Genomic DNA, 57,671 nt, shown 5'->3' with positions numbered 1-57,671 from the left:
TGAATTCACGTAAGGCGGGGCGCATGTCGCCATGTTCGAAGGTATCAAAGCCCGCAGCCGTCCCATGCCGCCCGCTCAGCGCCATGATCACCTCGCCGCCGAGATGAAGCCCTTCGAATAGTCTTTTTCTGATGGGCAGACCGGAGCGGAAGAACAGGTCATAGGCATTCAGGATCAAGTTGCGCATGACAACGCCTGCATCATAAGCGGGCTGTTCGGGCCGCTTGCCATGCACCATCAGGTCATGGAGCAAAACCGGGAAGTTCACTCCGGCGCGTATGGCCAGCGGCAGCGAGCCCCAGGGGCGGGCATTCAGTTCAATGAAAATGGCTTCTCCCGTTTTCCGGTTGCGACGCAGCTCGAACATGGCAATGCCATGAAGTTCAAGCGCGGCGCACAGCTTGCGCACGCCTTCGAGCAGCTGAGGATCAAGCGGCTCGGACACCCGAACGGAGCTGCCGCCGCCGTTTTTGGGCTCCAGGGCGCGGCCATGCTGAAAGGCCACGAGCACCTCCCCGTGATCGGCAAGCACGGAAATGCCCATGCCTTGCCCGTCTCCCGTGCCCGGCGCCGGGAAAAAGGCGCAAATGTGCCAGCGCCGATGGGCATCGGCCTGAGCAATGAACCGCTCAAGATCCTCCCGCGTGCGCAGGATGTGCGTCTGCCCGCGTTCATCAAGTCGCTCAGGCGCGTAGGATGCCGTTTCGCGAACAACAAGCGGCAGCCCGAATTCAGCCATGAGATTTTCCGCCGTTTCATGAGGCAGATTGAGCAAGCGCCCGGGCGCCACCGGCAGCCCCAGCCGTTGCGCCAAATCATGGAATGCCGCCTTATCGAGGCTGGCTTTCAGGGCCTTTTCTCCGGCGAAGACGATGGTGAAGCCGGAAAAGAGCGCTTGGTTTTCCATGATGGGAATCAGCGATCGTTCGCAACAGGGCAGGATGAAATCATAGCTCTCGCGCCTGATCAGATCGGCAAGCTCTTTCGCCCATTCCCGCATGCGCCCTGCTGGCGGCTTTATGGACCAGACTCGGCGTATGGCGCGCGAGCTCAAGGCAGGTGCGGCCGGATTGAACGGCAGGGCGTCCACCGTGCATCCATGCGCATGCAAAGCACGCACCGAAGCCAGAAACGAGCGCGTATCATCGCCAATCACCAGAACCTTGCTGCGGGCGTATGATGATCCTGTTTCCGGAATATGAATATGCATAGTCCCTCTCCCTTCTGGATAAATGGCAACCTTGGATTGGGGAGAAAACTTTAAACAATTTTTCAGTAAATGTTAACCATAATCAATTAAAATTTGCATAAAATTTAACTAAAATTTTAAGTAATCAAGAACAACTGCAAAACAAGAAAGAAATGATTATATAATTTCTGAAATTTTTGCTATTTAGTCATTGATTGCTATCTGCAAAGCTTCGATTTATGTTTTGTCATTACATGGGAATATGCATTTTTGCTTTTCATTATCTGTTTATGCCATACGCATCTTGCACAATACGGGCCGTTTCAAAGGCTGCAGCATTCGCTTGCAGGATGTTTCCGCCACGATCGAGAAGGCTTGCCCCCCTTACACGCCTGCAAATATCCTCATGGCTTGGGGCAGATATAACGATTCCTTTATATCGCCTTGCTCCATGCCGCCGCCGCTGCTATAGCTGCGCGCAACAGAAGCGAACCCGTCATTCCCGGCGATAGCCGCCGTCTTGATCCGCAGGCTTCATTGAGCATGGCGTGCGGGATGCGGTTTATGCCGATACGACGGGACAGGAGCAAACAGGACCTATCAACAGCAAGAGAGATTCCCATGAGTGAGACGCAGGATTACGTCGTTGCCGACATCTCCCTGGCCGACTGGGGCAGGAAGGAAATCGAGATGGCCGAAGAGGAGATGCCCGGCCTCATGGCCTGCCGCGAGGAGTTCGGGCCCAAGAAGCCGCTGAAAGGGGCCCGCATCGCCGGCTGTCTGCACATGACCATCCAGACCGCCGTGCTCATCGAGACCCTGCTGGAACTGGGCGCGGAAGTGCGCTGGGCCTCCTGCAACATCTTCTCCACGCAGGATCATGCCGCCGCTGCCATTGCCGCCCGCGGCGTGCCCGTCTTTGCGAAAAAGGGCGAGACGCTGGAGGAATACTGGGATTACGTCGATCGCATCTTCGACTGGGGCAATGGCGAGACCGCCAACATGATCCTCGATGATGGCGGCGATGCCACCCTGCTCGTTCTGCTCGGCGCCAAGGCGGAAAAGGATCCCTCCGTCATCGAGAACCCCAAGAATGACGAGGAAGAGGCCCTCTTCGCCACCATCCGCCGCCGCCTGGAGAAAAATCCCGGCTGGTATTCAAAGGTGAAGGCCAACATCCGCGGTGTCTCCGAGGAGACGACCACCGGCGTGCATCGTCTCTACGAACTGGAGAAGAAGGGCGAGCTGCCGTTTCCCGCCTTCAACGTCAACGATTCCGTCACCAAGTCCAAGTTCGACAACAAGTATGGCTGCCGCGAATCGCTGGTGGACGGCATTCGCCGCGGCACGGACGTGATGATCGCCGGCAAGGTGGCCATCGTCTGTGGCTACGGCGATGTGGGCAAGGGCTCGGCCCAGTCGCTGGCCGGCAACGGCGCGCGGGTGATGGTCACGGAGGTGGACCCCATCTGCGCCCTGCAGGCCTGCATGGACGGCTTTGAGGTCGTCACATTGGAGGACCGCATCCACGAGGCGGACATCGTGGTCACCGCCACCGGCAACAAGGATGTGGTCACGCTGGATCACATCCGCAAGATGAAGCACATGGCCATCCTGTGCAACATCGGCCACTTCGACAACGAGATCGATGTTGCCGCTTTACGGAACTTCAAGTGGATCAACGTCAAGCCGCAGGTGGATCTCGTCGAGTTTCCGGACGGCAAGCGCATCGTGCTGCTCTCCGAGGGCCGTCTGGTGAACCTGGGCAACGCCACCGGGCATCCCAGCTTTGTGATGTCGGCAAGCTTCACCAATCAGACGCTGGCGCAGATCGAGCTGTGGACCCGCGGCGAGAACTATGAAAACCGCGTCTACGTCCTGCCCAAGATCCTCGATGAAAAGGTGGCGCGCCTGCATCTGCCGAAACTCGGCGCCAAGCTCACCAAGCTGACGCCGGAACAGGCGGAATACATCGGCGTGCCTGTCGAAGGCCCCTACAAGCCGGACTGGTACCGCTACTGACAAGGAGCCTAACCGAATATCCCCAAAACCGCTTCGCGTTCGCGCTCAAGTACCCTGTTTTGGTGTTTTATGTCGGGTGGCTCAAGCGAAGGCGCGGTGCGGTGGGGCGCGGAAATTCGCCTTAAAGCGAGTTTTCGTGTGGATGCAGGAGCTTGACTGTCCACATAGGACATCTATATTGAAGATGACTCCTGTCGCCCGAAGCTGCTGCCCCGGCAGCAGACCCGCCCTAAGGCGGTGATGGCAATTCGCCATCTAGGGCGGCAGGATTTTATTTTTTAAGTCTCCTATGCCAGATAGTGAATTTTCCTGTTACAGAAGTATCCCTGAAAACATCTTCTATGCCTGCCAGTTCCATTATGTAATCTGATAATTCTTTTTTGGCGGGAGAGGCATCAAATGTATCATAATGACCATTGAGTTTATACATGATTGCACCCAGCAAAACGTCAACGATTTGAAGCTCTGGCGCTTCATGTGATTTTCTGAAGTGCAGTCGACGGAATGGATAGTCAGTTCTATCTAGGTACTTTGCCGCACCCCTATTCAATATAATTCTCATATCTTCTGTTCTGGATTTGGTGGTTCTTTCATCCAGATACACATTAAATACACGATTACGATATATTCTACAAAATTTCATACATGTTTGATATATTTCTTTATTGAATCCTATTTCTCTTGAACCTTTGTTATATTTTTCATCATTCAATTTTGAACAGTCTATGATAAGGCTATGAAATTCTGCAGGAATAATCGTGGATTTTGTATTGAAGAAGGCTGAGACAACTCTTCTATAAGCTGGCAGTTTTGTTTTGGATACTTTCGTCCATTTTAATTCTCCTTCAGGGAGTTCAGGGAGCCTGGCATTCTGTATAATTTTTCTGAATTGATCCTGGCATGATGTGTCAATAATAAGTCCGGCCAATCCCAAGTATCTGTGAGCATTCTGACTGGATTCATCTATATAGACATTGCTCTGTATCATGGCTGTGCCAGTACTTTTTTGTCATGAAGCCACGCAATTTTATTTATTTTGCATATTCAGAAAAAGCAATATGAAATCTACAGGGTTAGAATATTTCATCATGTTGCTTGGTCGCCTGCGAAATCCCCGAGGTGTTTCTGCCCTTGCTGGCCAGCGCGAAATCGCCGGAAAGAATGGTCATGATTCCGTGCCATGCGTGATGGCGATCGGCGTCTTTTCCTCCGCAGCCGTTGCAATGGCTTCCGGCAGGGCCGGGCGCTGACCGAAGAGATGTTGCAGCAGCGAGGCATCGCGCACCGCGCAGCCTTCCGCATCATCGCCGAAACAGACGAAAACCTCCCGCCCCGCATCGTCAAGCGCCCGTTCGATCTCTGCAACGAAATCTTTAAGGCCGACAAGGCCATAACAGCGCCTTTGCGCCTGCATGCCATTCAGGCGGAAGAAGAACACCGGCCCCGTCTCCCACCAGGGGGCGCGTCGGCCTTCATGATCGTGAAAGGCAAGCGCACAGTCGTGGGCGTTTAGCAGCGCCCGCACGCCCGCCGAATGCCAGCTGGCGTGCCGAAACTCGAGCACGTGCGTCATCTCCCGCGGCAGAAGCGGCAGGAATGCGGCGAGCGCCTCTTCGTCGCGTTTGAAGGTGGGCGGAAGCTGCCAGATCACCGGGCCCAGGCGATCATCAAGCAGCGCAATGCGCTCAATGAAGGCCTGCACATCCTTCGCGCAGTTGCGCAGCCGCTTGCGACGACAGATGCGATGCGGCGCCCGCACGGCAAAACGAAAGCTGTCCGGCACGGCCTCGCGCCAGCGCAGCACCGTTTCCTCTTCCGGCAGGCGATAGCAGGTGGCCGTCAGTTCCACCATGGCGAAATGGCGGGCGTAATGAGAAAGCCATTCGGCTTCCGGCACCGAGGGCGGATAGAACTGCTTGCGCCAGCCCGTGCCCGCCCAGCCGGAAGTGCCGATGCGCAACCGCGCTTCCGCTGTTTGTGCAATCCTCTCCTCGGCGCTGCGCCATTCCATGTCGTCATGTCCCGTTTTCAGGCCGCCTGCATGCCCATGGTGCGGCAATGCACCGATCCGGCCAAGTCCCTTTCCAGAAGCCGGGATCGTTCTCTGGCAAGTTTCGGACAAGCCGCGGGCCATAGCTTCGCGATGGGATGGTGGCGTGGTGGCTCTGGCTGCCTCGCCGGCCGAGGAAGCATGGCATGGAGCTGCGGCATGGATCTCTTCGCACTGGCCAGTCAGAAGAACGCATGGCTTTCCGCGCGCCTGGGCGTGATCGCGGCCAACGTCGCCAATGCCGCGACCCCCGGCTATCGCGCCCGCGAAGTGGTGCCGTTTCGCGTGGTGCTGGAAAACGAGGGCCTGCAAATGGCGCGCACGCATGCTGCGCATTTCAACCTGCTGGGCGCGGAAGGGCCGGCGCGGCCGGAGACACGGGAGATCGTTGATGCCCGCAAGAGCCATTCGGGCAACACCGTGGCGCTGGAGGATGAGCTGATGAAGGGCGCGGAAAGCGTGCGCGCCTATCGGCTGAACACCTCGCTTGTGCGCACCTTTCACCGCATGGTCCTGCAGGCGCTGAAAGACGGCCTCTGATTGCAAAAAAGCCAGCGCCAACGCACCGATGGCCCGCACCGGCCGCCGCAGATGAGGAATGAAGGGCGAAAACGATGACGGCAGATCCGCTTCTCGCACCGATCAAGGTGGCCGCCGCCGGGCTGCATGCCCAATCCGAGCGCATGCTGGTGGCCGCGCAGAACCTGGCCAACGCCCGCAGCACCGGCGCCACCCCCGGTGCCGATCCCTACCGGCGTAAGACCATCAGCTTCGTTGCCGAACTCGACAGGCAGGCGGGCGTGGATACGGTGCGCATTGCCCGCTACAGCACCGATCCCTCGCCATTTCGCCTGGAATACAACCCCGGTCATCCCGCTGCTGATGAGCGCGGTTTCGTCAAGATGCCCAATGTCAATCCCCTGATCGAAATGGCCGATTTGAAGGATGCCGCGCGCATCTATCAGGCCAACCTGCAGGTGGTGCGTCAGGCGCAGCAGATCGTGGTGCTCACCATCGATCTTTTGCGCGCCGGCGGCTGACGCGGCCGGATGAAGGAACGATGATGTCGGAGTGAACAGCGATGATCGAATCCATCGGCGGTCTGACGGGATTGAGCGGCATGGCGCCCAGCCTGCAATTGCGTCCACCGCAGGGAAGCGGCCCGGCCGCAAAGGTTTCCGCCGCAGGGCAGGCGGATTTCGCCGCCGCGCTCAAGGCCGCGGCCGATCGGGCCGTCAACACCCTGCAGACGGCCGAGACGGTCTCCATGCAGGCCATGCTCGGCGAGGCGAACATCCAGCAGGTGGTGGACAAGGTCATGGAAGCGGAGCGCACCCTCTCCACGGCTCTGGCCATCCGCAACAAGCTCATCGCCGCCTGGCAGGAAATCAGCCGCATGCAGATCTGATGACACACTCGATGATCAAACCAATGTGGATGACCACACTACGCGACACAGATATCGTCATACCGGCGAAAGCCGGTATCTCAGGCCATACATGCATGCATTTGCGGCACGAGACCTAAGGCTTTCGCCGGGGTGACGAGGAAGATGGCAATGTTGTGTCGTAGTGTCGTGCGGTGGGATGTGAATACCCCTGTGGAGCAAGGCGAGACGCATAAAACGAAAAAAGAGACGATCAGAGAGGAGTGATCCATGCGCGCTTTGGCTATCGCGGCGACCGGCATGCTGGCCCAGCAGCTCAATGTCGAGGTCATCGCCAACAACATCGCCAACATCAACACCACCGGTTTCAAGCGCGCCCGTGCCGAGTTCACGGATCTCCTCTATCAGATCGAGCGCATGCCGGGCACGGCGGCACGCGGCGGCGAAGGTGTGGTGCCGGAGGGCAAGGCCCTGGGCCTTGGCGTGCGCACCGCTGCTATTCGCAAGCTTTTCGAGCAGGGCTCGCTGGCCAATACCGGAAACCGGCTGGACATTGCCCTGGTCGGCCGTGGCTGGTTTCGCATTCAGGGCCCGGATGGCGAAACGCTCTATACCCGCTCCGGCGCCTTCAACCGCAATGCGCAAGGCCAGCTCGTCACCATCGACGGCTATCAGGTCTTGCCGCCGATCACCATTCCGCAGGATGCCATCGACGTCATCGTCAATCCCGACGGGCAGGTCTTTGCTCGCATGCCCAATCAGCGCGAGCTGCAGCCTTTGGGCCGGCTTTCGCTCGCCTTGTTCGCCAATGACGTCGGCCTGGAGCCCATCGGCGACAATCTCTTCCGCGAAACGGAAGCCTCCGGCACCGCCGTCGTCGGGGCGCCGGGCGATCCGGGCTTCGGGCAGGTGCGCCAGGGCTTTCTCGAATCCTCCAATGTCGATGCCGTCAAGGAGATCACCGAGCTCATTACCGCCCAGCGCGCCTATGAGATGAACTCGAAGGTCATTCAGGCCGTGGACGAGATGCTCAGCACCGTCTCGCGGCGCTGACAAAGCCGGAAGGCCGCTTTGAGGTTCAAGGCCTTGAACGTGCCATGAGGGCAGGACAGGTGCCATGAAGGCAGCAGGCACATACGCTTATCTTCCCGCCGGGGCCCATCGTGCCAACCGAAAGGTACATGCGCGCCAACTGCGCACGCCTGAACGGAAAAAAACACGGCTTTGCCTGGCCCTTGCCGGGGCAGGCACCGTCCTTGCGCTTGCGTTCCTTGCGGCGATCGGCATGAAAACGGATCTCATCCCGCAGGCCCGCGCCCTCACGGTGGAGGAGCTGGCCCTGCAGGCCGAACAGGCGCGCCGCACCGCCTCCCTCTCCCGTCGCGAAAGCCGCTATGCGCCGCTCCCCGTTCCCGCCGTCACCATCTATCCGGGGCAGGTGATCGACGCCTCCATGCTGCGCACCCGCCCCTGGCCCAGGGATCGTGCGGCGGGTTTCGTCGATGATGCCCGCGCCATCATCGGCCGCATGGCCGTGCGCACGCTTGTGCGCAACCGGCCCATACCCGCTGCCGCCCTTTCCGCGCCCTATGTGGTGCGCAAGGGCAAGACCGTGCGTCTGATCTTCCGCGAGGGTGGCCTTGAGATCACCGCCCTGGCCACGGCGCTGGAAGATGCCGCCGCCGGCCGGCTGGTGGCCGTGCGCAATGTCGATTCTGGCCGCACCGTCTATGGCATCGCCCAGCCGGACGGCACCGTTCTGGTGAAGAAGCCATGAGGCGAACAGAGACATACGCCAGCCGATGCGGCAGTACCTCCGGGATCCTTTCCCGCCCGTTTGCACGTGCCGGGTGCAAGCGTCATGCAGGAAGGCTTGTTCTGGCGCTCATGGTGGCCCTGTCTGTCCTGCAGGCGGCGCATCTCCAGGCCGCGGTGCGCATCAAGGACATCACCTCCGTTCTCGGCGTGCGCGACAATCAGCTCATCGGCTATGGCCTCGTCGTCGGCCTTAATGGCACCGGTGATTCCATGCGCGGCTCGCCCTTTACCGAACAGTCCCTGCGCGCCATGCTGGAGCGCCTCGGCGCCAAGTTTGCCCGCGGCGCCTCGCGCAGCCGCAATGTCGCTTCGGTTCTGGTCACCGCCACGCTGCCTCCCTTTGCGCTCAAGGGCACGCGCGTGGATGTGACCGTCTCATCCCTCGGCGATGCCACCTCCCTGCAGGGCGGCACCCTGGTGCTCACGCCGCTGAAAGGCGCGGACGGCAAGGTCTATGCCGTCGCCCAGGGCCAGCTTGTCATCTCCGGTTTCAATGCTCAGGGGCAGGCGGCGCAGGTGACGCAGGGCGTGCCCACCGCCGCGCGCATTCCCAACGGCGCCATCATCGAGCGCGAGCTGAAAGGCGATTTTCATGACAAGAAGGTCCTCGTGCTCAGCCTGAACAATCCGGATTTCAATACCGCCGAACGCATCGCCGCCGCCATCAATGCCTGGGCGAGAAAGCGCTTTGGCCGCCCCATTGCCGCTGCGCGCGATCTGCGGGCGGTTTTCGTCAGGCGGCCCGAAAACATCCGCGTCAACCGCCTGCTGGCCGAAATCGGCAACCTCGTGGTGCAGCCGGATACGCCCGCCCGCGTTGTCATCGATGAGCGCACCGGCACCGTCGTCATCGGGCACAATGTGCGCATCTCCACCGTGGCCGTCACCCAGGGCAACCTCACGGTGAAAATCACCGAGCTGCCTGTTGCCTCCCAGCCCGCGCCCTTCTCCAACGGCGAGACGGTAATCCTGCCCCAGACCTTCGTGGCCACGCAGGAGAAGAAGGCCAATGTCGCCATCCTGAAGGGCACAAGCCTTGAGCGCCTGGTTACCGCGCTCAACCGTCTTGGCGTCAAGCCCAAGGACATCATTGCCATCCTGCAGGCCATCAAGTCGGCGGGCGCCCTGCAGGCCGAGCTCGTGGTGCAATAGGGAGGCGGCGATGATCTTGGGCAAGGGCAGAAAATCCATCATGCGCATACCGGCGGTGCTGGCGCTGGCCTCATTCCTTGCGCTGCCCGTTTCTGCCCCGGTTTGGGCGGCGGGCGCGGGTGCGCATGACGCTCCGGCGCAAGAGCATGGCAAGGCTGAAGGCGCGAAGGAAAAGACGAAAGACAAGGCCGCAGCGGCAGAGGAAAAGGAAAAGAAGCGCAAGAACCATCTCCTTCCTCCCCGGTTGCCTGCGGAGATCCGCAAGGACTATCAGCGCTATTGCTACAACATCGCCGATCAGGCCCGCGATGCCCGCTATCTCCGCCAGAAGCGGAAGATCGAGCAGATGGAGCGCCGCCTTGTGGAGCTCACCGAACGGCTGGAACGCAAGCGAGCCGAGTTCGAGGTATGGGTGAAGAAGCGTGAGGCCATCACCCGCCGCGTCACCGCCTCCATGCTCAAGGTCTACGAGAAAATGGAGCCGGATGCCGCTGCCCAGCAGATCCGTCACATGGAATATGCCGTCGCCGTTGCCCTGCTCACCGGCATGAAGCCGGAGAAGGCCTCCGCCATTCTCATGGAGATGGATCCCAAGATTGCCGGCCGTCTTGTCAATGTCATCGTCGGCCGCGTGGCTGAAAGCGCCGTTGGCCAGCCGGGCCGCGCCTTCACAGGCAGCGGCGGCGGACAGGCCGCAGCGGGAGGGACCAACTGATGCCTTATTGTGCCATCAATGCCGGAATAAGACCGTTTGCCGCCCTGGCGCTGGGCGCTCTTCTTTCCGCCTGCACCGCCAATCTCGAGGATATCGGAAAGGCGCCGGATCTCTCGCCCATCGGCACCGGCATGACGGCCTCCATCGGTCCCGTCGTCGCACCGCCCAAGCCGCAGCCGCAGCCGGCGCACTATTCCCTGTGGCCAGAGGGCAAGGAGAGCATGTTTCATGATCAGCGCGCCCGCAATGCCGGCGATGTCGTCACCGTCCTCATCCAGATCGACGACTGGGCCAAGCTCGACAACATGACCAGCCGCGAAAAATCCTCCGACATGAACGGCAAGCTGGGCATGGATTTTTCCTACAGTACGGAGGCCACCGATACCCCGAAGTTCGAGACCAAATCCTCGCTCTCCGGCACCGGCAGCCTCGGCACCGGCTCGAAATTCAAGGGCAAGGGCGGCGTTGCCCGCTCCGAAAAGATCAAGCTTGCCATCGCCGCCACCATCATCCGCGTGCTGCCCAATGGCAACTTCGTCATTTCCGGTCAGCAGGAGGTGCGGGTCAATCACGAGCTGCGCGTGCTGCGCATCTCCGGCATCGTGCGCCCCGAGGACATCACCCAGGAGAACACCGTCTCCTATGACAAGATTGCCGAGGCCCGCATCTCCTATGGCGGCCGCGGCCGCATCACCGAGGTGCAGCAGCCGGGCTGGGGCCAGCAGCTGATCGACATGTTCAACCCGTTCTGATCGCAGCACAGAGAAAAAACGCAAAGGGCCCGATCCATGGCCGAGGAGCAGAACGACACACTTAAGGAGCAACCGAAAGCGCAAGGGGGCAAGGGCTTCATCATCGGCCTTGCCATCGCCGCCGTGTTCGCCGCCGGCGCCGGTGCGGGGCTGGCCTTCATGCTGGCGCCCAAGTTCGCCGAGGCGGAAAAGGCAAAGGCCGCTTTGGCCCGCAAGGAACAGGCGGAAAACGCGAAAGAAGCGAAGACAGCCGATGCGGGCGAACATGGCAGGGCGGAAAATCCGTCACAGGCGCATGATGCTCCTCAGCGCGGACTTGCCGATATTTACCGCGGCGATGTCACCCTTGTGCGCCTAAAGCCCGTCACCACGAACTTAAGAAAGCCCTTCCGCGCCTGGGTGCGGCTGGAGGGGGCGATCATCCTCGCCGAGGAAAAGCCCGCAGGCGATGAGGAAGAGACCGCGGAAGAGGAAAAGGCCGGAAAGGAGGAAGAAAAGGCTGCCGCATCCGCAGAGGAAGGCGAAGGGAAGGGCGAAGGGGTTGAAGCGGTGGAAATTGGCGGCATTCCGGCGCTCGCCGCGCTCATTCAGGAGGATGTGCATGCCTACCTGCGCACGCTGTCGCTGAAGGATCTCGAAGGCGCCGGCAACCTTGCCTACCTGCGTGACGATCTCACGGAACGCGCCGCCATCCGCTCCGGCGGGCGCGTGAAGGAATTCGTCATCCTCTCTTTAGTGGTCGAGGAATGAGCAGAGACATCGGCACGAAAGAGCCATCCTTGCGGCATGGGCCCGCCGCGCGCTCCTGCCCGCCAAGGCGGCGCGCGTCTGTGTCATTCATGCGCGCGCTTGTGCTCGTGCTGCCTATCGTTCTGCTCTTCGCCGCCTCTCCCGCCGCGGCGCAGGAGACGCAGACCACCTTGCGCGATCTGCTCGCCAGCCCCGACGGCACCGTCACCGGCCGCATCGTGGAGGTCGTGGCCCTGCTCACCGTGCTTTCCCTGGCGCCGGGGCTTCTCATCATGGTCACCAGCTTCACCCGCATCATCGTGGCGCTGGCCTTTCTGCGGGCGGGCCTTGGGCTGCAGACCACGCCGGCCAATCTCATTCTCATCTCCCTTGCCCTGTTCATGACCTTCTTCGTCATGCAGCCCACGCTGGAAAAGGCCTGGAATAACGGCGTGCGCCCGCTCATGGACAACCGCATCACCCATGAGGAGGCCTTTAAGCGCATCGTTGCGCCTTTCCGCGAATTCATGCTCGATCACGTGCGGGAGAAGGACCTCGCCCTGTTTCGCGACATTGCCGAAAACGCCGGCGGCAAGCAGCAGGAGGAGGGCAGGGAAACACCCGTTCCGGAAAAGGCGCAGGAAAACGCCGGCGAAGTGCCCTTGCGCATTCTCGTGCCTGCCTTCATGATTTCGGAGCTGCGCCGGGGGTTTGAGATCGGCTTTCTGCTGCTTCTGCCCTTCCTCGTTATCGATCTCATCGTGGCCACCATTGTCATGTCCATGGGCATGATGATGCTGCCCCCCACCATCATCTCCCTGCCGTTCAAGATCCTCTTCTTCGTGCTCATCGACGGCTGGAGCCTGCTCGCCGGCGGCCTCGTCCGCTCCTTCTACTGATCATCGAAGGACGTGGCGCAAACGGGCCTTTCCCTTGTCAGTGCCGCGGACAAGGGGGTGTGCTGTATGGTCGTCCCGGAATCGCGCAGGAATTGAATACATTTTAACCAATTCGTTTTGCGGAATCTTAAATCGTGATCCGCATGCTTGGCGGTGCATCTCCAATGACGGATTGGATGCCACGGGAGATGATCTCCCGCGTTTCCCTCCCCGGACATGAGGTCCGTCTGCAGGCATTCAAAGGCATGAAGCCGCTTCCGTCATGTCGGTGCGAGTCCGACATGCTTCCCCGAGAAAGTGAGTATTGCGTCAATCAGAGTAGGAAAGGGGCAAGCCATGTTCAGCATTCGGACGAATGCATCCGCCATGACGGCTCTGCAGAGCCTCAATCAGACCAACAAGGCCTTAGCTCAGACCCAGAACCGCATCTCCACCGGTTATCGTGTTGCCACCGCGGCGGACAACGCGGCCTACTGGTCCATCGCCACCACCATGCGTTCGGACAACAAGGCCCTGTCTGCCGTGAAGGACGCGCTGGGCCTGGGTGCTGCCACCGTGGATGTGGCCTACACCGCCATGGACAAGGCCATCGAGGTGGTGGGTGAGATCAAGGCCAAGCTGGTCGCGGCCCGTTCGCCGGGTGTCGATCGCAGCGCCATCCAGGCCGAGATCGACGAGCTGCAGAACCAGCTCAAGAGCATCGCCGATTCGGCCTCGTTCTCCGGTGAGAACTGGCTGAGCGTCGATTCCTCGGCCTCCGGCTACAACGCCACCAAGACGGTGGTGGCTTCCTTCACCCGCACCGACAGCGGCGTGAAGGTCCAGACCCTGAGCATCGATGTCAACAGCCTGAAGCTCTATGATGCTTCCGGCACCGCCTCGGGCATTCTGGACAAGGAGTATACCACCACCGGCGGTCGCACCTTCTCCGTGGCCACGCTGGATATTTCCGGCATCACGGATTCCGCTGCCGATCTGCAGGATCTCGAGGAGATCATCGGCAAGGTGGACGGGGCCATTTCCTCCATGACCACGGCCGCCAGCAACCTCGGCGCCGCCAAGACGCGCATCGACATGCAGAAGGACTTCGTTTCCTCTCTCATGGATGCCATCGACCGCGGTGTCGGCCAGCTGGTGGATGCCGACATGAACGCCGAATCCACCCGGCTGCAGGCGCTGCAGGTGCAGCAGCAGCTCGGCGTGCAGGCGCTCAGCATCGCCAATGCCACCAGCCAGACCGTGCTGGCGCTGTTCCGCTGATGTCCTGAAGGGGAAAGGCGAAGGGCGGATCCGGTTCTCTCCCCCCGGATCCGCCCCTTCCGTCCTCCATCGGCGCGAAGCCCTTGAAGCACTCCGGCCGACGGTTCGCTCCGTCAACTTGCCGCGCTGATTCTTCGTCCGCGCGTTGTTGTGTCATGCCCGTAAAAAGCCCCCTTCAACGGGCCTGCCCATGCTCGCATGCAAATCTTTCCACCCGGTTTATGCCTCGCCGGAATGGGGCACTGCCCGGGAAGTTTCAGAAAGCGTGAAATTGCCGTCAAATCGATTGGCGGGCATCAAACGCGGCGCCATCATCCTTTTCAGGCGCCGCTTATCGCCTGGCGGGTGCGGGTCATCACGTAGTGGATGATTTCGGCCACTGCGGCATAGAACTCCGGCGGGATCATCTGGTTGATCTCCACCTGCGCATAAAGCGCCCGCGCCAGCGCCTTGTTCTCCACGATGGGCACGTCATGCTCCTGCGCGATCTCGCGGATTTTCTGCGCTATCAGGTTCTGGCCCTTCGCCACTACCACCGGCGCGGCATCCTTTTCCCGTTCATAGCGCAGGGCCACGGCATAGTGCGTGGGATTGGTGATCACCACCGTCGCCTGCGGCACCGCCGCCATCATCGAGCGCCGCAGCCTGTCGCGCGCAAGCGAAAGACGGCGGGCCTTGACAATGGGATCGCCTTCCAGGTCCTTGCGCTCGTCCTTCACCTCCTGCCGCGTCATGCGCAGGTTCAGCCACCAGTAGCGACGCGACCAGGCAAAGTCCGCCGCCGCCAGCACCAGCGCCGCCACCGCCACCGCCGCCAGCAGGTCCATGGCCAGTTTCAGCAGTATCTCCGGCAGGGCCTGCGGCGCCGCCTGCAGGGAAAGCAGGATCCAGCCGGACTGCGTGCGCAGCAGCATCGCCACCACGCCGCTGACCGCCGCAAACTTGGCCAGCGCCTTGGCGAATTCCACCCAGCCCTGCGCGCCGAAGATGCGCTTCATGCCCTTTTTGGGCGAAATGCGCGAAAGCTCCGGCTGAATGCGCTTGAAGGCTATGCGGGGCGGGTTCTGGATCAGCGAGGCGGAAATGCCGGCGATGATGAAGGCAAGAAACAGCGGCAGAAGAAAGAGAAAGGCAATCCCCGCCACATGCCCGATCAGCCGGAAGGCATCCTCGCCTGCATCAAGCCGCCATTCTCCGGGGCGTTCCAGAAAGGCGGCAAGGCTTTGCGCAAGTTTCGGGCTGCCCGGGCCGATGAAGAAGGCCGCCACCACCAGCATGGCCAGGATCGAGGCCAGCACCGCCGGCTCGCGCGAGAAGGGCACGTTGCCCTTCTCGATGGCATCGGCGATCCGTTTCTCTGTCGGATCCTCTGTCTTGCTGTCCTTGTCGGGTTCTTCAGCCATGATCTGGTGCGGCAATCATGCGGGAATGGGCATGACCAGCGGCCATGATGCCCGCAAGCCCGGAGAACGCATCAGGCGCCGTCTTCCTCGTCCATGCTGATGACGATCTCGCCTTCGCGCGCCAGCTCCAGTGCGAGGGCGGCGATCTCCTGCCGCGCGGCCTGAATGTCGGCTTCTGCCGGCTCGCTGCCGCCGGAAAGCTCCGCCTCCACCATCTTGCGCATGCGCCCGCCCAGGGCCTCCAGCACCACGTTCTTCAGATCGTCCGGCGCGCCGAACAGGGCCTTGATGGTGGTTTCCGCCGGCACCCTGTCGAACAGCACCATGCGGTCCTTCTGCGAAAGCTTCGCCACGTCCTCGAAGGAGAACAGCATCTTCTTCAACTGTGCCGCTTCCCTGGGATCGGCCTGCTTCAGCGCATCCAGGAAGCGCTCCACCACCTCCTTGTCCATGCGGTTGACGATGCTGGCCAGCCGGTTGCGCGCCTCAGCCATCATTTCGCTGGCACCGCCCTGGATGAAGGTGACACGAATGTGGCTTTCCACCGCCATGATGACATGCCGGTCCACGGGGCGAATGTGCAGCATCCGCAGCAGGATGTCGTTGCGCCGGTCATCCTCCAGCATGGCGCACAAGGTGGCGCTCACCTCCGCATCCACGCGCGATAGCAGAAAGGCGGCCGTTTGCGGATGTTCCTCGCGCACCAGCGGTTCCAGAATGTCCACCGAGGAGAAGCGCTCATCGGTCCAGATTTCCGAATCGCTCTCGCCCCCCATCAGTTCGGCCACCTTTTCCGGGCCCAGCACCTCTTCCAGCAGCGCCCGCGGCCGGCGCAGATCGCCCACGCTGTGCAGCCGCCGGGCGAAGCGCCGGGCGAAGTCCTCGACAATGGCCGAAAAATCTTCCGCCGAGACCGGATCGAGATCGATATCCAGCGCCTGCAGCCGCTCCAGATCCTCGCGGTCGAAATGTCTGAGCAGCTTCTCCAGGCTTTCGGCATCGAGCGTATTGAGCACGGTGGCGGCCTTCCACGGCCCGGGCAAAGGCCGCTGCTGCCCGCCGCCCGCCTCCGGCGCCATCAGAAAGCTGGGAGACATGCCCGGCCGGGAGAGGATCGTGTCGATCGTCATGATCGCCCTTTCGTCTTTATCAAACGTGCCCAGTGAATGACTCTGCAGTGCTTAAAAACCGCCGGTTTCTGAGCCTCATGCGGCCGTCAGCACATCGCACCCGGTTCCACGATCTCGGTCAGCCGAATGCCAAGGCGGCTTTCGTCCTCCTCGGAGACGACGACTTCGCCGCGCGCCACCAGCTTGCCGTTGACCATCACGTCCACCGGCTCGCCCACATGACGGTCCAGCTGCACGAAGGAGCCGGGGCCCAGGCGCATCAGCTCGGCGATGGTCATGCGCACGGTGCCCAGCACGATCTCCACGGTCACCGGAATGCGCATGACAAGATCAAGCCCCGCGCCAGCCTGCCGGGCTCCGCCCATACCGCGCCCGTTGCCGCCGGCATGGTCACTGGCGCCATTCCCTCCGCCCGCCGCAGGGGATGCCGCCGCATCGGCCCCGTTACTGTCGGCAGGCGCGGCAGAAGAAGCGGCCATTGCCGCCTGCCCGGCAGCGGCAACGGAAGAGGCGGACGCCGCTGCTGTGGCGGAGGCCGGGCCTTGCGCTGCGCCTGCCTCCGCAGCCTGTCCCTCCGTGCCGGAGCCGGCCGTGGGAGCCGCCTGCGAGGGCGCATCATTGTGCGCGGTCTGCGCCTGTTGGCCTTCCGCGGCGGGATTGGCGCGATCAGTATCGGTCTCGTTCATGGCGCATCCGTTCCGTCAACGCTCAGGTCTGTTTTCAGCAGCGCGGGCCAGACCGGCGAGAAAGTCTCGCGTGCCCGGCTCGGTGCCAAGAAGCTGCAGGGAGAAGAAGCCCCGCTCCTGTCCCAGTTCGCAGGTAAAGAGGGTCTCGCCGTCGCAGACGAAGCGCACCGGCGTATCCGGCGTCGTCTTCAGCCAGAGAATGTCACCCACCTCCAGGCTGGCCACGGCATTAAGCGGCATCTCGCCGCCGTCCAGCACCGCCGCACAGGCAATGCCCGTTTCGGCAAGGCGGGCATCCAGCGCCCGCCGCCAGTGCGGATCGGCGTGTTCCGTCTCCTCATGTGCCACGCGGCAGGGCTTGAGCGCCTGCGCCAGGGTGGCCGGCATAACAAGCAGCGCCTGCCCCTCTTCTCCGGCAGCGGCAAGCCGCACCGGCCAGACAATGGCCGCCCGTGTATCCTGCGCCAGCGTGCGCACGGCAAGGTCGGCATCGGCGGCATCCGGCGCAATCTCGATGCCGGCAGCCTTGCCCACCGTGTCGTTCAGGGCCCGCGCCAGCACATTCGCGGCCTGTCCGGCAAGCAGCAGATCGAAGGAGGAGAACGTCCGCTCCGGCGCCGGGGCGCGCCCTTCAGCGCCGCCGCCGAGGAAGGTTTCCACCACCAGGTTCACCGCCTGCCTGTCCAGCAGGATCGCCGCCGGATGGCCGTGCGCACCGGCCTCGAACGGACAGGCGGCCTAGGCGCCGGGCTCAAGGTCAGTCTCGGCCGGCGTGCGCACGACAGGCTCCTCGCCGGAGACCTCAAAGCGCAGGCCCGCCACCTCTTCCAAACCTTCGCGAAAGTGTGCGGCCGCCTCCTGCAGCAGGCGGGAAAGCGTGCGCATTCTCTCCGGCGGAATGCGCCCGGCACCGGCCACCAGCGCGGCGTTGCCACCGCGGGGAAGCTCTTCGGCAAGGATCGCGTCTTGCATGGCCGACATGGATTCACGCTGCCTTCTGTTCGCCACCGCCCGGGTTCATGGTTTCCTCCTCCACCACGTCGATCGGCGGCCGTTCGTGCGAGGAGATGGTCTTGCGTCCGAATTCCACCGCCACCTGCGGCATGGCCCCGTTCATGAAGGCGATCAGCGTCTGCTTCACGAGGATGAAGATGCGCATGTTGTGCGTGCGCACCACCTTGATCTTGCTCGCCAGCGGGCCGATGATGCCATAGGAGAGAAAGATGCCGGCGAAAGTGCCGACAAGCGCCGCACCGATGAGATGGCCCAGCACTTCCGGGGATTCGTTGAGCGCGCCCATGGCCTTGATCACGCCCAGCACCGCCGCGACGATGCCGATGGCCGGCAGGCCGTCGGCCATGCCCACAAGGGCGTGATAGGATTTCAGCGCGTCATGGGTCATGGTCTGGATTTCCTCGTCCATGAGCGCTTCCACCTCGTGGCTCTTGGCGTTGCCGATGAGGATGAGGCGGGCATAATCGCAGATGAAGTTGGTCAGCTGCTTGTCCTTGAGCACGTTGGGATAGCGCTGAAAGATCTCCGATTCTTCGGGGTTGTCGATGTGCCCCTCCACCTCGCCGCGGGACTTGCCGCGGATCTCCCGCATCAGGGTGAACAGCAGGCCGAGCACGTCCAGATAGTCGCGGGTGGAGACGGTCTTGCCCTTGATGGCTTCCATCACGCCCTTGCCCGCGTCCTTCACCACCTTCATGGGATTGGCCACCAGAAAGGTGCCGAAGGCGACACCGCCGATGATGATGAATTCGTAGGGCTGCCATAGGACGGACAGATGGCCGCCCTGCATGGCATAGCCTCCCAGCAGACAGCCGATGACGACCACAAAGCCCAGCAAGGCGGTCATGAGCGCGAAAACTCCCCTGCGGTTGAATGGTTTGCGCATGCATCCCGCGCCGCCTCAGGCGCGGCGCGGAAAACGGCCTCCTGCCGGCAAGGCTAGGCAGGCTGCCTTGCGCGAAACTGACGGGTTAGGCTGAGACAATGGCGTGAATGACCGAATGGTCTTGCCGGCAAAGGGGCTTTAGCCTTCGGTTTTCGGCGGCTCGATGTGATGTTTCATCATCAGGGGTGTCTGGGCGATGGCAAAGAAGAAGGTGAGCGCCAGCAGGCCGAAGACCTTGAAATTCACCCAGGCATCGGTGGAAACACTGCGCCAGACCACCTCGTTGAGCCCGGCAAGAAAAAAGAAGAACAGCCCCCAGCGCCGGGTGAGAATGCGCCAGCCGGTATCAGTGAGCTGCATGCCCTCGCCCAGGAGCATCTTGAGAAACAGCCTGTCAAAGAGCAGGCCCACGAGCAGAATGGTGCCGAACAGGGCATTAACCAGCGTCACCTTGATCTTGATGAAGGTCTCGTCATGCAGCCAGATGGTCAGGCCGCCAAAGGCGAGCACGAAGACCATGGCCACGATCGGCATCAGCGCCACCCGCCGAACCATAAGCCACGAGGCAAGGATGGCAAGCGGCGCGGTGATCATGTAGGCGGCGGTGGCGGCGAAGATCCCCCACTTGGCATTGATACCGAAAAAGACCAGCAACGGCCCCGCCTCGATGACAAAGCGCATCAACGGCGAAAGCCGGCGCGCCTGTTCGGGGGCCTGTGCCGCCTGTGATTTTTGTCCTTCGGTCTTCTCCAGGCTTTCCGGCATCATCCGCGCCCAGTCCTCTACGTTCGCGCCTTTACATTCGCGCATCCAGCCCGGCGATGGCGCGGGCGAAAGCCTCGGCATTGAAAGGCTGCAGATCGTCGATCTGCTCACCCACACCGATGGCATGCACCGGCAGGCCGTATTTCTCGGCGATGGCCACGAGAATGCCGCCGCGCGCCGTGCCGTCCAGCTTGGTCATGATCAGGCCGGTCACCCCCGCCACCTCGCGGAAGGCCTCCACCTGCATCAGCGCGTTCTGGCCCACCGTGGCATCCAGCACCAGCAGCACCGCATGCGGCGCCTCCGGAATGACCTTCTTCATCACCCGCACGATCTTGGCCAGCTCATCCATCAGCTCGCGCCGGTTCTGCAGGCGCCCGGCCGTGTCCATGAACACGATGTCCACGTTCTCCGCCTGCGCCTTTTTCAGGGCGTCAAAGGCAAGGGCGGCCGCATCCGCGCCTGTCTCCGCCTTCATGAAGGCAGCCCCGGCCCGCTCCGCCCAGACGCCAAGCTGCTCCACCGCCGCGGCGCGGAAGGTATCACCCGCCACCAGCATCACCGAATGCCCCTCCCGCCGTGCCAGCGCCGCCAGCTTGCCGATCGTCGTGGTCTTGCCCGAACCGTTCACCCCCACGACCAGAACGACGAACGGCCGTGTTTCCTCATCGATCTCAAAGGGCTGCTCCACCGGCTTGAGCACCCGCGCGATCTCTTCGGCCAGAACCGCCTTGACCTCCTCAGGCGTCACCGTTTTCTCGAAGCGCTCGCGCCGCAACCGTTCGATTACGCGCTCGGCCATGTCGATGCCAAGATCGGCCTGAATGAGAATGTCCTCAAGCTCCTGCAGCGTGTCCTCATCAAGCCGGCGTCGGGTGAAAATTCCGGCAATGCCACCGCCCAGAGCCGAGGAAGACTTCGCCAGCCCCTCCCGCAGCCGTGAAAACCAGCCCTTGCGCGCTCTATCAGTCGTAACCGCCTCTTCCGCCGGGGCGGAGGCCGTTTCTTCCGTTTCCGCAACCGCCCTTTCAGCCTTCACTGCCGGTTCTGCTTCGGCAATGTCCGGATGCACATCCTCTTCCCCGGAAGAGGCTGCGGTATTCCCCTCCTGCCCGGAAGGCGACGCGGCGGCTTCTGCAGAAGCAGAGGCGGAGTCGTCTTCATCCGGCAGGCGTTCCGTATCAGGCGCGCAAGCCCCCTCCGCCTGCCGCGCTTCATCCGCATGGGGCTGCTGCGGTGTGGAAAGGCTTTCTTGCGCTTCTGTTTTGGGGGCTTCGGCGGTTTTTTCCTGTTTCCTGCGCCGCCTGAACAGACGCCCGAACAGCCCGCCCGTCGATTCGCTCATGCCGCTACTCCGTTCAGCCGCATCCCGTCATGACCGGTAATGCGCACACGCACGATCTCGCCCACCGGCAGGGCCTCAGGAACCATGACCTCGGCGTGATTTTCCGCCCGCGCCAGCCCCGGCCGCTCCACCAGCACACGCATCGTCTCCCCCAGCAGGGAATCGAACAGCGCCCGCTTCTGCTGCTCGCCGGCCGCGCGCAAGGTCTGGGCCCGCGCCCTGGCCGTCGCTGCCGGCACCTGCGGCATGCGTGCCGCCGGCGTGCCCGGCCTGGGCGAGAAGGGAAAGACATGCAGCCACACCAGCCCGCAGTCCTCCACCAGCTGCAGGGTATTGGCGAACATCTCTTCCGTTTCGGTGGGAAAGCCGGCGATCAGATCGGCGCCGAAGACCACATCCGGCCTGAGCGCGCGCACCCGGGCGCAGAAATCCACCGCCTGCGCCCGGCTGTGCCGCCGCTTCATGCGCTTGAGGATCATGTCATCTCCCGCCTGCAGGGAGAGATGCAGATGAGGCATCAGCCGCTCTTCCTGCGCCAGCACGTTGAGAAAAGTCTCGTCGATCTCCGCCACGTCGATGGAGGAGATGCGCAGCCGCTCAAGCTCCGGCACGGCCTTCAGCACCGCGGCCACAAGATCGCCCAGGCGGGCCTGACCGGGAAGATCCTCGCCCCAGCTGGTGAGGTCCACACCTGTCAGCACAACTTCCCTGTGTCCGGCGTTGCGCGCCGCCCGCACCTGCGCGATCACGTCCTCCATGGGCAGAGAGCGCGCATTGCCGCGGCCAAAGGGAATGATGCAGAATGTGCAGCGATGATTGCAGCCGTTCTGCACCTGCACGAAAGCCCGGGTGCGCCCGCTCATGCCCGCAACCGGCAGGGGCGCAAGCCGCCGCGCCGCCATGATATCGGAGATCATCACCGGCTTTTCCGTTTCCACAACGGCCGGCGCTGGCTCATCACCCGGCGGGCTGCATTCCGCATGCGAAAGCGCCTGCGCCAGCCTGCGCCAGGCCTTGGCGTTAAGCTTCTCGACATTGCCGAGCACCGCATCCGTTTCCGGCATGGCGGCGAAGGCCGCACCGTCCGTCTGGGCGGCACAGCCGGTGACGATCAGCGGCCGCTCCGGATGGCTCCGCCGCGCCTTGCGGATGGCCTGCCGCGCCTGACGCTGCGCTTCCGCCGTCACCGCACAGGTGTTGACGATAACCGCGTTGCTGAGCCCGGCGGCCTCGGCATGGCGGCGCATCGCCTCCGATTCGAAGGCATTGAGGCGGCAGCCGAAGGTGATGATGTGCGGTGCGTTCATGAACGATCCGTTCCGCTTAAATTTCCGTTTGCAAGCGCCAGCATCATAAGCTTCTGCCGGATATCGGGGCGTATACTTATGCGCACACGGGCGGACATGAGGGGCGGATCAGCGCATTCCCTTGCTTTCTCTAGGCCGCCGGGCGCGTAAAGGTCTCCGCCGGCAACGTGCCCTCGAATTCGTATTCCACCGGCCCGGCCATGAGGATGTGATCATCGCTTTCCCGCCAGCGGATGTGCAGATCCCCGCCGGGCAGAGTGACGCGCACATTCCGCCCCGTCAGCCGTTTGCGCGCCGCGCACACTGCCGCCGCGCAGGCCGCCGTGCCGCAGGCCCTGGTCAGGCCGGCGTCCCGCTCCCACACCTTAAGCCGCAGATGATCCGGCCCTTCCACCTTGCACAGCGAGATGTTGGCCCCCTCCGGAAAGATCGGATGATTCTCCAGAAGCGGCCCCACCTTGCCAAGATCGACGACATCCAGATCCTTCACCCAGAAGATGGCATGCGGATTGCCGACATTGACCACCGAGGGCGTGTGCAGCACAGGGTTGTCGATCGGCCCCACCTGCAGCTCAATGCCGCGCGTATCGCGAAACTCTTCCGCCAGCGGGATGTCCTGCCAGTCAAACTTCGGCGCGCCCATGTCCACCTGGATCAGACCGTCCTCGCGGCGCGTGGCCAGCAAGAGCCCGGCATCGGTGCGGATCACGGCATGATCGCGCCCGGTTTCGTTCATCAGGATATCGGCCACGCAGCGTGTGGCATTCCCGCAGGCGCCCACGCGCGAACCGCCGCGGTTCCAGATTTCCATGAACACATCCGCGCCGTTCACGCGCCGCAGCACGATGATCTGATCACATCCCACACCCTTTTCGCGATCGCCGATGGCGCGGGCGATCTCCGCCGTCATCGGAATGGGCCGGCTGCGGGCGTCCAGCACCACAAAGTCATTGCCCAGCCCGTTCATCTTGCGAAAGGGAATAGCCTCGCCGTCGCTCATGGCCATGCGCATCCGTTCTTGTTGCGAAGGTGTCGGCAATATAGGCCCGCAACCCGGGCATGACAAATCCCATGGCCTTTATCAGCGCCTGCCGCCGGGGCGTCGCCTCAGGCCGGAAAGGCCCTCCAGCGCCAGCGCCAGCAGAATGACGCCGAAGAGATAGCCATGCGGCACCGGCACGTGAAGCCCTTCCGCGATCAGGGCGGCGCCGATCATCAGGACGAAGCTCGCCGCCAGCAGGTGCAGGGCGGGATGACGCTCCAGCAGCCGCTCAAACGGTCCCGCCGCCAGCGGCATTGCCGCCACTGCAATCACATTGGCCGCGATCATCACCCACAGCGTGGGCGCCAGCGCCACTGTCGCCACGGTGGAATCCACCGAGAAGACGAAATCGAGCCAGCCAATGGTGAGCATGACCGGGATCACGGCGGCGGTTTTAGCCTTCTGCCGTTTTTCGCGCATGCGCTTAACGGCCCGCTTCGGCTCCGCCCGCGCCAGCCGGCGCACATCACCCAGCGCCTTCAGGAACAGATAGCCGCCGCCGGTGAGCAGCAGGATGTCATGCCAGGAAAGCGTGATCATCGGCAGCGCAATCACCGGCGCGGTCAGAACCTTCAGCCGCGCCATGAACAGAAGAATGACAAGACGCAGCACCAGCGCCAGCGAAAGCCCCGCCGCCTGCGCCAGCCGCCGTTTGTCCTCCGGCAGGCGCTCCGAGACCATGGTGAGAACGACGAGATTGTCGATATTGAGAAGAATGCCGAGAAGGCTCAGCGACAGCAGGCTGAGAAGCGCATCACCCGCTTCCGCCCCGCTGAACAGCCAGCCTGCAATCCCGTCCATCCTCCCGGCCTCGTCATCAATCAGGTGCCAAGGCTTTGGCACGCCGCTTTTTTCCCTCCCCCTATCAGGGGGAGGATAAGATCATGCGCCCTTTTCTTCTTGCCGCTCATGTGCCATTCCGCCCTCTGCCTGTGACATGCCTGAATGGACATACGCCTCGGCAACCGGGGCGGTTGCGTAAGTGCCAGCTAAAAGGGGAATGCTCCAACATACGATCGCGCCCCTGCGCCGCTTCAGGCCGCCGCATTCAAGGTTTCCATGAAACGCACAGGGGCGCCTTCAGGATCGCCGATCACCTCACCCTCCCACATCACGCGCCGGCCGCGCACGATGGTGCCCACGGGCCAGCCGCGCACGCGCCGGCCAAGAAACGGCGACCAGCCGCATTTCGAGGCCAGCCAGGATTCTTCGATCACGCGCTCGGCCTTTAAGTCCACGATGGTGAAGTCGGCGTCATAGCCTTCCGCGATGCGGCCCTTGCCCGCGATCTGAAAGACGCGGTGCGGCCCCTCGCAGACGAGATCAACAAGCCGCAGGAGAGTGAGCCGCCCGGCGTTGACATGATCGAGCATGATCGGCAGCAGCGTTTGCACTCCCGGCATGCCGGAGGGCGATTCGGGATAGGGCCTTGCCTTTTCATCCTTCGTGTGCGGGGCGTGATCGGAGCCGATGACATCGACAAGCCCGCTGTTCACCGCCCGCCACAGCGCCTTACGATGCCTGCCCTCGCGGATGGGCGGGTTCATCTGCGCGAAAGTGCCAAGCTCCGCATAAGCCTCTTCCGCCGTCAGGGTGAGATGCTGCGGTGTCACCTCCACGGTGGCGAAATCGCGCGCTAAAGCCAAAAGCGGCAGCTCCTCCGCCGTGCTCACATGCAGCACGTGAATGCGCTTGCCCGCCTTGCACGCCAGGGTGAGAAGCCGCTTCGTGGAAGTAAGCGCCGTTTGCACATCGCGCCACTGCGGATGACTGGCCGGCTCGCCCGGGATGCGCACATTCAGCCGCGCCTTCAGCCGCGCCTCGTCCTCGGAATGAAACGCCGCCCGCCGCTGAATGACGGAGAGAACGCGCAAGAGCGTCTCATCATCATCCACCAGCAAGGAGCCGGTGGAGGAACCCATGAACACCTTCACCCCGGCCACGCCGGGCAGGCGCTCCAGCCGCGGCAGGTCCATAACGTTCTCGGCGCTGGCGCCCACATAGAAGGCAAAGTCGCAATACATGCGCCCCGTTGCCCGCGCGATCTTATCACGCACCGCGTCTTCCGTGGTTGTGGGCGGGGCGGTGTTCGGCATCTCGAAAACCGCCGTGACCCCGCCCAGCACCGCCGCGCGCGAGCCCGTGGCCAGATCCTCCTTGTGCTCATGGCCCGGCTCGCGGAAGTGCACCTGGGTATCGATCACGCCGGGCAACACATGCAGGCCACGACAGTCGATCACCGTTTCCGCCGCAGCCTCCGGCAGATCACCAATGGCGGCGATGCGCCCGTTCAGCACGCCGATGTCGGCGCTGGCCATGCCGGCGTGTGAAACCACCGTTCCACCTTTCAGCAGAAGATCATATTGCGCCATGGAAAAGACGGTCTCCGCGGTCTATGTCTGTTCAGCAAGGGGTCATTCCGGTTCGCCAAGCCGTTCCTCCCTTTTCGGAATGAACGGCGGCATCCTTAACTCTCCGGAGAAAAGCACGCAGCAACGGGGCTTGTCCATGCCGATGCAGCCGATACACCTGAAAGAACGCGCCGTCATTGAAATCGCAGGCGCCGATGCCCGCGCCTATCTCCATTCTCTCGTCACCCAGGACATCATGAACCTTCCGGCCGGTCAGACCTGCTGGGCCGCGCTGCTCACGCCCCAGGGCAAGATCCTGTTTGACTTCTTCATTCATGCCCTTTCCGGCGAGGGAAACGAAGAGCGTTTTCTGCTCGATGCACCGGCTTCGCGCCGCGATGCCCTCATCACCCGCATGACCATGTATCGACTGCGCCGTCAGGTGACGATCACGCCGCGCGAAGATCTGGCCGTGGCCGTTGATCTGGCTGAAGACGCAGCGCCCGGCGGGGCCATTGTCTATGCCGATCCCCGCTATGCGGAAATGGGCACCCGCGCGTTTCTGCCCCAAGAGGCCGCGGCGAACTTCGCCGAAGATGCAACGGCATGGCATGCCCGGCGCATCGCCTTGGGCCTTCCGGATTCCGATGGCGATATCGGCAGCCAGAAACTCTTTCCGCACGAGGCCAATTTCGACTGTCTCAATGGCGTCAGCTTCACCAAGGGCTGCTATGTGGGCCAGGAAGTCGTCTCCCGCATGCAGCACCGCACCACGGTGCGCAACCGCCTTTTGCCCGTCTTGGCTGATGCCCCCTTGCGCACCGGCATGGTCATCACCGGCGCGGAAAAACGCATGGGAGAGATTTCCTCCACCGCCGATGAACGCGCCATCGCCCTCATCCGCCTCGATCGCGCCGCCACCGCCCTGGAAAACGGCGAACCTTTGAAGACGGAAGAGGGAATATCCATCCGCATCACGCTGCCCCCCTGGATCTGCTTTGAGCTGCCCGATCCCATCCGCCGCACAGCCCAAGAGGCACGCTGATCGGTTCTTGCATGACGGATCACAAGCCCTACCGCGGCACACTGGTGTCCGAGGAAATTCAGGAACCATGATGTTGCCGTCAAACCGACCGAGGAAAAAAGACTTTCCAAGAGTTGGGCGTTAGTTGTTTAACTCATTGATAAACAAAAGAAAAACGTCATTGCCGGGCCCAAGCCTGTCCCGGGCTTGAACCGGGATCCCGGCAATCCAGGGCTAGGGATGAGGCGGGGTTGTAGAACGACGGCATTCGCCAACTGGCTTGGTTTGAGCCGAATAGAAAAAATGCCGGAACGGGATTGTATCCCGTTCCGGAACATTTTGGCGGGGTATGTTACCCCGCCATCTATGCTTTAGGCGGGGTTGAAAACCCCGCTGAAACATTCCGGAAGAGGTTGAAAACCTCTTCCGGCAAGGCCCTGCCGCGGCGGAACGCCGCCATGAGAGGGCAGGGGGATCGTTGCGAACGGAAAGTCAGGAGCCCGAAAAAAAAAAAAAAGCGGCCCCGCCAGCGGGAGAGGCGGGGCCGGGTGCATGAGCGGGCCTGTCGGAGTTTCACGATCAGGACGCGACAGGGGATCCGTTCGGCATGACCCCGGGATGAAGGGCCATGAGCGGGAGTTTCGCGCCCTGCGGCAGGGACTTCGGTGGTGAAACCGCTTGCCAGTCGCTCCGTTTGCAGGAGTGAGTATGTCATAAGTGAGAATGATTAGCAATATCTCGTTCATGCTCGCCGCACATATCCCCTGCCGCATGGTGAAAACGGGCGCTGAGGGATTGTGCGTGAGCGTTTTAAGTCCTCCGTCAGCGCGCTCAGTTTTCCAGTGCCCTTTGCCCGCATCAAAGCGGCCTTAAATAAAGGAACCTGCCCGGGCCATCTTCCCATGACGGGCCATTTGCTCTAGAAGCCCTGCAGGACCGGCGTGTAAGCTCAAGCGCGCTCTTGGATCCCTGAAAGCCACGTTACATAAAGGGGGCGGCGCCGCACGCCTTTAATAAGAAAAAAACCAGCATCCGATCCTGCAAAGCGAAAAAGCGAGACGCCATGAGCGAGACAAACAAGGCCGCTGGCAAGCGCGATTATCGCAAGACCCTGTTTCTGCCGAAAACCGATTTTCCCATGCGCGCCGGTCTGCCGAAGAAGGAACCGGAGATCCTCAAGCGCTGGGAGGAGATGGATCTCTACCGCCGCTGCCGCGAGGCGGCAAAGGGCCGCGAGAAATACGTGCTGCACGACGGCCCGCCCTACGCCAACGGCCATTTGCACATCGGGCATGCGCTGAACAAGATCCTCAAGGACATCATCACCCGCACCCGGCAGATGATGGGCTATGACTCCAACTACGTGCCGGGGTGGGACTGTCATGGCCTGCCCATCGAATGGAAGGTGGAGGAGCAGTTCCGCGCGGAAGGCAAGAACAAGGACGAGATTCCCATCAACGATTTCCGCGCCGAGTGCCGCAAGTTCGCCGAGCACTGGATCAACGTGCAGCGCGAGGAGTTCATCCGGCTCGGCGTCATCGGCGACTGGAAAAACCCCTATACCACCATGGCCTATGAGGCCGAGGCCATCATCGCCAATGAGCTGCTGAAGTTCGCGAAGATGGGTCAGCTCTACCGCGGCTCAAAGCCGGTGATGTGGTCGGTGGTGGAAAAAACCGCGCTGGCCGAGGCCGAGGTGGAGTATCACGACTACACCTCGGACACCATTTGGGTGAAGTTTCCCTTAGAGATTGTTTTGGCAGAGAAATCCACTGAGGACTTCCCCCATGGAAATACTTTTATCGTTATTTGGACAACGACGCCGTGGACTATCCCCGGTAATAGGGCCATCTCTTTCAACCCGAAAATTTCCTATGGCCTTTACGAGGTGAAAGCGGCGCCGGAAGGCAACTGGGCCAAGCCGGGCGAGCGTTACATTCTGGCTGACGCACTCGCAGCTGATGTGATGAAGGCTGCGCGAGTGGAGAACTATAGCAGAATTCGTGACGTTCCTGGTGATGACTTGGCTGTAATGACATGTAAGCATCCATTGCAGCATTTGGGCTACGATTTCGACGTGCCCCTGCTGCCGGGCGAGCACGTGACGGAAGAGGCGGGCACCGGCTTCGTGCACACCGCACCCGGCCATGGCCGTGAGGACTATGAAGTATGGATGGATCACGCTAAGTGGCTAGAAGAAAAGGGCATTTCCACATACATCCCCTTTACCGTCGATGAAGACGGTGTGCTCACCGAAGAGGCACCGGGCTTCACCGGCAGGCGCGTGCTCACGCCCGAAGGCAAGAAGGGCGATGCCAACGAGGCCGTCATCGAGGCCTTGAAGGACGCCGGCATGCTCATCGCCCGCGCCCGGCTGAAGCACCAGTATCCGCATTCCTGGCGCTCCAAGAAACCGGTGATCTTCCGCAACACGCCGCAGTGGTTCATCCCAATGGACAAGCCATATACGGATGATCCATTCGACACCTTAAGAAATCGCGCACTGCTGGCAATCGATGAGCAGGTGAAATGGATACCCTCCGCTGGGCAGCGCAGAATCAAATCCATGATTCTGAACCGCCCGGACTGGGTGGTCTCCCGCCAGCGCGCCTGGGGCGTGCCCATCGCCATTTTCGTGCACAAGGAAACGGGCGAGATCCTCGTCGATGATGAGGTCAACCGCCGCATCATCGAAAGCTTCCGCGAGCGCGGGGCGGACGCCTGGTTCGAGGACGGCGCCAAGGAGCGCTATCTGAAAGGGCGCGTGGAGAACCCGGACGACTGGGAGCAGGTGCGCGACATTCTGGATGTGTGGTTCGATTCCGGCTCCACGCATGCCTTCGTGCTGGAGCAGCGCGAGGACCTGAAGTGGCCTGCCTCCATGTATCTGGAAGGCACCGATCAGCACCGCGGCTGGTTCCATTCCTCGCTGCTCGAGAGCTGCGGCACACGCGGACGCGCGCCGTATGAGAGCGTGCTCACCCACGGCTTCGTGCTGGACGAGGAAGGCCGCAAGATGTCCAAGTCCCTGGGCAACGTGGTGAGCCCCCAGGACGTGATGAAACAGTATGGCGCGGACATTTTGCGCCTGTGGGTCATGGCCTCGGACTATGCGGAAGACCTGCGCATCGGCCCGGAGATCCTGAAAAGCATGGCCGATGCCTATCGCAAGCTGCGCAACACCATCCGCTACATGCTAGGCGCGCTCGCCGATTACGATCCGGAAACGGAGCGGGTGGACGACATCGCACAGATGCCCGAGCTGGAGCGCTATATCCTGCACCGGCTCAGGCAAGTGGGTGAGCAGGTGATGAAGGCCTATGAGGCCTTTGACTTCAAGCGCGCCTACGCCGCCATACTCAACTTCATGGTCAATGACCTCTCCGCCTTCTACTTCGACATCCGCAAGGATTCGCTTTACTGCGATCCCTATTCCTCCATGCGTCGGCGCTCCTGCCGCACGGTCATCGACACCCTGTTTGAGCACGTTTTGCGCTGGCTGGCGCCGTGGCTTGCCTTCACCGCGGAGGAGGCCTTCTGGAGCCGCACCGGCAACATGGACGACTCCATTCACCTGAAGGAGTTCCTGCCGCTGCCCGATGAATGGCAGGATGATGCCCTGGCGGAGAAGTGGCGCAAGATCAGAAAGGTGCGCTCCGTCATCACCGGTGCGCTGGAAGTGGAGCGCAAGGAGAAGCGCATCGGCTCCTCGCTGGAGGCGGCGCCAGTGGTGTTCATTTCCGACGCCGACCTGATGGCGGCGCTGGATGGCGTGGACATGGCCGAGGTGACCATCACGTCGGCCATCGACATCCGCGAGGGCGAAGGGCCGGCGGAGGCTTTCCGTCTGGAGGACGTGCCGGGCGTGGCCGTGGTGGTGGAAAGGGCGAAGGGCCGCAAGTGCGCCCGCTCCTGGAAGATCACCGAGGACGTGGGCACCGACCCCGAGTTCCCCGACATCACCCCCCGCGACGCCGAAGCCGTGCGCGAATGGCTGGCCCGCACTGGCCAGACGCCGGACGCGCTGGAAACGGAAGACTAAGGAAGAGCAAAAAGACAGATGAAAGCCCCGCCACCAACCAATGGTGGTGACGGGGCGATGCATATATGCTATCCTGTCCTTGGCTGCTTATCCCTCTCGGGACAGAGGCACATCCAAGGCTCATTACACGCATTGAGTATAATATCAAAACGTAACTTTTCAATCGTCACGATTACATTCGCCACTCTCGCACATAACTATACGATACAAGGTCGATATTATTCCTCGTCACCCCGGCGAATGCCTCAGGTCTTAAGCCACAAGCGCATGAGTCAACAGCCTAAAGATCCGGCTGATCTACGTCATAATGATTCACATGTCGTGTAGTGCGCTCCCCCCTCTCAGCCGTCCCCCCAAGGCTTAAGAAGACCCTCTCCCCGCGCATGAACATGAAATTTGCGAAAGCCTGCGCCGCAGCATGGCAGGCCCCCTTTTCGCCGCCCATGCCGGGGCGCTATAAGGCGTAAAGACAGAAGGGCGCAAGGATGATGCACTTCGCCGGCGTTCTCCCGGCTCGCTCTTGCCGCCGTGATGCGGCAGGGAAAGAGGGCAGGGAAGAGCGGTCGGCCGCATGAAAAACGCCGCCAGGAAAAGAAAACAAGGGTCAGGCCATGGATCCCCGTCTCGTCAAGTATGCCACCGCCGATGTGCCCCGCTACACCAGCTATCCCACCGCCGTTCAGTTCCAGAACGACTTTCCGCACGAGACGTGGAAGGGCTGGCTGGCCGGTCTGCCCGAGGACGCCACGCTGTCCGTCTACATTCATGTGCCCTTCTGCCGGCAAATGTGCTGGTATTGCGGCTGTCACACCTCCGTGCCCAACACCTATGACCGCGCCACGCGCTATGTCGAGCGCCTGCTGAAAGAGATCGACATCACCGCGCCGCTGCTTTCCGTGCGCAAGGGCCAGGTCACGCATTTTCACTTCGGCGGCGGCACGCCCACCTATCTGACGGAAGAGGACCTTGCCCGCATTGTCGAACACGTGCGCGCGCGCTTCGGCCTTGCCGATGAGGCGGAAGTGGCCATCGAGATGGATCCGCGCACCTTTTCCGCCGAAAAGGCCAAAGCACTGGCGGACATGGGCTTCAACCGCGGCAGCTTCGGCGTTCAGGATTTCAACGAGCGGGTTCAGCGCCTCGTCAACCGCATCCAGCCCTATGAAATGGTGGCGCAATGCGTGCAGGATCTGCGCAACGCCGGCATTGAGGCGGTCAATTTCGATCTCATGTACGGCCTGCCGGGCCAGACCGTGGACAGCGTGGTTGAAACCGCGCGTCAGGCCGCCGGCCTGCGCCCGGATCGCATCGCCGTTTTCGGCTATGCACACGTGCCCTGGTTCAAGAAGCATCAGAAGATGATCCGCGATGAGGATCTTCCGGGCATCGAGGCGCGCTATGAACAGGCCCGCGCCATTGAGCGCACCCTGATCGAGGAGGGCTATACCCCCATCGGCCTTGATCACTATGCCCGCGAGGGCGATCCCATGATCGCCGCCTTGGAAAACGGCACCCTGCGCCGCAATTTCCAGGGCTACACCGTCGATCCCGCCGATGCCCTGCTGGGCTTTGGCTGTTCGGCCATCTCCTCCATGCCGCAGGGCTATGCCCAGGCCGCGCGCGACATGGCCCGCTGGGCCACCGCCATCGAGGAGGGGCGGCTGACCATCGACCGCGGCCTGACTTATACGCCGGAGGATCGCATGCGCGGCGAAATCATCGAAAAGCTCATGTGTTTCTTGCGCGTGCGTCCGGCCGAGATCGTGGCCAGACACGGCTTTCCCGAGGAGAGCATCGCCGATGCCTGGGAAAAGCTGCGCCCGCTTGCGGCGGACGGCCTGTGCGAGATCACGGCCGAAGGCGAGGTCATCGTGCCCGATGAACACCGCCTCTTCGTGCGCACCGTCGCCTCCGCCTTCGACGCGCACTACCGCCCCGCCCCCAACCGCCACGCCAAGGCGGTGTAAAACGCAAAGGGCAAAATGGCGCAGGCCAGCTTGCGAGACAGGGAAATGCCCCTGCTTGCATGCCGGGCAAGTCAGCCTCTTGCGGTGACTTGTCCATGAAGATGGCAGGCATCCGCTGCATCAGCGGCAAAGGTGTTCATCCCCGGGAATTGCCCCGCGCAATGGGCGGCAAGATACATTGCGCCAGGACGCGACAAAATCACGCGCATGATTGGCTCCGTCCCCCATTAAAAACGCATCGTCCCATCCCCAGATATGAAAATGGAGAGGGAAGGAAGCGCAGCGATCGGAGGGCGTATGATGCCTGCGCGCTTTTCCCTCATGCTCCGCAGCGGAGCCGCTCTTGTCCTGCTGATGTTCACCGGGCTGCTTCTGGCGCTCACGCCGTTGGGCTTTTTCGGATGGAGCCAGGTGGGCGGCAATGGATCGCATGTGGAACTGAACGGCGCACGCGAGGCCGTTTTCGTTATCCGGCGCACCAATTCCGGCCCGAAACGCGATCCCGACACCCACGGCTATGCCTATCTCCTCTCTCCGCCCATCAATCTGCCGGCGCAATGGCGATCCATTCAGATCAGGGGGGTATGGTGGCGCGAACCGGCTGCCCGCAGCAATTATCCGGAACTGGCCTTGCGCGTGCATGCCCGCTATCCGCTCTTTGCCCATGGCAATGAGCGCTATGGCCGCCGTGATGCCAACTTCCTTCACATCGGCATCAGAAGCTGGCGCCCCAGTGTCTATTTTCTGGAAGAGGGGGCAGATGGCACAAGCGCGCGCTCAAGCAGCCGCAAGGCGCGTTTTCCCGACGCGCCACGCGCTTTCATGCTGGTCATAACCCGAGACAACGATGGCCGTGTGGGATGGAGCTATTTCGAGTCCGAACGGGGCAGAACCTGGCGTGAAGTGTTCAGAAACTATCATTCCCGCCTGTTTGACGGAACGGATGCGCGTCGCATTTTCATCAAGCTGGGCGGATGGAACACGTGGGAATATCCCGTCACCAACCGGCTGCATGTGCGCGATCTGGAGATTGAGGTTTCCACCTGGCGCGACGATGACTTGCCCGGCAATTTCGACCTGAACGAGCTCAATGCCCTGAAAGACCGGCCCCAGCGCACTCTGCAGGCCTATAGCCGCAAAAAACGGCGCCAGCATTTGGAGGAAGGATCACCAAAGACGGACCGCATGGAACAGGCAAGCCACTGCGATGCGCCGCCTTATGTGCTGAACGCCAGCGAAAATCGCTATTACAATGGCTTGCAGGAAGCTCTCGATGCTGCTCGCCCCGGCGCCGTCATCAAGCTGGGCTGTGGCGTCTATCATGGTCATTTTCACATCCGCAAGCAGGTGACGCTGGAAAGCGCCGATGGACAACGCAGCGCCATTCTCGATGGAGGTGGCACCGGCATCGTGCTGCGTGTGGATGGCAAACGCGCTGTGGTGAGAAAGCTGGAAGTGCGCAATTCCGGCATTGATGACAGGATCTATCTGTTCTGGCTCGGCAGCGGCATTCTGGTTACGGCGCCCGAGGTCCGTCTTGATTCCCTCCTGGTGCGAAACAACGGCAACGGCATCAGCGCCCGCGGTGCCATTGGTCTGCGCATCACGAATTCCGAAATTCGTCACAACCGTTTTGACGGGATCAGCTTCGAAGGCGTGAGGAAGGCGCTTGTGCGCAATGTTCGGGTGCAGAACAATGGTGGCGGGATTTTGGTAACGCGACTGGTTACCCTGCCGGGAAACACATGGCCGCGTGATCTGGCAAAGCTCTCGCGTATCCAGAATGAGAGCAGGCCATCATCGCGTGTCATCATCACGCACAATCGCATCACCGGAAACGGCAGTTATGGCATTGCCGTCTCCTGGTACAGCCATCATTGCACCATCAGCCATAACACGGTCGATAACACGGGCCTGGAGGTGAAGCCCGATTTCGCCCCGGAAAAACGCTTTTTCGAGTTTTACACAAGGCAGACCCCCTGGCCGGGCATGTCAAAGGCCGATTATCTGACACAGATCCGGCAGGTTCTGGCTGAAGATGAGCGGGATGCCGCAACCGGCATTCTCCTGTCCTGTGAAGCGCATGACAATGAAGTCGTGAAAAATATCGTTGTCTCCAATGCCGGGGATGGCGTGACACTGTTTCTCGTCAACAACAATCGCGTAAAACGCAATCTCATCCGCACGAACCGCACGGGCGTGCTCATCGTCTCTGGATCCAGATCAAACAGGGTCTTCGGCAATCGCATCCAGTCCAACCGGGATCATGGGGTGGCAATTGGTGATTACCTTTTAGAGCGTGCCGAATCACGCCCCACGCGCAATGTCATTGCCCGCAATGACATCCAAAACAACGTAAGGGGCGATGCCCTGGACGTTTCCACCACGGTATATAGCCCCCGCAAGATCGAGGACCTTGTGCGCAAGCGTTTTGGCTCACTTGCGGACAAGATGTCGAAATATCCAACACTTCAGCGCAGCTATCAGGACTATTTCAAGCCGGGAAAAAACGACTGGGATGATGGCCGCCTCGGCAATCACTATGGAGATTTCGATGAAGCCGCCGAAGGTTTCAGGGATGAAAACGGTGATGGCATAAGCGAAGTTCCGCATGCCATTCCTGGTGGCAGCGCCGTGGATGCCCACCCCTTGAACAGGGCGCGCGGCCAGGAGGAAACGGCATCCGTCCCAGACCTTCCCGCATCCCTGGCGCGATGAACATAATTCGCTTTCAGAAAGCCGGAATGCGCGAAACGTCATGAACGGGGCTGTGCATCATGCGTGCGCCATGCCCATGAGCATGTTCCATTTCCGTGGTTATGGTGCCGGAGGAAAAATCAGCCGCAGGTGTTTGTCGCTCACCGAGAGCGAAAGCGGCAGGCGGCCGGTGCTTTCGCCGTCCATCTGCACGGGGGTGTCGGCCGGGCCTGAGATGCGGATGCGCCTTGCCCGCAGAATGGACACGCCCGGATCGTGCCGCAATAGTCCCGTGACCATGGCCGTCAGTTGCCGCAGGCGCACGGCCCATCCGCGACCATGAAAGAGCACCACGCACACGTCTTCTGAAAACAGGCTGGCGTCCTCGCACAGCAGGATATTCGCCGCATAATGCGGCACGCGGGTAATAAGGGCCCAGTGCGCCGTTTTCCGCGCACCATTCAGCTCTATCGCTAGCGGCTGCTCCTGATCCTCCGCCAGCGCACGGATCACCGGCGGCACAAGCCCCAGCGGCCCCAGGCGGCGGAATTTGCCTGCCTCGAAATGCCGCACCGCCGCCGCATCAAGGCCGATACCGACCACGAACAGAAACGGCTCCGCATCCGCCATGCCGAGGCGGATTGCCCGCGCCGGCCCTGAAAGCAGCGTGGCCGCCACCATCGCCGGCTCCGGCTGCATGCCGATTTCGCGTGCCAGCACATTGGCCGTGCCCAGCGGAATGATGCCCAAAGGCACCGTATTACCGATCAGCCCTTTTGCCACGTCATGCACGGTGCCGTCCCCGCCGGCGGCGATGACGGCATCATAGCGGCCCGATTGCGCGGCCTCTGCGGCAAGGCGCGTGCTGTCCGCGCGCTGTGCGCTGAGAACGGTCCTCACGTGCGCTTTTCGGGCGCGCAGCATGCGCACGCTCTGATCGAGCAGGTTGCGCCGCCCCCGGCCTGCATCCGGATTGACGATGATGAACAGGCGCTTGCGGTGATGATCATCTGCAAGGGCAGGGAAGGGCGTGCTGGCGGCGGTCATGGTCATGGCCTGCTCTTCTGCGCGTGCGGATGAATGAGGATGATGCCGGCATCTGTTTCAATGACGCTCAGCCGTGCCGTTGTGCGCACCGCAGTCTTGAGCATATTCGGCAGGGTCTCGATCGGCCGCTCGCGCAGCACCGTGCCCAGCAGCCAGACATGCTTCACCCTTTCCTCGGTCAACGCGCCTAGAAACAGCGGACGCACGCCCGCTAGCGTGCGCACGCGCACGCCACTGCGCCAGAAGCGCAGCACCAGCCGGCTTTCGCCGCCGGGCAGGGGCTGGCTGAACATCATGACCGGCAGGCGCCCCTCATGCAGAAGCGGCAGCGGCGGCAGATCGGCAAGCGCCACATTCGGCAGCAGAAAGATGAGCGCATCCCGGAATGTGGGCAGGGCATGCGCCCGCCAGCCGCCTTGGCCCAGCAGCCCGCGAATGGTGTTCGGCTTATCCGCCCATTGCAGAAGCAGGGGTTCCTTAAATTCCCCCTTCAGGTCGATGCGCCGCTGCGGCAGGCTGCGCCAGCCGCCGTTCAGCCAGGCATTCAGCGGCAAGAGGATCTGTTCCTGCCGCGGCGCATAGCGCACGAGATTGCGCTGAAACTGGCCGGGCACATGAAAACTGCCCACGACTACGAGCGCCAGCACCGCCGCCAGCGGCGCCATCAGCGTTTGCCGCCATGAACGGGGGCTTTCGGCCTCTTCGGAGAGATCCAGCCATAAGGCAAAGGCGGCCACCAGCGCCAGCCCCATGAACAGCCCGCCCAGAACGTCGGAAGGCCAGTGTGCCGCCAGATAGATGCGGGAAAAGCCCACAAGCCCCACCCACAGGGCATAAAGGCCGAACACGGCAAGCCGCATGCCAAAGGACAACCGCCGCGCCGCCAGCACCGCGGCGATGCCGAAGACCACCGCCGTCATTGCCGTATGCCCGCTGGGAAAGCTGAAGGCCTCCGCGCCGCGATAGATGGTGATCGGCCGCGGCTTGTGCAGCAGCAGTTTCATGATCGGCACGAGAACGGCCGTTGCCGCAATCGTCGTGCCCGCCGCCAGCGCCAGCCGCCATGCCCGCTGCCACAGAAGCGTGCCGATCAGCGCCGCCGCCGCCGCGGCGATGACGATGCCATCGCCCAATGCCGTGATCGTCACCATCACCGCATCAGCAGGTTCCGTGCGCAGCGATTGCAGGAAACGGTGAATGGCGACATCGGCCCGCACCAGCGGATCACCGGTGAGCAGATCTTCCATCACCGCGATCAGCCCGCCCGCGCCGAGCATGAACAGCCCGCCCCAGAGCAGCATGCCGCCCAGGCCGCCTTTCTCTGGCGTCAGCCAGCGCGCCAGCCTGCGCGAGAAGGCATCCGGCCGCGCATTCAGCCATGCCGCCAGATGAAGTTGCAGGGCTTCCAGCCTTGGCGCCACCCAGACGAACATCGCCCGCGCCAGCCACACCAGCAGGAACAGCGACAGAAGCAGCAGCGCCAAAAGCGCCGTGAGCCGGCCGCTCACCGCGCCCAGCTGATTGTAGGCCTCGCCCAGCAGCACCGCCGGAAACACGTGCACCGCCGCCCAGGCCAGAGCCGAGAGCACATTGGCCACATAAAACCGCCCCGGCGGCATGCCCAGCACGCCCGCCGCCACCGGCATGATCGCCCGCAATCCCGGCAGAAAGCGGCCGATGATCACGGCCTTCACCCCCTGCCGCCGTATGAAGGCCTCGGCCTTGTCCAGAAGCTCCGGATGCGCGCGCACCAGCGGCCAGCGCAAGACGCCGTTGCCATAACGCCGCCCGATCCAGAAGGAGACGCCATCGCCAAGAACCGCGCCCAGCGTCACCCAGGCCAGCATCTGCCAAGGGTTCATGCCCGCCGCGCCCGCCGCTGTCGCCAGCGCCAGCACCGCCGCCTCGCCCGGCACCAGCGCACCGACGACAATCACGGCCTCAGCCCCGGCAAAGAACAGAAGCAAAAGCCCCGTCAGCGCCGGATTGTCGGCGGTGAAACGGATGATGGCGTCGATGAAATGCTGCAGCCAGTCAACCATGAATGCGGCGCCTGCCTCCTGAACGTCGAAAAATCTCCCGCTGACCCGCATGCGGGTTGCGCGCATCCGGTATCAGTGTCGTCATGGGCGAAGTCAAGCCGCCCCTTGCCCGGATCGTGATCCGACAGGCGGCGCAAGAACGAAGGAAGCGGCCATTGATCGCTGCTGAACCGTGAAAAACGCACGCCCCTTAAACCCCTGCCGCCTTGACCGGAACATCAAGGACGTTCAATCTGGGCGCCATGGATGCCAAGCCCGGACATACCGGCGAAAAGGCCGAAGAGGAAAGCCTGCGCGCCCCCGCCGCCTCCGCGCAAGCGCGCGGCGGTGACGCTTTGGCGCAGGGCGAGGAGACGATCGCGCCCCTGGTTGATCCCTTCGGGCGCGCCATCACCTATTTGCGGGTTTCGGTCACGGATCGCTGTGATTTCCGCTGCCGTTACTGCATGCCGGCGGATCCCGATTTTCTGCCCAAGCGTGACATCCTGACACTTGAGGAGCTGGATCGCGTCTGTACCGCCTTCGTGGACATGGGGGTGCGCAAGATCCGGCTTACCGGCGGCGAGCCCCTGGTGCGCCGCAATCTCATGTGGCTGATTGAGCGTCTTTCGCGCCATCTTCGCTCCGGTCGTCTCGATGAACTGACCCTGACCACCAACGGCTCGCAACTGGCCCGCTATGCCGACGATCTCGCCGCCCATGGCGTGCGCCGTGTCAACGTCTCGCTCGATACCCTGGATGCCGAAAAATTTCGCGACATCACCCGCCGCGGCGATCTTTCCAGGGTGCTCGCCGGCCTGAAAGCGGCGAAGGAGGCGGGGCTGGCCGTGAAGATCAACACCGTGGCCCTTCGCGGCGTCAATGAGGAGGAAATCCCCCGCCTCATCGAATGGGCTCATGGCGAGGGCTTTGACATCACCCTGATCGAAACCATGCCCATGGGCGAGATTGGCGGCGATCGCTGCGATCAGTATCTGCCGCTCTCTGTCGTTCGCGAGGCCCTGGAGCGCCGCTGGACGCTCAAGCCCGATGATCACGTCACCGGCGGTCCCTCCCGCTATGTGCGCGTGAAGGAAACCGGCGGCCGCCTCGGTTTCATCACCCCGCTCAGCGCCCATTTCTGCGACGGCTGCAATCGCGTGCGCCTCACCGCCACCGGCACGCTCTATCTCTGTCTCGGGCAGGACGATGCCGCCGATCTGCGCACACCCTTGCGCGAATCCGCATCCGATGCGCACTTGCGCCAGGTCATCCGCGAGGCCATCGCCCGCAAGCCGAAGGGCCACGAATTCGTCATCGATGACAGCGGCACCCACGGGGTCATGCGGCGTCACATGAACGTCACCGGCGGCTAGGCCCATGACCCGGCAGACCGAGGCACCGGAGGAGACGGAAGAGGCTTCCGCGCTCGCGGCGTCATCCGCCGTGCATCCGGCCCGTTTCGTCACCGGTTCCATCTTCCGCCATCTCGTGGTCATGACCCTCACCGGCGCGGTGGGGCTCATGGCCATGTTCGCCGTCGATCTCGCCGATCTCTGGTTCATCGCCCTGCTTGGCCGGGTGGAGACCACCGCCGGCATGGGCTTTGCCGGCACCATCGCCTTTGCCAACCTCTCCCTCGCCCTTGGCCTCGGCATTGCCACCGGTGCCCTTGTCTCCATTCATCTCGGCCGCCGCCGCCGCCCGCGCGCCCGGCGCATCGCCGCATCGGCCCTTGTTCTCGCCATGGCCATCGCCGCCGGCATCGCCGTCTGCGTTCTGCTTTTTGCCGAGCCTCTCCTGCGGGCCCTGGGCGCAGAAGGGGCTGCGCTCTCGGAGGCGGCGACTTACCTGCGCATCGTCGCCCTCGGTTTTCCCCTGCTCGCCGGCGCCATCATCTTCAGCTTTTGCCTGCGGGCCAGCGCCGATCCCCTGCGCGCCATGTTCGTCACCCTCACCACGGCCATCACCAACGCCGTGCTCGATCCGCTTTTCATCTTCGGCTTCGGGCTGGGTATCGCCGGCGCCGCACTGGCCACCATATCGGCCAACCTTCTATCCTTCCTCGTTGGCCTGCACGGGCTTGTGCGCATCCGTGACATGCTCGCCCGCCCTTCCCTGGCGCAGACGCGCCGTCATCTGCCGCTCATCGCCCGTGTTGCCGTTCCCGTCACCCTCACGCAGCTGGCCACGCCGGCGCTGGTTGCCTATCTCCTCTTCGCCTCGGCCCGGTTTGGTGATGCCGTGGTTGCCGCCACCACCGTCATCAACCGCCTGGTGCCGGTTTTCTTCGGCGTCGTCTTTTCCCTTTCCGGCGCCGTGGGACCGATCATCGGCCAGAACTATGGCGCGCAGCGCCTGGACCGGGTGATGCATACCTATATCCATGGCCTTGCGCTCGCGGGCGGTTATACGCTGGTCATGGCCGCGGTGCTCTTCATCTTCCGCCATCAGGTGCCGGGCTGGTTTAAGCTCTCCGGCGAGGCCGCCGCACTGGTGACCTTCTTCTGCACCTGGCTTGCATGGACGTGGATGTTCACCGGCATGCAGTTCGTCGCCCAGGCCGCCTTCAACAATCTGGACAGCGCCCGCCTTTCCACCCTCTTCAACTGGGCACGCGCCACTGTTGGCACCATCCTGCCGGTGGAGGTCATGGCCCGCCTCTGGGGAGCATATGGCCTGCTCATCGGCTCCGCGCTCGGCTCCGCCGTCATAGGTGCGGCCGCCATGCTCGCCGCCCTCTGGCGCATCCGACACATGGCGCAAGGAAAGGCCAGCGCACATCGCAAGGCATGAAGGGGCACTGCCCTGACCTTGAGTGCAACAAGGCACACAAAAACCGGCCGGATGCAGCACCCGGCCGGTCGAGAAATCGAATGGGGGCTGGGAAAGAAGAGACGGTTATTTCTTCTCTTCTCCACCCTTACGGCGCTGGCCCAGGCCCATCTTCTTGGCCAGCTGCGAGCGCGCCTGCGCATAATTCGGCGCCACCAGCGGATAATCCGGCGGCAGGCCCCATTTTTCCTTGTACTCTTCGGGCGTCATGTTGTGATGCGTGCGCAGGTGCCGCTTCAGCGACTTGAATTTCTTGCCGTCCTCAAGGCAGATGATGTAGTCGGGCTGCACCGAGCGGCGAATCGGCACCGCCGGCTTCAGCTCCTCCTTCTTCTCCTCCGGCTCCGCCGTGGCTGCGGAAGCCAGCGCCTTGTAGACGTCATGGATGAGCTGCGGCAGCTCGTTGGCCGGCACGGCATTGTTGCCGACATAGGCGGCAACGATGTCGGCCGTCAGCTCGACAAATGCGTTGTTGTGTGCAACGTCCTTGTTTTCTTCACTCATTCTCTCGTCCCTTTGATTGTTCAGGCAACCGTGACTGCAGCCTGCCCCCATTTGCAAGAGCCTGTTCCCAATTTGCTTTCACGCCAAAAAATCGAATCAATCGATACCGACCGAACTGACGGGCAAAAAGAAGCCTAGAGAACAGACCCTCACCTCGCCACAGCAGGCTATACTCGCTTTTATGCTTGAGCATTATTGGATGTCAATAGGAAAAAACATTTATTTTCAGTTTTGCTTATGAAATAAGCGATCGCAAAAACGTGATCTGATCACACTTGTCATGATCAATCTCATGGCATTGCAGATGCAGTCAGAAAGGGCCTGGAACAATGCCTCGGTTTGGCTTCTTTCTTCAAGATTACGTAACGGGATGCAATTCTGGATAGCGAAGGAAGAGAGAAAAATTTTTTCTCACGTAGCGGAAAACTGTGGAAAACCGTAACATGTTCATTCGTTTTGGCGGCGCATTTTTCACTGTGCAGCTCTGTTGCGACCACAGGATGATGAGGCGTGATTGATTCGTCACGCGCATGATCACGACAGGAAAGTATCAGCGTCGGAGGCCTCTTGGCGGTCAAACGATCACGCCCTTGCGCTCTAAAAGGCGCGCCAGAAGCTGCAGGCGTTTCTCCACCGCCTCGCCCTCCAGATCCCCGTTACAGGAAGTGAGGTCGAGAACGAGCTTCTTTTTCTCCAGGCGCAAGGGGATGCGCGGCAAAACATTCGGCACCGCCGCCGACAGCCGGTAGGCCAGCCGGAACAGCGCGGCAAGGATACGGGCGCGGCGAATGGCCTTGTCATCCACCAGCGCGGCGATTTCCGCAGGCGGCGTATAGCCGGGCCCCTCGTAGCGGAACAGGGTGACCAGCGCCAGAAAGGCGCGGGAATAGTGATCGATGCCGGTGAAATTGGCCTGGCTGACAATGGTGAAGGCGCGGCTGCCGCGATAGTCCGGATGAGCCCGCCAGCCGATGTCGGAAAGCATGGCCGCGGCATAGCGCAGCCGCGTCCAGCGCCGGGTGCAGGTCATGCCCTCTTCGCTGCAGATCTGATCCGTCCACCGGCACAGATCCAGCGCATGCCGCGGATTGCGGGCATAGCGGCGCGCAAAGTCCCAGCAGGCGGAGAGAAGCGGATCGGCCCGGCGCACCTCCTTTGGCAGCCGCGAGAACAGGACACCCTCGCGCACGCCGAACAGGGAGAAAACGATATTACGCGCGCCCGAGTTGGCCAGGATCCGGTTCAGCACCAGTGAGGCCAGCGGCAGAAACGTCGCGCGGCTTTCGGAAACGCCGCGCACCGCCGCGATCTCTTCCGGCGCCATGCGCGCCACCCGTTCCGTCAGCAGCAGCGCTTCATGCCGCGGAATGGTGTATTGCTGAATCACCCGCAGCGGATAGCCCGTCTGCTCCATGTGAATGCGGGCGAGATTGCGCCAGGCGCCGCCCACGGCATAGAAGCTGCGCGATTCCAGTTTCTTGAGCACGGGCGCTTCTGCCAGTGCCTCCTCGATGAGATCGGCCGCGCGCGTGAATTCTCCGCCCGAAAGGTCATGCAGCCTCAAAGGGCCCAGCGGCAGGGTCATGCCCTTCTTGATCTTGCCCTCCTTCACGCGCACAAGCTCCAGCGACCCGCCGCCCAGATCACCGACCACGCCGTCGGCCTCCGGAATACCGGCGATAACACCGCAGGCGGCATAATGCGCCTCTTCCTGCCCGCTTAAGACGGATATCGGCTCATCCAGCGCCGCCACCGCCTTTTTCAGAAACGCCGCGCCATTGGCCGCCTCGCGCACCGCCGCCGTGGCGAAGGCATAGACCTCGCCCACATCCAGCAGGGCGTTGATGGCCTTGAACCGCCGCAGGGCCGCAAGCGCCCGCCGCGCCCCCTCCTTGGAAAGCTCGCCCTTCGTGGCCACGCCGCGGCCCAGCCCGGCCAGAACCTTTTCGTTGAAAATGGGGGCGGAGGTGCGGCGCAGGCCGTCATAGACCACAAGGCGCACCGAATTGGAGCCGATGTCCACCACCGCCACCGGCCGCAGTTTCGGCGGTGTGCTCTCCTCGATCTGGTCGATGGTGAAGTCACCAAGTTCAGGCTGGCTCATGCCCCTGATCCTTCACAGGCTCATCCCTGACCCCGTCCTGCGGTGTTGCCGGCACGATGCTGTCCGGCGCGGAGCGGCGCAAGGCCTCGCCACGGCCGGAAAGGGAAGGGTTTTCCATGAAATAGTTGTGGGCGATGAAGGGGGGTTCATCGGGCCCCGGCACGATGCGACAGGTGGCGCCATCCGGCATCATCCGCCAGCTCTGCATGTTGTCCATGAGATTGGCCACCATGATCTGATCGAGCACCTGCGCATGCACCGTCGGATTCTCAAGCGGCACCAGTGTCTCCACCCGCCGTTCGAGATTGCGCGGCATCAGATCGGCCGAGGAGATATAAACGGCCGCCTTCGGATGCGGCAGCCCATGCCCGCGCCCGAAGGCATAGATGCGGGCATGTTCCAGAAAACGTCCGATGATGCTCTTCACCCGGATGTTTTCGGAAAGGCCGGGCACGCCGGGGCGCAGACAGCAGATGCCCCGCACCACCATCTCGATCTTCACCCCCGCCTGCGAGGCGCGATAGAGCGCATCGATCATCCCGGCGTCCACCACCGCGTTGCACTTGATCCAGATGTGCCCGGGCCGGCCCGCCTTTGCATGGGCGATTTCCTCCTCGATATGCTCAAGCAGTCGCTCCTTGAGGTTGATGGGCGAAACCGCCAGTTTCTCCAGATTCTCCGGCGGCGCATATCCGGCCACGAAGTTGAACAGGCGCGCCGCATCCCGCCCCAGGGCGGGATCGCAGGTGAAGAAGGAGAGATCGGTATAGATGCGGGCCGTAACCGGATGATAGTTGCCGGTGCCGAAGTGCACATAGGTGCGCATCTCTTCGCCCTCGCGCCGCACCACCATCGAGACCTTGGCGTGCGTCTTCAGCTCCAGAAAGCCGAAGACCACCTGTGCGCCTGCCCGCTCCAGGTTGCGCGCCCACTGGATATTGGCCTCTTCGTCAAAGCGGGCCTTCAGCTCCACCAGCGCCATGACCGACTTGCCCGCCTCCGCCGCCTTCGTCAGGGCGGCCACGATCGGAGAATTGGCCGAGGTGCGATAGAGCGTCTGCCGGATGGCGACGACATCGGGATCCTCCGCCGCCTGATTGATGAACTGCACCACCACATCGAAGCTCTCATAGGGGTGATGCACGATGAAATCCTTGCGGGCGATGGCGGAGAAGATGTCGCCGCCGTGCTCACGGATGCGTTCGGGATAGCGCGGCGTATAGGGCGGAAACAGCAGATCGGGCCGGTCATCCACGATCAGCTGCGCGGTATCGGCATAGCCGACCACGCCCTCGCAGATCACCACACCCTCTTCGGGAACATCCAGCTGTCGTGCCATGAAGCGCGCCAGACTCTCCGGCGCCCGCGCATCCACCTCCAGGCGGATCACCCGCCCGCGCCGCCGCCGCTTGATGGCGTATTCAAACACGCGCATCAGGTCTTCCGCCTCTTCCTCGATCTCCAGATCGGAATCGCGGATGACCCGAAACGCTCCCAGGCCCAGCACCTCGTAGGAAGGAAAGATCTGACCGGCATAAAGCGCGATGACATCCTCAAGCGCGATGAAACGGATCAGGCCGGAGCCTTCCTCGTCCGGCAGGCGGATGAAACGCTCCAGCTGCTGCGGAACCGGCAGCAGCGCGTTCATGGGATGGTCATCGGCCCGCCGTCTTAGCTGCATGGCAATGACGAACCCCTTGTTGGGAATGAAGGGGAAGGGATGGGCGGGATCGATGGCGATCGGGGTCACCACCGGCAGGATGCGTTCCAGAAACAGCCGGTCGAGATAGGCGCAGTCGCCCTTGAGCAGCTGATCGGGCTTGAGAATGTGAATGCCTTCCGCCGCCAGTTCGCGCACAAGCTCCGCCCAGCGCTCATCCTGCATGCGCATGAGCCGCGCCGCAAAGGAATGCACACGCTTCAGCTGCTGCGCCGGTGTGAGGCCATCCTGCGAACGACGGGTGATGCCACCGCGCACCTGGCTGACCAGCCCGGCCACGCGCACCATGAAGAATTCATCGAGATTGTTGCCGGAGATGGAAAGAAACCGCAGGCGCTCCAGCAGGGGATGGCGGCGGTTGCGTGCCTCCTCCAGCACCCGCATGTTGAAGCCCAGCCAGGACAGCTCGCGGTTGACGAAACGGTGCGGCGAGCGGGCCAGCGCCGCAACGTCGCCATCGCCGGAAAGTTCCTCCGCCGTCAGCAGGGCAGGGGTGCAGATACGCTCTTTCTCATCGGGCAGATGCCAGCCGCCGGAAAAGGCCTGTCCTTTCAGCGCGGCGTCTGCCGTGTTCTGATCGGTCTCTGTGGGCGCAATGTCCGAGCGCGTTTCCATGCCTGGCCCCGTCTGCCTCGCCTGTGCATCCGTCAGCATAGCCCAGAAAACGCGCACACGGAACGCCGAAGGCCGATCAAGGTAACCGCCCGTTATCCCCGGTTGCGCAAAGGCTGACCGGTGAAATCGCTCCGCGCCACCGCCCAAGCCCTCGTTTTTACATGGAGGCGCGGGGCGGTGGGGGGCATGATGCAGGTTGGCATGACAGAAAAGGCCGGAATTCAGCGGGCCTGATCCGTTCCATTGGCGGTCTTGCGCGTCTTGGCGGCCTCTTCGCGCTCAACCACGTCCAAGCCCACCTCAAGCTTGCGCTTGATGCGGGGAATATCCTTTTCCTCCGGCTTGGAATCCAGCGCATGCCGCCACTGAAAGCGCGCCTCCAGCCGCCGCCCCACCTTCCAGTAGGCATCGCCGAGATGATCATTGATTACCGGATCTCCCGGCCGCAGCTCCACCGCCCGCTCAAGGTATTTCACCGCCTCATCATAGCGGCCAAGGCGGTAATAGGCCCAGCCCAGGCTGTCCACGATGTAACCGTCGTTGGGGCGGGCATCCACCGCCTTTTTCACCATCTCCAGGGCTTCCTTGAGTTTCTCGCCGCGGTCGATTAGCGAATAGCCCAGATAGTTGAGCACGGACGGATGATCCGGATTGAGCTTCAGCGCCAGGCGGAAGTCCTTCTCCGCCTTGGGCCATTGACCGGAGCGCTCATAGGCGATGCCGCGGAAATAGTAGATGCTCCAGTGCCGCGGCTCGGGCTTGCCCATCAGCTTCAGCCCGCGGGTATAGGCCTCTGCCGCTTCCTTCCAGCGTTCGTGTGCTCTTAGGATATTGCCCAGGGTGAGAAAAATCTTGTACTCGCGCGGGTGATCCTTGCTCAGCCGGCGCAACAGGGCGATGGCCTCATCGGTGCGCTTCAGATCGTCAAGATCGAGCGCGATCTGGATCTGCGCCGGAACCCACAGCGGATGCGACCTTGGAATGCGGCGATAGGCGGCGATGGCCTTGTCGAACTTGCGCATGTTCTCATAGATCTCGCCGAGCAGCATCCACGCCACCGGATAGTTCGGCCGCATGCGCAGGGCCATGCGGTTATAAATGAGGGCGATATCCAGGCTGCGATCGTCGATCAGCGCCGAGGCCAGTGAGAACAGCGCCTCCGCCATGCCCTGCCGGGCGGTGCGGATCATGGGCTTTGGCTTCTTGCGCGGATGCTTCTTCAGATCGGCAAGGGCGGCCTTGATAATGGCGGTTTCCGGCGCCGCCTTGAGAAAGGCGCGGTAGATCTTGCGCGCATCGTCGATCTTGCCATGCCGCCTCAGGAAATTGGCGTAGGCCTGCGCCACGCGCAGGGAGCCCGAAATGTCCCTGTAGGCGCGGGCATAGAGCTGCTCGGCCCGGGAAGGCGATTTCAGAAAGTCCGCGATCAGGGCGCCGTGAAAGTCGCGAAAGCTGGAAAAGGTCTCGTATTTCTCCAGTTTTTTGAGCGCCGCCAAGGCCTTGGCCAGATGGCCCTCGCCGGCGTGGGCCCAGGCGGTGAGCAATCCCGAGGTCAGTTCGCCGATCGGGGTCACTGCCGCCTTGCGGAAATGCTTGCGCGCCTGCGCCCAGCGGCCCTTTTCCGCCGCTTTCAGGCCCAGCACCGTCTGCGCCAGCCGCGCGCTAGGATTGGCGCGCACGATCCGCTGCGCCAGCGCATCCGCCTTGGCCCACTGGCCGCTGGAGGCATAAAGCACAAAGGCGCGATGCAGCAGCGAAGGATTGGACGGATCATAGGACAGGGTGGATTCGAAAAAGCGTGCCGCATGCTCATAATCGCGCTGCCGCGCCGCGAAACGCCCGGCCAGATAGCTGCCCGAGCGGGAGGTGCCCACCCATTCTTCCAGCTGTTGCCTTTCCGCTTTTGGCGGATCCTCCGGTCTGGCCTGGCTGGTCGCCATGCCGGCCGCCATGAAGGAGAGGAACAGGGCGAGGGGATAAGTGATTCGGATCTTTCGGCGCGAGAGGAATGCGGGCATGGATCTGTCTGTGCTGAAGCCTTCGGCTGTTGCTCTGGCGTTCCCAATACCGCAACGGCTGCCCTGCAGGCAAAATCCGGCGGCGCATGATCGCACGTGTCTGTCTAGATACTCCCGCAAGCGCCGCAACGGCAAGGACAAAAGCATGAACACCCGGCAAGCTTTTCAAACGCTTCCGGCCGGGTGTGCGGCGGCATCACACCCGGCCGAAGGCGAGGGGGCGTAAAGGCCCCGCTCAATAGGCATGCTCGGCATTCTTGCGCGAGAACAGCGCAATCGGCGTCATCAGCAGGATGTAGATGTCGAACCAGATCGACCAGTTCTCGATGTACTCGAGATCGTATTTCACCCGGTTGATGATCTTCTCGTAGGTATCCGTCTCGCCGCGCCAGCCGTTGATCTGGGCCCAGCCGGTTATGCCCGGCTTGACCTTGTGACGGGCGAAGTAGCCGTCCACCACTTCCTGATACAGGGCATCCGCCGCCTTGGCCTGGGTGGCGTGCGGGCGCGGGCCCACCAGGGAGAGCTCGCCCTTCAGCACGTTGAACAGCTGCGGCAGCTCATCAAGCGAGGTCTTGCGGATGAAACGCCCCACCCTGGTCACGCGCGGATCATCCTTGGTCACCAGACGGCTGGCGTTGGCATCACAGCGATCCACATACATGGAGCGGAACTTGTAAACCTCAATCAGCTCGTTGTTGAAGCCATAGCGCTTCTGCCGGAACAGCACTGGGCCCGGGCTTTCCAGCTTGATGGCCAGCGCCACCGCCGCCATCACCGGCGCGAACAGGATGAGCAGGAGTGCCGCCACCACCCGGTCGAACACCTCCTTGACGAACCAGCCCCAGGTGCCGAGCGGCTTGTCGAAGACCGCAAGCAGAGGCAGGTTGCCCAGGTAATCATAGGCGCGCGGTGAGAGCTTCAGGCGGCTGGCCTGACCGGAAATGCGGATGTCCACCGGCAGCTCCCACAAGCGCTTCAGAATGTGCAGCAGCCGCTCTTCCGCCGAAAGCGGAATGGCGACGATGACCAGATCCACGCGGTTGTGCCGGGCATAATCGTTGAGATCGGCGATGCGCCCCAGCTTGCGATAGCGGCGGATGTGCTCCGGCGAGCGCTCGTCATGACGATCATCGAACAGACCAACAATTTCCACATCCAGCCCGGGGGAGGACTCCAGCGTGTCAATGGCTTCTTCCGCCGCCTCGCCGCCGCCGACGATGGCAATGCGCAGACGGAAGGCGCCGGCCTTCGCCTTCGGAATGGCCCACAGGGCCAGCCCGGTCCGGGAAAGCGCCATCCAGGCACCGCCCAGCACGGTCCAGCACGCCAGCCGCTGCCAGCCCGAAACGGGCAGGATCGCATGCAGCAGCGCAAAGCCGGCCAGGCCGACGAGAGACAACAGCAGGACCGCTTTCGGGATGTTTCGGACAGGCGCCGTGATCGCCGAAATTTCATACAATCCCGCCGCCCGCAGCACCACCAGCGTGGTGAACGTCAGCGTAAGCGCGAAAAAGCCCACGAGCGTTGTCTGATAGGCATCGCGCATGAACGGCACGGTCAGGAACACGGCGAGGGTGAGCAGCGCGGCAAAATCGCCGATCTTAACAAGCCGCTGGATGATCTCCGGCGCAATGTAGGCCGTCTTGGCCTCGTTCGCCTGTCCATCCGGATGCTTCCTGAGATTAGGCCCTTCTTTGGCCACGTTTGGCGTCGCCGCCGGCTTGCCCGGCATGAACGCATCGCGCGCAAGCCCCCGATCCTGGTCCTCGGCCGGCCTGCGGGCGCGGTCCGTTGGCGCCGCTCTGCCTCCATGCATCTCGCGCATGGAAGGCGAAAACCCGTGCATGGTCTGTAGCGCTTTCATCTTGGCGTCCTCCCGAGCGGACGGTTCCGCGTCACTCCCCGTTGATCCCACCGGAACCGATCCTGCCACACCGGGCTTAAGGGCGCGCTTGAAGGCGCGGGACAATTCGCCTTCTCCTTTCAATGTCTTGTCAACCAATCGCACCGCTTTTTCGCCCGCCTCTGTGCCATTTCGGGACGGGGCGGACGGCTTGCGCGTGTGTAAGAAAATCGATGCAAGTCCTGCGCCAGATCGCACGACATACACTTCGTCATGCCGTAGATCAGCCGGTATCTAAGGCCGCACTTGCATGAGTTTGCGGCCCGAGACCCCGGGCTTTCGCCCATGCCTGTCCAAAAAATTCAGGAAGGTGCTGTTGACGCCAAATCGACCAAGGAAAAAAGACTTTCCATGAGCTAGGGGGTTGTTGTTTAACTCATTGATAAATCACAAGAAAACGTCATTGCCGGGCCTTGTCCCGGCAATCCAGGGCTAGGAATGAGGCGGTTTTGGATGGCGATGGTGTTCGCCAGCAGGCTTGATCGGAGCCGTATGCTTTTTTGATGAGAGGTCCCTTTTTAAGGACAGAGCCTAAAAGAAGCGTTCCTGCCTGCCACTGCTGAATGTTTAAACCGCCCCTGGATGCCCGGGACAAGCCCGGGCATGACGTAACTTATTGATATTCCAGTTAAAAATAACATACTCTAAGTTTGGGCGATGGTGGGGGAAATGCCTAGGTAAAAGCATCTATGGTGCATGTGAGTGCTTGCACTCTTAATAACGAAAATCATTCGCAACACACAAAGCAATTTAATTGGACACCAATGGGCTGATCTACGGGGTGACGAGGAAGATGGAAACGGTGTGTGTCGTGTGCCGGCATGCTTCAAGCGCCGGGGAACGCCATAGCTCCGGAGGCGGATCTAGACTTTTGCCGGGCTGATGCGGGAGGGGCTGGACGTGTAGAATGCCGGACACCATCCGGCGGCCCTTGCCGGATGCATGCGGCATGGGATGAACAGGATCACGAACGAGGGGCAGGAGGCGACATGACCGAGCCCGTCTCGCGCGAACGCATGGACTATGATGTGCTGATCATCGGCGGCGGGCCCGCCGGGCTGGCCGCGGCCATCCGGTGCAAGCAGAAGGCGGCCGAGGCGGGGCAGGATATTTCCGTCTGCCTGCTGGACAAGGGCTCGGAAATCGGCGCACACATTCTCTCAGGCGCCGTGATCGATCCGATCGCGCTTGCCGAACTCTTTCCCGACTGGCAGGAACGCGGCGCCCCCCTGGAGCAGCCCGTCACCCGCGATGAGTTCTGGCTTTTGGGCCCGGCGGGCGGCATGCGCCTGCCTCATGCCCTCATGCCGCCCTTCATCCGCAACCGTGAGACCTATTACATCGCCTCGCTCGCCAATGTCTGCCGCTGGCTGGCCGAGCAGGCCGAGGCGTTGGGCGTGGAGATCTATCCCGGTTTTGCCGCGTCGCGCCCGATCCATGACGAGAAGGGCGCGCTGATTGGCGTCATCGCCGGCGAGATGGGGCTCAACCGGGAAGGAAAGCCAAAGCCGGAGTATGAGCCCGGCGTGGAGCTCACCGGCAAATATGTGCTCATCGCCGAGGGCGCGCGGGGCTCCCTCGCCAAGGACATCATCGCCCGCTATGGCCTGGCCGAGGGCCGCGATCCCCAGAAATACGGCATCGGCATCAAGGAGCTGTGGGAGCTGCGGCCTGAGGCGCACAAGCCCGGTCTGGTCATGCACACCATGGGCTGGCCGCTGGGGGTGCGCACAGGCGGCGGCGGCTTCGTCTATCACTTCGGTGAGAACCTGGCTGCCGTCGGCTTCGTCGTGCATCTGGACTACGACAATCCCTGGCTCTCTCCCTTTGAGGAATTCCAGCAGTTCAAGCGCCATCCGCTGCTGTCGGAGATGCTGGAAGGCGGCCGCCGCATCGCCTATGGCGCCCGCGCCCTCACCGAAGGCGGGCTGCAGTCCATCCCGCGCCTGTTCTTCCCCGGCGGGGCGCTCATCGGCTGTTCCGCCGGGTTCATGAACGTGCCGCGCATCAAGGGCTCGCACAACGCCATGAAAAGCGGCATGCTCGCCGCCGAGGCGGTTGTCCAGGCCCTTGCCGCCGGCCGCGCCCATGACGAGGCCCTTGCCACCTACGAAGAGGCCCTGAAGGCCTCCTGGGTCTGGCAGGATCTCGCCAGGGTGCGCAACGTCAAGCCCCTGCTCTCCCGCTTTGGCCTTTTCGGCGGGCTCATTCTCGGCGGGCTGGACATGTGGTGGGCGCATCTTTTCGGCCGGCCGCTGTTCGGCACCCTGCATCACCGCCACGCCGATCACGAGACCTTGAAACCTGCTCAGCGTGCCCGCCGCATCGATTATCCCAGGCCCGACGGCAGGATCACCTTCGACCGCCTCACCTCCTTGGCCTATTCCGGCACCTTTCACGAGGAGGATCAGCCGGTTCACCTGAAGCTGAAGGATCCGGAGCTGCCCCTGCGCAAAGGCCTGGCCGAATATGCCGAGCCCGCACAGCGCTATTGCCCGGCGGCCGTCTACGAAATCGTGGAGGAAAAGGGCGGGAAGGTCTTCCGCATCAACGCCGCCAACTGCCTGCACTGCAAGACCTGCGACATCAAGGATCCCTATCAGAACATCACCTGGACCCCGCCCCAGGGCGGCGAGGGGCCCAACTATCCCAACATGTGACCGGCACGGATTCTGACTCGAAGCGGTCTTGCAAGGCGATGGCTTTGGCTGGCCGGCAAGGCCAGAAGCGTATGGCTCTTTTGAAAAACCGTTCCATTCAAAGGCTCAGCCCCGGATCAGACATCTCATAAGCCCCACTCTGTATCGCTGGCCGCCCCTGGACAGCCGGGACAAGGCCCGATTGTGACAGAGTGGGGAAGACGCGGATAAACATGATTCGCGCCGGCCTAGCAAAAGGAAAAAGGGTGGTTCTTAAGGCATTGAATCACCACACGAATCGTCACCGTCCCACGTGTTCCGCCAGTCCAGGACCAGGAATGGGGTGATCGATGATCAGTTGCGTCACTGCACGCTGAGCTCGAACACCTTTATCCACAATGGAATGCCCTTCCATCAGATGGACGGGCAGGAAAGGCTTGACTCGTTCAAAAAACCGAGTAAAAAGGTCGGAAAAAGAGGCATGCATCACAGTTTGACCGATTGATGCAAGCGCCTCGCATTTGCATGAACGGTTGGCGCGAACCGGGGGCGAACGCAAGCGATCCCGCACAAGGCCTGAAAGGGCCCAGGTCAGGTCGCTGATGGGCCAGGAGAGCCGCTGTCGCGTTTCGCCTCGCGCCGCGTCCCCGTTGTCAGATAGGAGCGCATGCATCCGGCCTCTCCCGGGATGCAGCGCAGGAACACCGGGCGAGGCGGCCGCATTCCGCCGCGGCTCGCCACAGGAAAGACGGGAGAAGACTGGTGAACGAGATGACGAGCGACATGAACAACCTCACCCCCTGCGGCGTCCGCCGGCAGGACGTGCGCGTCCCGTCCAAGGAGCTGTTGCGCTCTTCGGGACAGGTGCAGTCCCTGTCGCGCGCGCTCAAGCTGCTCAACGCCCTGTCCTATCATCCGCAGGGGCTGTCTCTCTCGGAGCTGGCGCGCGAGGTGGGCCTGCCCAATTCCACCGCCCATCGCCTGCTCACCACCCTGCAGAACGAGCGCTATGTGCGCTTCGACAACGAGCGCTCGGTGTGGATGATCGGGGTGCAGGCCTTTCAGGTGGGCTCGGCCTTCATCCGTTCCCGGGATCTCATTCAGATCGCCCGCCCCATCATGCGGCGGCTGATGACCATCACCGGCGAGACGGTCAACCTCGGCATTCTCGACCGTTGCGAGGTCATCTACCTCGCCCAGGTGGAGACCAAGAAGATGATGCGGGCCATCGCCGGCGTTGGCGGCCGCGCCTACATTCATGCCTCCGGCATCGGCAAGGCCCTGCTCGCCTTCTCGCCGGAGCCGGTGCAGGAAAAGATCTTCTCCTGCTGGGATCCGCGCCCGTTGACAGCGCGCACCATCACCTCGGAAAGCGAGCTGCGCAAGGAGCTGGCCCGCATCCGCTCCCGCGGCTTCGCCATCGATGACGAGGAAACCGCCATCGGCCTGCGCTGCGTGGCGTCCGTCATCTTCGACGAACATGCCGAGCCCATCGCCGGCATCTCCGTCTCCGGCCCCGCTGCCCGCATCGGCTCCGCCCGCCTTGGTCAGCTGGGCGCGCTGGTGATGGAGGCCGCTGCCGACATCACCCATGAGATGGGCGGCCGCTGGCCCGTGCGCCTGCAGAAGACGGGATCGTGACGGTTCACCCGTGTGGCCATCGGGCCGGGCGCCCGTAAAAACGGATGGGGCAGGCGCCGCTGTGCGCCACGCAGGGTCTCAACACAGCGTCTTCTCCGCCCCGCGCGGGCAGGGAGACGTGCGGCCAGGATCCGGCGTTTCGGGGGAAACAGGGCATCAGAACGCGCCAGCGTGAAATCGGCACTTACCCGCCGGGGCGCAAATGTGCTAGCAAGGCCCCGGCAGACCGGCCGCCTAACTTTCGCATGCGGCCGGACGGCAGGGATCATGAACGCAATCGCATCACAGCCAGTCAGCAGGTAGAGAAGTCATGAGCGAGATTACGAAGGAGAAGGTTCTTGAGGCCCTCAAGGCCGTGAAGGCGCCGGGCGGGGATGTGGACATCGTGTCCGCCGGCATGGTTTCCGAAATCGTCATCGCCGGCAAGAACGTCATGTTCGCCCTGCAGGTGGACCCCGATCAGGCCCAGGCCTATGAGCCGGTGCGCAAGGCGGCGGAGGAGGCCGTCTCCGCCCTTGAGGGCGTGGACAAAGTCATGGTGGCCTTGACCGCCGAGAAGAAGGAGGGCGCGGGCCAGCCGGGCCAGCAGCGCGGCCGCAAGCCCCAGCCGCCCACCGCCTCGCAGGCGCCGGGCATTCCGGGCGTGGATCACATCATCGCCGTCGCCTCGGGCAAGGGCGGTGTGGGCAAGTCCACCACCGCCATCAACCTGGCCTTGGCGCTCGCCTCCTTGGGCCTGAAGGTCGGCATTCTCGATGCGGACATCTACGGCCCCTCGCTGCCCAAGCTGCTGGGGCTGAAGCAGGAGCCGCAGCCCGATCCGGAAAATCCGGAGAAGCTGGCGGCGCTGGAGGCCTACGGGCTGAAGGCCATGTCCATCGGCTTCGTCGTGGACGAGGCCACGCCGGTCATCTGGCGCGGGCCCATGGTCATGTCGGCCCTGCAGCAGATGATGCACGAGATCTCCTGGGGGGATCTTGATGTCATGGTGGTGGACATGCCGCCGGGCACGGGCGATGCGCAGCTGACCATGGCCCAGCAGGTGCCGCTTTCCGGCGCCATCATCGTCTCCACGCCGCAGGATCTGGCGCTGATCGATGCGCGAAAGGGTCTGAACATGTTCAAGCGCGTGAACGTGCCCATCCTCGGCATTGTGGAGAACATGAGCTACTTCATCTGCCCCAACTGCGACACCCGGCACGAGATCTTCGGCCACGGCGGCGCGCGTCAGGAGGCCGAGCGCATGGGCGTGCCCTTCCTTGGCGAGATTCCGCTGGATCCGGAGCTGCGCGAGCGCTCCGACACCGGCCGCCCCATCGTCGCCACCGAGCCGGAAAGCCCGCACGCCAAGGCCTACCGCGAAATGGCCGAGGCCGTCTGGGCCAAGCTCAAGACCGGCGACACCGGCAAGAAATCCATGCCGCGCATCGTCGTGGAATAACCGGCCGATCGCTCATCAAGAGGCCAGACACCACCCGGGCGGGACCAGAAATCCCGCCCTTTTTCATGCCTGGCCAAGAAAATTCAGGAAGCGGGCTGTTGACACCAAATCGAACGAGGAAAAAAGACTTTCCAAAAGTTGCACACTGCACGACACTTATACCGTCATACCGGCGTAAGCCGGTATCTCAGGCCATTGACTCATGCATTTGTGGCTCGAGACCCCGGCTTTCGCCGGGGTGACGAGAAAGATGGCGACGTTGTATCGTGTAGTGTGCATAAGTTGGGTGTTGATTGTTTAACTCATTGATAAAGCAAGAGAAAACGTCATTGACGGCATTACCTGTCCCGGGCTTGAACCGGGATCCTGGCAATCCAGGGCCAGGAATGAGGCGGTTTTGGTGGGCGTTGACGCTCGCCAAATGGTTTGATTTGTGCCGTCTGGACATAAAATGCCGGAACGGAATTTCATCCCGTTCCTTCAACATTTTGGCGGGGCATGTTCCCCCGCCATCCATGCCTTGAGGCGGGGTTCAAAACCCCGCCGAAACGTTCCGGAAGGATATACAATATCTTTCCGGCGATGGGAGTGCTTCCGGCGAAAGGAGTGCTCCTTAAACCCGCTCCCTTAAACCCAACACCTTGTGCCCGCCTGAAAGGACGGCTATCACCGGCGGCGGGGAAAGGCCTTTCTCAACGGTTTGAAACGCCATGACCGATCGCCGCTTTGAAGACATTGCTGCGGACTTCGAGTTTCTCGAGGACTGGGAGGACCGCTATCGCTATCTCATCGAGCTGGGCAAGGAGCTGCCGCCCTTTCCCGATGAGGCGCGCACCGAGGCCAACCGCGTGCATGGCTGCGTCTCGCAGGTGTGGATCCTGCCGGAGGTGGAAAATCCGGGCACGGAGGAAGCCGTTTTGTATCTGAAGGCGGATTCCGATGCCCTCATCGTCAAGGGCTTAATCGCCGTGCTGCTTTCCATGGTCTCCGGCCGCAAGGCCCGGGAGATCCTTGAGATGGACATGGAGGGCAACATGCGCCGCCTTGGCCTGGAGGAACACCTCACGCCCCAGCGCGCCAACGGCCTGAAATCCATGATGCAGCGCATCCGCGAAGAGGCGCAGAAGGCCCTTGCCGGCAGCTGAACGGCTCCTCGTGCGGCTTCCCGCAGCGATACCCCGGACCTGGCCCACGAGAACTAACCACACGACACAAGATTGCCATCTATCTTGTCACCCCGGCGAAAGCCCAAGCGTGTCCAAGGAAGTTCAAGAAGTATGAGGTTACCGCCTCATCAACCGTAGAAAAAAGACTTTCCATGCGTTGGGTGCTAGTTGCTTAACTCATTGATAGAAAAAAGAAAACGTCATTGCCGGGCCCCGTCCCGGCAATCCAGGGCCAAAAATGAGGCGTTTTGGGTGGGCGATGGCACTTGCCAAATGGTTTGATTTGTGCCGTCTGGACATAAAATGCCGGAACGGGATTTTATCCCGTTCCTTCAACATTTTGGCGGGGTATGTTACCCCGCCACTCATGCTATAGGCGGGG

44 protein-coding genes (1 of these 44 only partly in view) are annotated in these 57,671 nt (G+C 62.3%); 22 read left to right on the top strand and 22 right to left on the bottom strand.

All coding sequences use genetic code 11. The features are described 5' to 3' along the window. On the bottom strand, positions 1-1,210 hold the 5' portion of the coding sequence (locus EK16_RS11405; protein ID WP_051928915.1) for a carboxylate--amine ligase. The gene continues 146 nt to the left of window position 1, outside the view; 1,210 of the gene's 1,356 nt are visible here — the first part of the coding sequence; it begins with the start codon at positions 1,208-1,210; its stop codon lies off the left edge, out of view. Positions 1,211-1,810: 600 nt separating this feature from the next. Between EK16_RS11405 and ahcY the strand changes: the two genes are divergently transcribed. After that, entirely contained in the window at positions 1,811-3,211 is a 1,401-nt protein-coding gene (gene ahcY / locus EK16_RS04090; protein WP_038034910.1) for an adenosylhomocysteinase, read from the top strand. A 271-nt stretch (positions 3,212-3,482) separates the two neighbouring features. On the opposite strand, the gene EK16_RS11850 is transcribed toward ahcY, so the two are convergent. After that, on the bottom strand, positions 3,483-4,199 hold the full coding sequence (locus EK16_RS11850; protein ID WP_081910247.1) for a DUF3800 domain-containing protein: 717 nt from the start codon (positions 4,197-4,199) through the stop codon (positions 3,483-3,485). A 177-nt stretch (positions 4,200-4,376) separates the two neighbouring features. Continuing rightward, positions 4,377-5,222 carry a DUF72 domain-containing protein gene (locus EK16_RS04085; RefSeq protein ID WP_051928914.1) on the bottom strand — a complete coding sequence of 282 codons (846 nt, stop codon included), beginning with the start codon at positions 5,220-5,222 and terminating at the stop codon, positions 4,377-4,379. A 198-nt stretch (positions 5,223-5,420) separates the two neighbouring features. Here EK16_RS04085 and EK16_RS04080 point away from each other — a divergent pair, with 198 nt between their 5' ends. The 11 genes from EK16_RS04080 to EK16_RS04030 all read left to right on the top strand — a co-directional run bounded on the left by EK16_RS04080 (position 5,421) and on the right by EK16_RS04030 (position 13,973). Further along, the gene (locus EK16_RS04080) at positions 5,421-5,801 is read left to right on the top strand and encodes a flagellar basal body protein (RefSeq protein WP_038034909.1); all 381 of its coding nucleotides are present in this window, start codon (positions 5,421-5,423) and stop codon (positions 5,799-5,801) included. Positions 5,802-5,875: 74 nt separating this feature from the next. Continuing rightward, the gene (flgC, locus tag EK16_RS04075; protein WP_038034908.1) at positions 5,876-6,301 is read left to right on the top strand and encodes a flagellar basal body rod protein FlgC; all 426 of its coding nucleotides are present in this window, start codon (positions 5,876-5,878) and stop codon (positions 6,299-6,301) included. Between the two features lie 41 nt (positions 6,302-6,342). Further along, positions 6,343-6,669 carry a flagellar hook-basal body complex protein FliE gene (locus EK16_RS04070; protein WP_038034907.1) on the top strand — a complete coding sequence of 109 codons (327 nt, stop codon included), beginning with the start codon at positions 6,343-6,345 and terminating at the stop codon, positions 6,667-6,669. Positions 6,670-6,918: 249 nt separating this feature from the next. Then, positions 6,919-7,701, top strand: a complete 783-nt coding sequence (flgG, locus tag EK16_RS04065) for a flagellar basal-body rod protein FlgG (protein WP_038034906.1) — start codon at positions 6,919-6,921, stop codon at positions 7,699-7,701. A 232-nt stretch (positions 7,702-7,933) separates the two neighbouring features. Further along, positions 7,934-8,425 (top strand): flagellar basal body P-ring formation chaperone FlgA, encoded by a 492-nt coding sequence (gene flgA / locus EK16_RS04060; protein ID WP_038035844.1) that lies wholly within the window; start codon positions 7,934-7,936, stop codon positions 8,423-8,425. 110 nt (positions 8,426-8,535) lie between these two features. Then, positions 8,536-9,618: a flagellar basal body P-ring protein FlgI gene (locus EK16_RS04055; protein WP_038034905.1), complete on the top strand. Its 1,083-nt coding sequence runs from the start codon at positions 8,536-8,538 to the stop codon at positions 9,616-9,618. A 10-nt stretch (positions 9,619-9,628) separates the two neighbouring features. Beyond that, positions 9,629-10,333 (top strand): MotE family protein, encoded by a 705-nt coding sequence (locus EK16_RS11400; protein WP_051928912.1) that lies wholly within the window; start codon positions 9,629-9,631, stop codon positions 10,331-10,333. Then, complete coding sequence (gene flgH / locus EK16_RS04045) at positions 10,333-11,085, top strand: flagellar basal body L-ring protein FlgH (RefSeq protein ID WP_051928911.1); 753 nt, start codon at positions 10,333-10,335, stop codon at positions 11,083-11,085. Before EK16_RS11400 ends, flgH begins: the two co-directional genes overlap by 1 nt. 36 nt (positions 11,086-11,121) lie before the next feature. Then, on the top strand, positions 11,122-11,835 hold the full coding sequence (locus EK16_RS04040) for a flagellar basal body-associated FliL family protein (protein WP_038034904.1): 714 nt from the start codon (positions 11,122-11,124) through the stop codon (positions 11,833-11,835). A gap of 89 nt (positions 11,836-11,924) precedes the next feature. After that, positions 11,925-12,713: a flagellar type III secretion system pore protein FliP gene (gene fliP, locus EK16_RS04035; protein WP_038035841.1), complete on the top strand. Its 789-nt coding sequence runs from the start codon at positions 11,925-11,927 to the stop codon at positions 12,711-12,713. Between the two features lie 336 nt (positions 12,714-13,049). Further along, entirely contained in the window at positions 13,050-13,973 is a 924-nt protein-coding gene (locus EK16_RS04030; protein ID WP_038034903.1) for a flagellin N-terminal helical domain-containing protein, read from the top strand. A gap of 320 nt (positions 13,974-14,293) precedes the next feature. Here EK16_RS04030 and flhB read toward each other — a convergent pair whose 3' ends face one another. From flhB to EK16_RS03970, 12 genes are all read right to left on the bottom strand, one after another. Then, positions 14,294-15,376 (bottom strand): flagellar biosynthesis protein FlhB, encoded by a 1,083-nt coding sequence (gene flhB, locus EK16_RS04025; protein ID WP_038035840.1) that lies wholly within the window; start codon positions 15,374-15,376, stop codon positions 14,294-14,296. Positions 15,377-15,447: 71 nt separating this feature from the next. Next, positions 15,448-16,506, bottom strand: a complete 1,059-nt coding sequence (locus tag EK16_RS04020; protein WP_038034902.1) for a FliG C-terminal domain-containing protein — start codon at positions 16,504-16,506, stop codon at positions 15,448-15,450. Positions 16,507-16,592: 86 nt separating this feature from the next. After that, the gene (gene fliN / locus EK16_RS12495) at positions 16,593-17,192 is read right to left on the bottom strand and encodes a flagellar motor switch protein FliN (protein WP_231573600.1); all 600 of its coding nucleotides are present in this window, start codon (positions 17,190-17,192) and stop codon (positions 16,593-16,595) included. A gap of 15 nt (positions 17,193-17,207) precedes the next feature. Further along, on the bottom strand, positions 17,208-17,864 hold the full coding sequence (locus tag EK16_RS04010) for a FliM/FliN family flagellar motor switch protein (RefSeq protein ID WP_038034901.1): 657 nt from the start codon (positions 17,862-17,864) through the stop codon (positions 17,208-17,210). A 66-nt stretch (positions 17,865-17,930) separates the two neighbouring features. Beyond that, the gene (locus EK16_RS04005) at positions 17,931-18,173 is read right to left on the bottom strand and encodes a hypothetical protein (RefSeq protein ID WP_038034900.1); all 243 of its coding nucleotides are present in this window, start codon (positions 18,171-18,173) and stop codon (positions 17,931-17,933) included. A 4-nt stretch (positions 18,174-18,177) separates the two neighbouring features. Further along, complete coding sequence (gene motA, locus EK16_RS04000) at positions 18,178-19,053, bottom strand: flagellar motor stator protein MotA (protein ID WP_038034899.1); 876 nt, start codon at positions 19,051-19,053, stop codon at positions 18,178-18,180. Between the two features lie 177 nt (positions 19,054-19,230). After that, on the bottom strand, positions 19,231-19,860 hold the full coding sequence (locus EK16_RS03995) for a septation protein A (protein ID WP_081910244.1): 630 nt from the start codon (positions 19,858-19,860) through the stop codon (positions 19,231-19,233). Positions 19,861-19,888: 28 nt separating this feature from the next. Next, a complete protein-coding gene (gene ftsY / locus EK16_RS03990) occupies positions 19,889-21,202 on the bottom strand; it encodes a signal recognition particle-docking protein FtsY (RefSeq protein WP_038034898.1) in 1,314 nt (437 codons plus the stop codon). Next, entirely contained in the window at positions 21,199-22,509 is a 1,311-nt protein-coding gene (gene mtaB, locus EK16_RS03985; RefSeq protein ID WP_038034897.1) for a tRNA (N(6)-L-threonylcarbamoyladenosine(37)-C(2))-methylthiotransferase MtaB, read from the bottom strand. Before mtaB ends, ftsY begins: the two co-directional genes overlap by 4 nt. 130 nt (positions 22,510-22,639) lie before the next feature. After that, positions 22,640-23,509 (bottom strand): diaminopimelate epimerase, encoded by an 870-nt coding sequence (dapF, locus tag EK16_RS03980; protein WP_038035837.1) that lies wholly within the window; start codon positions 23,507-23,509, stop codon positions 22,640-22,642. Between the two features lie 81 nt (positions 23,510-23,590). Continuing rightward, positions 23,591-24,352: a TerC family protein gene (locus tag EK16_RS03975; protein ID WP_051928910.1), complete on the bottom strand. Its 762-nt coding sequence runs from the start codon at positions 24,350-24,352 to the stop codon at positions 23,591-23,593. A 233-nt stretch (positions 24,353-24,585) separates the two neighbouring features. After that, on the bottom strand, positions 24,586-25,923 hold the full coding sequence (locus EK16_RS03970; RefSeq protein WP_038034896.1) for a dihydroorotase: 1,338 nt from the start codon (positions 25,921-25,923) through the stop codon (positions 24,586-24,588). A gap of 136 nt (positions 25,924-26,059) precedes the next feature. Here EK16_RS03970 and EK16_RS12170 point away from each other — a divergent pair, with 136 nt between their 5' ends. From EK16_RS12170 to EK16_RS03950, 4 genes are all read left to right on the top strand, one after another. After that, complete coding sequence (locus EK16_RS12170) at positions 26,060-26,947, top strand: CAF17-like 4Fe-4S cluster assembly/insertion protein YgfZ (protein ID WP_197059600.1); 888 nt, start codon at positions 26,060-26,062, stop codon at positions 26,945-26,947. A gap of 1,042 nt (positions 26,948-27,989) precedes the next feature. Then, positions 27,990-30,968 (top strand): isoleucine--tRNA ligase, encoded by a 2,979-nt coding sequence (gene ileS / locus EK16_RS03960; RefSeq protein WP_038034895.1) that lies wholly within the window; start codon positions 27,990-27,992, stop codon positions 30,966-30,968. Between the two features lie 611 nt (positions 30,969-31,579). After that, positions 31,580-32,935, top strand: coding sequence for an oxygen-independent coproporphyrinogen III oxidase (hemN, locus tag EK16_RS03955; RefSeq protein ID WP_038034894.1), 1,356 nt, complete (start codon positions 31,580-31,582; stop codon positions 32,933-32,935). A 321-nt stretch (positions 32,936-33,256) separates the two neighbouring features. Further along, on the top strand, positions 33,257-35,653 hold the full coding sequence (locus EK16_RS03950; protein ID WP_197059599.1) for a right-handed parallel beta-helix repeat-containing protein: 2,397 nt from the start codon (positions 33,257-33,259) through the stop codon (positions 35,651-35,653). 99 nt (positions 35,654-35,752) lie between these two features. Here EK16_RS03950 and EK16_RS03945 read toward each other — a convergent pair whose 3' ends face one another. Then, positions 35,753-36,685: a diacylglycerol/lipid kinase family protein gene (locus EK16_RS03945; RefSeq protein ID WP_038034892.1), complete on the bottom strand. Its 933-nt coding sequence runs from the start codon at positions 36,683-36,685 to the stop codon at positions 35,753-35,755. Next, entirely contained in the window at positions 36,682-38,721 is a 2,040-nt protein-coding gene (locus EK16_RS03940; RefSeq protein WP_197059598.1) for a bifunctional DedA family/phosphatase PAP2 family protein, read from the bottom strand. The genes EK16_RS03945 and EK16_RS03940 overlap by 4 nt, the downstream gene beginning before the upstream one ends. 242 nt (positions 38,722-38,963) lie before the next feature. Here EK16_RS03940 and moaA point away from each other — a divergent pair, with 242 nt between their 5' ends. Together moaA and EK16_RS03930 are read left to right on the top strand one after the other, a co-directional pair. Continuing rightward, positions 38,964-40,076 (top strand): GTP 3',8-cyclase MoaA, encoded by a 1,113-nt coding sequence (gene moaA, locus EK16_RS03935; protein WP_081910242.1) that lies wholly within the window; start codon positions 38,964-38,966, stop codon positions 40,074-40,076. A gap of 4 nt (positions 40,077-40,080) precedes the next feature. Continuing rightward, positions 40,081-41,496 carry an MATE family efflux transporter gene (locus tag EK16_RS03930; RefSeq protein ID WP_051928908.1) on the top strand — a complete coding sequence of 472 codons (1,416 nt, stop codon included), beginning with the start codon at positions 40,081-40,083 and terminating at the stop codon, positions 41,494-41,496. A gap of 105 nt (positions 41,497-41,601) precedes the next feature. Here EK16_RS03930 and EK16_RS03925 read toward each other — a convergent pair whose 3' ends face one another. From EK16_RS03925 to EK16_RS11395, 5 genes are all read right to left on the bottom strand, one after another. Beyond that, on the bottom strand, positions 41,602-42,039 hold the full coding sequence (locus tag EK16_RS03925) for a Ros/MucR family transcriptional regulator (protein ID WP_038034890.1): 438 nt from the start codon (positions 42,037-42,039) through the stop codon (positions 41,602-41,604). Positions 42,040-42,613: 574 nt separating this feature from the next. After that, entirely contained in the window at positions 42,614-44,143 is a 1,530-nt protein-coding gene (locus EK16_RS03920) for a Ppx/GppA phosphatase family protein (RefSeq protein ID WP_051928907.1), read from the bottom strand. Then, entirely contained in the window at positions 44,130-46,478 is a 2,349-nt protein-coding gene (locus tag EK16_RS03915) for an RNA degradosome polyphosphate kinase (RefSeq protein WP_081910389.1), read from the bottom strand. The genes EK16_RS03920 and EK16_RS03915 overlap by 14 nt, the downstream gene beginning before the upstream one ends. Positions 46,479-46,699: 221 nt before the next feature. Then, entirely contained in the window at positions 46,700-48,418 is a 1,719-nt protein-coding gene (locus EK16_RS03910; RefSeq protein ID WP_197059597.1) for a tetratricopeptide repeat protein, read from the bottom strand. Positions 48,419-48,731: 313 nt separating this feature from the next. After that, entirely contained in the window at positions 48,732-50,363 is a 1,632-nt protein-coding gene (locus EK16_RS11395) for an undecaprenyl-phosphate glucose phosphotransferase (protein ID WP_231573599.1), read from the bottom strand. A gap of 1,028 nt (positions 50,364-51,391) precedes the next feature. Between EK16_RS11395 and EK16_RS03900 the strand changes: the two genes are divergently transcribed. From EK16_RS03900 to EK16_RS03885, 4 genes are all read left to right on the top strand, one after another. Then, on the top strand, positions 51,392-53,062 hold the full coding sequence (locus EK16_RS03900; RefSeq protein ID WP_038035828.1) for an electron transfer flavoprotein-ubiquinone oxidoreductase: 1,671 nt from the start codon (positions 51,392-51,394) through the stop codon (positions 53,060-53,062). 750 nt (positions 53,063-53,812) lie between these two features. Then, positions 53,813-54,682: an IclR family transcriptional regulator gene (locus tag EK16_RS03895; protein WP_231573641.1), complete on the top strand. Its 870-nt coding sequence runs from the start codon at positions 53,813-53,815 to the stop codon at positions 54,680-54,682. A 310-nt stretch (positions 54,683-54,992) separates the two neighbouring features. Next, positions 54,993-56,123, top strand: coding sequence for an Mrp/NBP35 family ATP-binding protein (locus EK16_RS03890; RefSeq protein WP_038034889.1), 1,131 nt, complete (start codon positions 54,993-54,995; stop codon positions 56,121-56,123). A 710-nt stretch (positions 56,124-56,833) separates the two neighbouring features. Next, positions 56,834-57,268 (top strand): SufE family protein, encoded by a 435-nt coding sequence (locus tag EK16_RS03885; RefSeq protein WP_038034888.1) that lies wholly within the window; start codon positions 56,834-56,836, stop codon positions 57,266-57,268. The last annotated feature ends 403 nt before the right edge of the window (positions 57,269-57,671 follow it).

Origin of the sequence: Thermopetrobacter sp. TC1 (genome assembly GCF_000746275.1) — a bacterium.
In the GTDB taxonomy this organism is placed as follows: domain Bacteria; phylum Pseudomonadota; class Alphaproteobacteria; order Rhizobiales; family Aestuariivirgaceae; genus Thermopetrobacter.
Note: the sequence above shows the minus strand (reverse complement) of the source record. Positions and strands in the feature narration are given on the sequence as shown.

Excerpts from the sequence above, each read along its gene's own strand:
- EK16_RS03920 (WP_051928907.1), bottom strand. The coding sequence starts at position 44,143 with ATGAGCCAGCCTGAACTTGGTGACTTCACCATCGACCAGATCGAGGAG.
- EK16_RS11400 (WP_051928912.1), top strand. The coding sequence starts at position 9,629 with ATGATCTTGGGCAAGGGCAGAAAATCCATCATGCGCATACCGGCGGTG.
- EK16_RS04040 (WP_038034904.1), top strand. The coding sequence starts at position 11,122 with ATGGCCGAGGAGCAGAACGACACACTTAAGGAGCAACCGAAAGCGCAA.
- ahcY (WP_038034910.1), top strand. The coding sequence starts at position 1,811 with ATGAGTGAGACGCAGGATTACGTCGTTGCCGACATCTCCCTGGCCGAC.
- EK16_RS03900 (WP_038035828.1), top strand. The coding sequence starts at position 51,392 with ATGACCGAGCCCGTCTCGCGCGAACGCATGGACTATGATGTGCTGATC.
- EK16_RS03925 (WP_038034890.1), bottom strand. The coding sequence starts at position 42,039 with ATGAGTGAAGAAAACAAGGACGTTGCACACAACAACGCATTTGTCGAG.
- EK16_RS04020 (WP_038034902.1), bottom strand. The coding sequence starts at position 16,506 with ATGACGATCGACACGATCCTCTCCCGGCCGGGCATGTCTCCCAGCTTT.
- fliP (WP_038035841.1), top strand. The coding sequence starts at position 11,925 with ATGCGCGCGCTTGTGCTCGTGCTGCCTATCGTTCTGCTCTTCGCCGCC.
- flgH (WP_051928911.1), top strand. The coding sequence starts at position 10,333 with ATGCCTTATTGTGCCATCAATGCCGGAATAAGACCGTTTGCCGCCCTG.
- EK16_RS04070 (WP_038034907.1), top strand. The coding sequence starts at position 6,343 with ATGATCGAATCCATCGGCGGTCTGACGGGATTGAGCGGCATGGCGCCC.
- ftsY (WP_038034898.1), bottom strand. The coding sequence starts at position 21,202 with ATGAGCGAATCGACGGGCGGGCTGTTCGGGCGTCTGTTCAGGCGGCGC.
- motA (WP_038034899.1), bottom strand. The coding sequence starts at position 19,053 with ATGACCGCCTTGCTGGGCTTTGTGGTCGTCATCGGCTGTCTGCTGGGA.
- flgG (WP_038034906.1), top strand. The coding sequence starts at position 6,919 with ATGCGCGCTTTGGCTATCGCGGCGACCGGCATGCTGGCCCAGCAGCTC.
- EK16_RS04005 (WP_038034900.1), bottom strand. The coding sequence starts at position 18,173 with ATGTCGGCCATGCAAGACGCGATCCTTGCCGAAGAGCTTCCCCGCGGT.
- EK16_RS03970 (WP_038034896.1), bottom strand. The coding sequence starts at position 25,923 with ATGGCGCAATATGATCTTCTGCTGAAAGGTGGAACGGTGGTTTCACAC.
- EK16_RS04030 (WP_038034903.1), top strand. The coding sequence starts at position 13,050 with ATGTTCAGCATTCGGACGAATGCATCCGCCATGACGGCTCTGCAGAGC.
- EK16_RS03975 (WP_051928910.1), bottom strand. The coding sequence starts at position 24,352 with ATGGACGGGATTGCAGGCTGGCTGTTCAGCGGGGCGGAAGCGGGTGAT.
- EK16_RS11850 (WP_081910247.1), bottom strand. The coding sequence starts at position 4,199 with ATGATACAGAGCAATGTCTATATAGATGAATCCAGTCAGAATGCTCAC.
- EK16_RS03885 (WP_038034888.1), top strand. The coding sequence starts at position 56,834 with ATGACCGATCGCCGCTTTGAAGACATTGCTGCGGACTTCGAGTTTCTC.
- flgC (WP_038034908.1), top strand. The coding sequence starts at position 5,876 with ATGACGGCAGATCCGCTTCTCGCACCGATCAAGGTGGCCGCCGCCGGG.
- EK16_RS04080 (WP_038034909.1), top strand. The coding sequence starts at position 5,421 with ATGGATCTCTTCGCACTGGCCAGTCAGAAGAACGCATGGCTTTCCGCG.
- mtaB (WP_038034897.1), bottom strand. The coding sequence starts at position 22,509 with ATGAACGCACCGCACATCATCACCTTCGGCTGCCGCCTCAATGCCTTC.
- dapF (WP_038035837.1), bottom strand. The coding sequence starts at position 23,509 with ATGAGCGACGGCGAGGCTATTCCCTTTCGCAAGATGAACGGGCTGGGC.
- EK16_RS03940 (WP_197059598.1), bottom strand. The coding sequence starts at position 38,721 with ATGGTTGACTGGCTGCAGCATTTCATCGACGCCATCATCCGTTTCACC.
- EK16_RS03930 (WP_051928908.1), top strand. The coding sequence starts at position 40,081 with ATGACCCGGCAGACCGAGGCACCGGAGGAGACGGAAGAGGCTTCCGCG.
- EK16_RS03950 (WP_197059599.1), top strand. The coding sequence starts at position 33,257 with ATGCTCCGCAGCGGAGCCGCTCTTGTCCTGCTGATGTTCACCGGGCTG.
- EK16_RS03895 (WP_231573641.1), top strand. The coding sequence starts at position 53,813 with ATGACGAGCGACATGAACAACCTCACCCCCTGCGGCGTCCGCCGGCAG.
- EK16_RS11395 (WP_231573599.1), bottom strand. The coding sequence starts at position 50,363 with ATGAAAGCGCTACAGACCATGCACGGGTTTTCGCCTTCCATGCGCGAG.
- EK16_RS03945 (WP_038034892.1), bottom strand. The coding sequence starts at position 36,685 with ATGACCATGACCGCCGCCAGCACGCCCTTCCCTGCCCTTGCAGATGAT.
- EK16_RS04055 (WP_038034905.1), top strand. The coding sequence starts at position 8,536 with ATGGTGGCCCTGTCTGTCCTGCAGGCGGCGCATCTCCAGGCCGCGGTG.
- EK16_RS03915 (WP_081910389.1), bottom strand. The coding sequence starts at position 46,478 with ATGGAAACGCGCTCGGACATTGCGCCCACAGAGACCGATCAGAACACG.
- EK16_RS03910 (WP_197059597.1), bottom strand. The coding sequence starts at position 48,418 with ATGGCGACCAGCCAGGCCAGACCGGAGGATCCGCCAAAAGCGGAAAGG.
- EK16_RS03890 (WP_038034889.1), top strand. The coding sequence starts at position 54,993 with ATGAGCGAGATTACGAAGGAGAAGGTTCTTGAGGCCCTCAAGGCCGTG.
- moaA (WP_081910242.1), top strand. The coding sequence starts at position 38,964 with ATGGATGCCAAGCCCGGACATACCGGCGAAAAGGCCGAAGAGGAAAGC.
- EK16_RS03995 (WP_081910244.1), bottom strand. The coding sequence starts at position 19,860 with ATGATGCCGGAAAGCCTGGAGAAGACCGAAGGACAAAAATCACAGGCG.
- EK16_RS04085 (WP_051928914.1), bottom strand. The coding sequence starts at position 5,222 with ATGGAATGGCGCAGCGCCGAGGAGAGGATTGCACAAACAGCGGAAGCG.
- ileS (WP_038034895.1), top strand. The coding sequence starts at position 27,990 with ATGAGCGAGACAAACAAGGCCGCTGGCAAGCGCGATTATCGCAAGACC.
- hemN (WP_038034894.1), top strand. The coding sequence starts at position 31,580 with ATGGATCCCCGTCTCGTCAAGTATGCCACCGCCGATGTGCCCCGCTAC.
- fliN (WP_231573600.1), bottom strand. The coding sequence starts at position 17,192 with ATGAACGAGACCGATACTGATCGCGCCAATCCCGCCGCGGAAGGCCAA.
- flgA (WP_038035844.1), top strand. The coding sequence starts at position 7,934 with ATGAAAACGGATCTCATCCCGCAGGCCCGCGCCCTCACGGTGGAGGAG.
- EK16_RS12170 (WP_197059600.1), top strand. The coding sequence starts at position 26,060 with ATGCCGATGCAGCCGATACACCTGAAAGAACGCGCCGTCATTGAAATC.
- flhB (WP_038035840.1), bottom strand. The coding sequence starts at position 15,376 with ATGGCTGAAGAACCCGACAAGGACAGCAAGACAGAGGATCCGACAGAG.